This is a genomic window from Microbulbifer sp. CnH-101-G (assembly GCF_052466775.1).
This window is the reverse complement of record NZ_CP174292.1, coordinates 2,243,949-2,301,619: the sequence shown is the minus strand read 5'-3', so window position 1 is coordinate 2,301,619 and position 57,671 is coordinate 2,243,949. Positions and strand designations below refer to the sequence as shown.

Genomic DNA, 57,671 nt, shown 5'->3' with positions numbered 1-57,671 from the left:
GGCGCCCTCCATTGAGTCCTCCCAGGATGGCAATGAGATGACATCCCCGAATACCGCGCAGGTTTGGGCGGAACATTCGGTGTGGACTCAAGACCCACAGTTTCCATTGGCCCTGGCCGGTGGTGTAACCACGCTACAGATATTACCTGGCTCCGCCAATCTGTTCGGCGGGCGCAGTGTGACCCTTAAAAATGTGCCGGGTCGCAGCGTACAGGATATGAAATTTCCCGGTGCACCTTATGGCCTGAAAATGGCTTGTGGCGAAAACCCCAAGCGTGTTTATGGAAGTAAAGGCACATCTCCCTCAACCCGTATGGGCAATGTGGCCGGCTACCGCAACGCTTGGATTGAGGCCAGCAATTACAAGAAAAAGTGGGAAGAGTATGCAAAGAAGGGTGGCGATGAGCCAGAGCGTGATCTCGGCCTCGAGACCCTGGCAGGCGTTCTGAATGGCGATATCCTGGTACACAATCACTGTTATCGCGGTGAGGAAATGGCGGTGATGATGGATATTGCCAAGGAATTTGACTTCCAGATCTCCACTTTCCACCATGCGGTTGAGGCCTATAAAGTGGCCGACCTGTTAGCAGAGAACAATGTTTGTGCGGCGATGTGGGCCGATTGGTGGGGCTTTAAGCACGAAGCCTTCGATATGACGGAGGCGAATATTGCTATCGTCGATCAGGCCAAGGCCTGCGCCATGATCCACTCTGATTCCGGTGTTGGCGTACAGCACTTGAATGAAGAGGTCGCAAAAGCGATGACGGCAGGTCAGCGCGCTGGTTTTGATATCCAGCCAAAAGATGCTGTTGTGTGGATGACCTCTAACCCTGCTAAGGCGCTGGGCATTGACGCGCAGACTGGCAGCCTCGAGAAGGGCAAAATGGCTGATGTTGTAGTTTGGTCCGGTAACCCTTTCAGTGTTTATACCCATGTGGATCAAGTTTTTATCGACGGTGAGCTGATGTACGACCGCTTCGATAAAAAGCGTCAACCGCGCAGTGATTTCGAATTGGGAATTCTCGATGCAGAGGGAGAGCGACTGTGAAAAAAATAGCTGTATTCTGTGCGCTGGCCCTAGGGGTGTTGACCGCTGGTGCCTATGCGGAGAGCATCCTGATTAAGGGTGGCAAGGTGCATACTCTGGCAGACATGGGTTCTCTGGAATCTGCCGATGTACTGGTCGTCGATGGCAAGGTGGAGAAGGTGGCTCCTGTCCTCAATGTTTCGGCTGATAGAGTCATTGATGCAAAAGGTAAGGTAGTAACGCCTGGCGTCATCGCACCTATTTCCGAGCTGGGATTGGTGGAGATCAGTGCAGCCAGTGGCACTAACGACAATGCGGTAACTGGGGAAAGTATCGGCAGTGCGTTTAATCCTGTGCCCGCGTATAACCCCAAATCTACCCTCATTCCTTTCAACCGGGCCGGTGGTGTTACCAGTGCGGTGGTCTTTCCAGCTATCAGCACCTGGGATGAAGCCGCGGTAGCGGCCCAAAGAGTATTCGCCGGGCGTGGCTTTGCCATCAAGCTCAATGGCGAGTTCAATAGCGTCGAAGCCAAAGACGTTGCCCAAAAGGCCTATTTGGGTGAGACCGGAGCTCAGCTAGCAGGTGGCAGTCGTGCGAATGCCTACGCCAAAGTTGAAAATGCGCTGAGCGAAGCTAAAGAGTACCGGGACAACCGCGTGGCTATTCGCCGGGGAGAGTGGCGTGAGCTGAATTATAGTCTCGCGGATCTGGAAGCCTTGCAGCCCGTGATTAATGGTACTGAACCTCTGCTAATCACTGCTGATCGCTCCAGCGATATTCTTGCGGTTATCGAACTAGCCAAGGTCTTCGATGTGAGGCTCGTGTTGCTCGGGGCGGCTGAGGGCTGGATGGTAGCTGACCAGCTGGCCCAGTCTCAGGTGCCTGTAGTGATTGACGCGATCAACAACTTGCCCATTTCCTTCTCAAGCCTTGGTGCACGCCTGGATAACGCCGCTTTGTTAACTAAGGCCGGTGTGAAAGTGGCTATTAGTGGCCCCGACTATGCTTCTACCCATAACGTGTACCTCTCACGTCAATCTGCTGGCAATGCTGTTGCCCACGGGTTGCCCTACGAGGAGGCGCTGAAGTCTATCAGCACTAATGTGGCAGATATCTTCCGTCTTAGCGGTGGTACCCTGGAGAAAGGCGCCACTGCTGATATCGTGGTTTGGAACGGCGATCCACTGGAAGTGACCAGTTACCCTGAACAGGTATTGATCGAGGGTGAACCACAATCTTTGGTTACCCGTTCTACCCGTCTGCGCGATCGTCACCTGAAGCCCGCCAAGGGCCACGGCTTTGGTTATCGCAACTAACTTGCTACAAATGGCTGACTATTAAATTAAAGAGCGGGCAAGGCCCGCTCTTTTTTTGCTTGATGAAAAATGAACAAAAAGGTCCAGTCGCCTGCTTAGCATTGGATTGGTGAGCTGAAGGGAATTAGATATATATTTACTTCCTGTATTAATAAGAAAAAGGAAAGGGCCATGGTGAATATTACAGCGCTGTATGCGAGTCTCTGTGCAATCCTGATTATCTACCTGGCGGGCCGCGTGGTTCAGTTTCGTCGTGCCAAGCGGGTGGGTATCGGTACTGGCGATGATCGTTTTAATGAGATTCGTGTGCGTGTGCATGGGAATGCGGTCGAATATACCCCCATTGCACTGCTGCTTCTGCTACTTGCGGAGCTGGGAGGGTTGCCCGGTTTGTGGCTGCATGTTTTTGGAATAGCATTTTTGCTATCCCGAATTTTTCATGCGTATGGCCTGACTGCAGGCAAGGGCGGCACCCATACTGGGCGCTTTTTGGGTACATTGATCAGTTGGCTAGTGATACTTGCCCTTGCGGTGATCAATATCGTGATATCGGTAAAGTCCCTGTAAAAGCGCAGTGCCACTGGTGAGAATCCCGGGTGAATATCTCTGACGACTGATGATTGTTATTTGATAAGAGGCTTCAGAAAGCTTCTGAAGCCTAACAAAAAAGCCCGGTTAACCGGGCAGAGTACAGGGATGAAACTTTAAACTTCTACCGGAAAATTTCTTCAGGTAGCTTTTTACTGGTTCGCGGCAAAGGGGGTAACAGTTTCGTCTGAGGACTCTTCGCTGTTATCCTCTTCTTCCAGCAGCACTTCTGGTTTACCTTTGCAAGCTTTGGCCAGTGAATCGCGACGCTTGGCCAGCAACAGGCCAATTTCCTCGCTCACTTGCTCGTCAATGCCTTCAATACTGCGCTCAATTAGCGTGGTAATGTTGGCAGCAAGCTCCAGCATCTTATCGTGTTCTTCAGCATCTTTTTTGTTGTCGAACATTGCTCCGTCTCGATCGCATTTCCAAACAGCTACTACGGCCATGATATGCCTCCCAATTGCCCTTCAGACATTCCAGTTTGTTTGTATGGCCATACGGTAACTGTATAAATATTCAGTGTCAATGGTGACCGAGATCGAAGTGGCGTCTATTTAATTGCGTTCAAGAGAGTCACCATTGCGATGGTTTGCCCGCAGGGACATGTCACAACTGTCATAATGCACACTTGCAGCCGGATGTAACCCCCCAGGCATCCTGGCTGCAAACTCCGCACTATACAGGCCCGTTTTCGGGCCTGCTTTTTTCTCGGGCGCTGTTGATCGTTGCTTGCGAGTGGTAAGAGACGAGCTTGGTGGGCTGGGAAAGAGAGGTGAGTGGGCGCGCAGCGCCCAGCCATTAAATAGTGAGTACCAGGCGCGCGGCCAGGCCGATCAGGAGTAAGCCAAACAGTTGCTGGATACGGTGGCCGAGATGCTTGCTAACCAACTGGCGTTTGCGGCTGGCATGGACTGCCAGGGCAACGATGCAATACCAGAGAGTGTCTACCCCGGATACCATGGCAGCCATCCCCAGTTTGGTGGTGAGGGCCTGCTGTTCTGAGACGAACTGGCTGAATAGGGCGGTAAAGAATACTGCAATCTTGGGGTTAAAGAAGGCGACCCCAAAGCCCTGAACGATTGAGCGGCGAACACTTAGGTGGGGGGCTTCCAGCTGGGTGGTTCCCGAGCCGGGAGCCGGAGCCCTGAAGGCCTTCCAGCCCAGGTATACCAACATAGCCGCGCCGCCCCATTGCAGGATGCTGAACAGTAGGGGGGAGCTGGTGATCAGAACCGCGAGCCCGAAGGCTGTCAGGGCAGCGTAAACGGCAACCCCAGCACCGTGGGCTATGGCACTGGCTAGGCCCTGTTGCAGGCCGGAGGCCGAGCAACGCATTACGATTAATAAGCTAGGGCCTGGGGACATGGCGCCGAGGGCGCAGATGCCCGCAAGTGATAACCATCCGAGTAAATCCATTATTTAAAGCCGCCCCCTTGTGCCAGCCAATACTTCTCATCTTCTGTGGAATCGCGGCCTAAGGCTGCATTGCGATGCGGAAAGCGACCAAACTGCTCGATAATCTCCTGGTGGGCCAGGGCATATCGGTAGTGGGTGGCGAGATAAGGAGCGATGGCCTCATCATCCCCGTACTGCTTCTGCAATTGTGCGAAGTATGCCACGGAGCGCTGCTGGATTGAGTGTTTTTCGCTGTGCTCCAGGGGCATGCCGACAAAAACCTGCTGAAACAACCCGAGCTTTTGCTCGTCTCCCCGCTGCAGAATCGTCTCGCTGATTTCGAGAGCCAGGTCATCTCCTTTGAAGGCGAGGTGGGTGCCGCGGTGAATATTGCGGGCGAACTGATCGCACAACAGCAACAGGGCCAGCTCACCCATAAGGCTCTGACGCCAATGATCCAACTTACCCTCTATGGCCAAATTGGTGATCTCAGCGAAGTCTTCTGCCATTTGCCGGTCCAGATTCTGATCTGCTGAAAACCAGCGCTTTTGCAGTTCCTCGGTGGGGCGGTGATCCAGAGAGGGATCACCAAACCAGAAGGTCAGTATTTCCTTAATATCAGGCATCAATGGGCTCCTCAGCGATGATGGGCCGATTATTACGACATTTGTACTTGATGGTCCAGCTGAGTAAGGACGAGAGCTCTCTAAAGGAGGAATCAAAAAAATATTTTTGCGCCTGCATCCAAAACCGTTTCTGGCCCCGTCATAGAGGTGTACAAGGAAAAGCGATCTGGAGGTCACAATGTTTACTGCGGGATCATTTAAGAAGGTACAATTTTGCGCCGTACTGATATTGGCGCTTGGTGGCATGCAGGCCGGTCAGGCCACGGCGGCCGAGCTGGGATTCTCCGTGGATGATATCCATCGACAGCTCACCGAGAAGACGGACCAGCACTTTTTGCAAAAGCTCAATGAGTGCAAGCTTGGCAGTGAGGTTAAGGGTGGCGGACTCCCCTATCCGGTGCGAATTGCTGAGGAGAGAGCTCCCCAAGGTGCTACCCCAGGGCCCTATAGCCGAGGCCGCATTACGGTTATGTAGCATTACACGGTTTCCCCAAGCCGACGGTTTAACAGTACAAAAAGACAACGATTAGAGAGTAACTAATGAGAGCGAGAAATTCACAATCCCTGCGGGCAGTTACCTGCTGGCTGGCAGCGCTGGCAGTAACTTTTACCGCTATGGGCAGCTGGGCACAGGATGATAGCAACACTATCCCCGAGCCGCCGAAGCCGCCAGCTATGGAAAGTGAGGTACCCAAACCAGATTCACGTGTACGCATTATGCGTGATGAAAAGGGGGTGCTCACGATCAAAACTGAAGGAGAGGACGGTGAGCGCAGCGAGGTTCAGGTGGACCTGGGGGCGGAGTTTGGTGGCCCCTTAAGTCAACGCATTATTGAGAAGCTTGAACGAAAGGGCATTCTCGATGAGCGTGGGCGGGTGGCCGAAGAGGCCCTAGACAGTGTGCCAGACAATGTAGAGATCGGTTTATCCAAGAAATATGATGCTTCACACAAGAGTTGGGAGGAGTCTCACTCAGATTCTGGCTTCCACCAGGTGGTGACCTTGCCAGTACTGGCTCTGCTGTGTGTGTTCGGTATGCCGGTACTGATTGTGTGGCTGGTAACCCGCAACAGCTACCGCAAAAAGCAGCTGGTGATGGAAAACATCAATCGTATGGTGGCAGAAGGTCGCGATGTGCCGTCGGAAATGCTGGATATGCTGGAAGGCAACACTCCCAACAATTCCGCAGATAAAGGTTTTACTCTGATTGCAGTAGGAGCTGCGGTGTTTATCTGGCTTTCTGCGATGGCTGGGGTCGGGGTAGGTAGCTTGGGTTTGATTCCGTTATTTATCGGCCTGGCCCGCTTTATCAACTGGAAGCTCGATAACAAGCAGGCGTAAGGACCGGAATATGGACCTCAATGATGAGGATTTGATCAGGCGCACCGTCGAAGACGGGGACCAGCGGGCTTATGCCCAGCTGGTTCGTCGCTATCAATCACAGCTGCGATTCTCGCTCCGTCAGCTGTGTGATGGCGACCAGGGCCTGGCAGACGATATGGCGCAAGAAGCCTTTATTAAGGCCTACAAGGCGCTGCCGGCATTTCGGGGAGATGCCCGGTTTAGCACCTGGTTGTACCGTATCGCCTACAATCTCGTCATGAGCCACAAACGCAAGAACGCCCCAGAAGTGGACCAGGAAGCGGTCGATAGGGCTCAGGCGGAAGAGACAGTGGAAGAGTCCCAACGTTTGGGCATGGCTAGAGATCTAAACTCCGCAATGGACTCCCTGAGCGACGCCCAGCGCCAGGCGATACATCTGTGCATGCAGCGGGGCTTCTCCCATGAGGAAGCGGCAAGTATTATGAAGTTGCCGCTTGGTACGGTAAAATCCCATGTCAACCGCGCGCGGGCAAAGCTTCAGAGCTTGTTACAGCCGTGGCGCGAGGAGGTGGTCAATGGTTAACTTTGAACAGCGCAATACGAAAGGTAATGCCTTGGGCGATTTAGCTATAGAGGGCAAAGACCCACAGTTCGATGCATGGCTGGCAGAGCAGCTGCAGTTCGATGAACCCTACCTGGACGATGACGGTTTTTGTGAAAGCGTCATGGCCAAGCTGCCCGCTCCGACTAAGCATAATGAGCGTCGCGCCAGCCGATTCCAGTATATCGCCGTACTGGCGGCCTCGGGCATCGTTGCCTGGCAATTTCCATTCGGCGAGGTGCTCAGTGAAGCCGCTCGTCAGTCAATTAGTCTTTACAGTTTGGTCGGCGTGGGGATGCTCTCCTCTCTGGCGGTGATGGCCGGTGGTATTTTCGCTGCCCGCCGCTGATTACTTCGATACTCAAAAAAGAATCCAATTCTTGCCCGCCTCTAGCAGTGTACTCTCTAGCAGTGTACTAGGGGTGGGCCAATCAACGTTTAGCTCGCTGTTCCTTTTCATTATTTCTATTCTTTACTGACCGTCATCATTGGTTTGAGAGCACCAAGACTATAGACGGCGCTCTACTCTCCAAGGTGGATTCTTACGGTTTGCACCAGCCCAATACAGCTTTAGCTTATTGCCACTTGGGTCATAAAGGACCGCCTCACGCCATAAATAAAGGTGATCTTTTGGGTCTTCAGAAAAAATGAAGCCTTTTCTCTTTAGCTCCCTGACCCAGGAGTCCAATTTCTCATGTTCAAAATAAACTACAGCCGAATTCTCTGTAGAATTGCTCGAAAGGGTTAGTGAGAAAGTAGCATCTCCATCGGGGCACTCGAATCTAGCATAATGAGGTGTATCGACTATTTGAACAAAGCCCATTTCACGGTAAAAATGTGTAGCCTCATCCATGTTTGATACTGGAAGTGTCACTTGATTTAGGTTCATCAGAAATTCCCACGCAACCCTGTTGCTCTTGCCTGCAAGAGTAAACATTAATATATAAATTATGCTTTACAAAGAGCTTATGGGCCAGGGGTGAGTGCTTTCTGCATGCTTATAAATTTTATTGGATGTCTTACAGCCTACTTAGTTTGATAGTATTGCTGAATAAATTTATTGATCGAATGTAATCTATGTGACTTTGTCGCCAGCTAATAGAGTGGCAAATATTAGTAATATGTTCGGTGTAATCGATATGACTGAAAAGTAAGAGAATGGCAGATAGCCTTTTGGGGTATTTAAAGCTGAAATTTAGCGTGCTTTGTAATTATATCTAGTTGAGACTGTAACTGAGTTTTGATTGGTAGGAGAGCAGAATCTCGAGCTGTTGAAATTGAATTTTTTACAGTGAGATTGATTAATCAATCTCGCTGCTTAAGTTATGCTTGATATCTATTTTATATGTTTTTAAATTTTAGCTCCGCTCATATAAAGAAATTATTGTTTCCACAAAGCTAAATGGGAGTTTCTATATTAGCTGGTAATATGGTGCATTGGGGCTCACTGCTGCTAACCTGGGGGCATAAAGTTAGAGCAGCAAAGTGGAAAAAGATCACTTCCATAGTGTGATACTGTATAAAATGCACTCAGTATAAAAACATATCAATGGCTCGATGGTTTCTAATGATCCTATGTTGTGAACTTAACTATTCAAGCTTGGCTGGCGTAGAAATATGATGATGCGCAACTTGCCAGGAATCCTCAGTCTTAATAAAACAGAAGGTTGCTCGAACAGTATCACGAACTTCCTTGCCATCAGGAAGAGTGCCGCCACAGTTAATAAGGCAGTGAGCAAATCCTGTTTTATCCCCTGCGGTAATTTTTAATTCACTCAACTCAAATAGCGAGGGGATTTCAAAGGGAGGTTGCCATTCATCAAAACTTTCTCTATAGGCTTTAGCTCCTTGATATTGTAGCGGTGCAAGCACATCAAAGATAATTGCATCTGGTAAGTGATTGCTTAAAATGTTGTCCTTTCGATCGTGCCGTGTAGACTCGACCCAGTCTTCAAGGAGAGTTTCAATTTTTTTTATTTCTTGATTTTTCATGATGGATCCATGTGGTTGTTGGTGGGTTGTGGTGGCTGGGTTATAAGAAATTCCATTTATCTTTTTTTGTTTGCCTTTTTAAGGATTTGGGTCCCCAGAGTTAAGGCGATTGTAGTGAATGTTGAGTTTGTAGTCTAAGTGCAGCTCTTAAATATGTTCTGATTACGTCATATCTTAATTTTTTAAGAGTTTGGCTGTTCATATGGAGTTTCTAGCTTAATATTTTTCTATAGATTTACTTTGCATCTTTGGCTTAAGTTTCGATTTGCTTTCTATGAATGCTAGCGCAAACGTGATACCCCGCTAAGTTAGCCCATACTTGATTGCAAATGTATCAATGTCAGGATTTTGGTTCCATTTATATTCTGCTCTATCTGCTATTTCGTTCGCTTTCATTTCGCCCCAAATTTCTTTGATGAGAGCTAGAGCCATATCAATGCCTGCGGATACCCTAGATGATGTAAAAATATTGGCATCTTGAACCCAGCGTGCTTTTGCGATCCAGTTTGTTTGCTCACTTTGTGAGCGCACCCAAGAAAATGCTAATTTATTTGTAATGGCCTTTTTGCCATTCAGTATGCCTGCCTTGGCCAGTAAGGCGCTACCAGTACAAACAGAAGTAATATAGTTGGCGCTTTTGGCCTTTCTTGCGATCCAGTCAATGATACTCGAATTATGCACTTCCTTTCTTGTGCTAATGCCCCCAGGAATCAAAATGATTTGGTATTCAGTGTTGTCACGAAAATCTTTTTGTGTGATGGTTGCGGGCCCTTGAGCTGAATATACTGGCCCCGCATTTTTAGATATAAGCTCAATGCTAAGGTTATCTACTTGACCCAGCATTTCTAAGGGGCCAAATACGTCAAGCAGTTCAAATTCTTCAAAAAGTAAAACTCCCAGCTTCATCCTTGACCTCTATTCAGTGGCGTGACGTTTATTATAAGTAATTTTGGTGGGTTGGGGGTTTTATGAAGCCGCACGGCAGTGACATTTCCGTAAGAATATTTCTATCGATAATGAGAATTTATTTTTAGGGAGTTTGCCCCTGGGTTTCTAAAAGTTACCGATATTTTTAACTGCTGAAGGGCGCGTGTCCGGCTCATTGCGCTTCATTTAGTTACTTAAAATGTTTCTTAAGTGATGTTGCTTAATATCTCAGTTTGCAAATGTGAAGTCAAAATCCTTTTATAAATTTTGCTCCAAACCTAATGGCGTGATTTTTATCTTCTGGGGGCTTTAGAGGTTGGTCTTTCTAGAAACAATAGGGTACGAATGGGGTGTATTGAGTGTGCTTAATAGAGGGGTGATTAAGGTGGATATCGTTCCGTTTACTTGTGCGCTTGCCTGTCCAATGTGGCTTGGATTTCTTTAGAGATTTTATGCTAGCTTATAACTGGCAGGTATGAAATTTAAGTTTTCCTGATTTTTTTGTATTAAAAATAATTATTTAACAGAGTTTGTTCGTTTGGGTGATAAGGTTTCGCGTTTATTTTTTGCTTGCTAGGCCCATCCGCTCAAATAATACTTCTTGCCTCCTTACCGTCCGTAGCCAGCCCCCTCAAGGTTCACTGCATGAATGATTTCTAAAAAGATAAATCCCAGGGGGGCGCGAGCTACATGCCTATACCCAGCACGGTACGCTTTTTAGTTAGCTGAGGCCAAGCTCTTGTTCAATTTGGATTTTTCTCCATACAGAATAGTTTGAGGGGAGCATTGCTTCTTTGGGGGTATCAGCAATGATGGCACGTTTCATGCTGGGCCAGCACAAAACGGCAAGCACCTGAGGGGCGATTAGTTGAAATACCTTGGGTGGGCCCATCAGAGTTTTCAGTTTCTGTACCAATGGCAGCCAAGCGGCGGGGACTACTTGCTCGGCGATTGCCCAAGATGCTTGGGGTTCACTGCCCAGCTGTTTAATAAGGGACTCATAGCGCAATGTTGCTGCACGCAACGCTTCTTGTGGAGATGCCATTATTACGGCACGGGCGCGCCTTTCAGCGCAGGGCAGGCAAATCTCTCTTGGTAGTTCACTCCGTACGGCTAATTCTGGATTCAGTGCCCAGTTACTAGCCTTTACCTGGCATTGGCATATTGAACAAGCATACATTGGGATATCAGCGCTAAACAGTGAGCCTACCCTCTGCGGACGCTCACCGTTTCGCCAGAATAATGGCCGAGTTTCAAAAAAATGGCCGGCAAAATATCGTGCATAAATCAACCAGTCAATATCGGTAACATTTCCGAAGCGGTCTTTATGCAGTAAGTCTGCGATGTCCAGGCTATAAAGGTGTCGCAAGCAGTGAGGGCAGGGCTTTAGTTCATCTTGCGGAAAAGCCTTTTGCGCAGCAGAGAAGTCGCTACTCACCCAAAGAGGTCCCTGATAGTTGCTGACTGTAGGGCATTTGGGAGAAACGTGAATTAGCCCAAAAGAATCAACCTGTGTGATAGAAGTGGGCTCAAGGCCAAATGCAAACACCGGAATACCTCGGTAACGCCAACCACAGGTGAGCCTGTCTAGGTCTGAAGCGTCCAGCTGAATCCCCGATCGAATAGCATTGGCCAAGCTGTTTCGACATGGTTTACTGGTATTTGATGGCTGAGGGATAGGTTTGAGGATACACGACAGCTCTTGAGTTTGGCGGTTATGAATAGGCTGAAGATTGGTTAGCTTCACAAAGCCTCCTCAAGAATTTGCAGGATATGGCTTTCGGAATCCCGCACTACTCGGAAAGCAACCCGACGAGAGCGATCCGGATCCTCCATACCATTGTCATTGAGTACAGGGCGGGCAGAGGAGTAGCCTACGGCTGCGACTTTTGCGCGCACCAGTACTGCTTGATCTGACGGCAGTAGCGAGTGTGCATACTGCATCACCGCCCGTGATCTCTGTTGGGATAGACGCAAGTTATGAAAGTATCCCTCTTCCGGAGCCGACTGCTCACCCCACTCAGAACTTGTGTGGCCCTCAATTTGGATTGCGGCGATAGAATCCATATAGGGGGTCAGTGCCGCAATATACCGGGGTACAAAAGAGGACATAATTTCACGAGCATTGTCACTTAAGGCAAAATCCCCGGTCTTGAACAGCGCATCACTATTATTAAAGGAGATAGCGAGGGTTTGCTTATCCAGCGATGCTCCCCAGCGATTCAAGTCTTGAGAGAACTCCTGCTGTAAAGTTTGATAGATAGCCAACTGTGTATCTCGATAAGACTCCGCAAGCTCTCGAATCTTGGCGCGTTCGTCTATTAGGGAGCGCATAACGAAGACGGCAATACAGAGAAAGACCATCATTAGGCCGGCCATCATGTCAGATAGGCTGATCCATTGGCTTTCACTGGATTCGCTGCTGGAGTGAGCGCCCTCAAACATGCTCCTCTCCAGCGACCTGTTTCACTTGGTTGTCGATTCTCTTCATTTGTTGGATTAACTGACGAAAATCCCGTGAGAACTCACCGCTCAAGGTTCCCAGTGCGTCGCCCATTGCTGTCATTACGCTCTCTACCTCGCTATGTAAGCGTTGATCCAGCAATTCATACTGTCTTTTGATGCTCACGTCAGCATTGGATAAATCGCGAGTGATCACCTGGGATAATTCAGTGATCATTTGCTGGTGGGTCTTGGCAATAAGCTGGGCAAGCTCAACCATTGACTCACGATGATTGTTGGCAGTCTCTTGGATAATATTCGAGAAATGATTCGGGTCGATGTTGGTGAGAACATCGGCCAGAGCTACAACTCTGTTGGTTCTTTGTTCAAAGACTTTGGTCTGGGTTTCATTCAGGGATATCAATTGTTTAACTTGGGTGCCCAGTTGCTGGTTGGCGTTGTCAATTCCTTTGGTCAAAGACTCGAATTTGGGCGCTATATCTGGGATCGATTTTTGTAGTATTTCAATGGATGCCTGCTGTTCATTCAGCATTACAGAGATTTGTTCGGAGTGGATGCGTTGCTGCTCCACCAATGAAGGGATCGCATTAAAGACTTCTGGCAGTTCGGTAATACGTTGATGTAGTTGTAGAAGATTTTCCTGGGCACCATTGATTTCAACCAGCAGGGACGTGGTTTGTTCACGGTAAATGGCAGCCAACTCGGCATGTTGCTCATGCTGGTCGATTAAAGCTTGTAGGGCGGGGGATACTGCTTGTAGCTGTTGAATAAACTGCTGCAGGTTGTCACCCATTTGTGAATTTAAACCCTGATTAAATTTTTCAACAACAGCGGTGAGCGATTGAAGAACTTCTTCACTAATACTCTGCTGGAATTTGGCAAGATCCTGCCGCTGACCATTAATTGCCATCAAGATGTCATCTGAGGTGGCTTTGGCTGGCTGCTCTTTACTGAACAATTGAAAGATAGTACGAAGAACCAGTGACAGGAACAAGCCCAGGATACTCGTCATAAAGGCCGTTTCCAGGCCCTGCATCAGCTCTGAAATTGAAGTATCGATATCAGCCAAGTCAAAACCATAGATACCGAGAATTATGCCAATAAACGTTCCCAGGATGCCAAGAGCTGTCAAAAGGGATGGCACCTCTTTTACAAAACGTGAAAACTTACCAAAGGGGTAGACGACCAAAGCGATAGCACCAAGGGCAAGCATAACGATAAGAAAGGTGTCGGTTACTTGCTCGGCGGATAATTTAGTCAACCAGTGATAGAAAAACTGGGTCATTATTGATCCTTTACAACTTTCTGCATTGTTATTTCATGATAAGAGGGCCCGCTGGGTATCCGTCCAGTGCCCTGACTAAGTACTTTCATTTGTGGCAGAGACTTCACTACGTCAGTAATAGTGCGAAACTTGACCGGCTTATTGCCAGTTGGCTGGAGAAAGGTCCCTACTAGGCCCGACTGCTGTATCTCGAACACACCACAGTTGACTGGAAGACGCTCTTGTTTGAAGAGTAGAAAATGCATGACTCCTGCATTGCTCAGAGACTGATATAAAGCACTGGTGATTATTTGAATTTCTTCAACGGAAAAGAAGTTGAGTAGATCCCAAAGTAAGATGCAATCCAGATTTTCTGGCAGGCTTGCCTGTTTCAAGGCGGCATGCACGGCCCCTTCAAATGATTCCTTGCGGCTGCATTGCCAAAGTATTGCGGAGTAGAGGTCGGATATAAAAAGCTCACCGGCTTCGCGCTGAAGAAATTGCATATTTCTGCCGACTTTCTTCCCGACATCGAGCACTTTGCTGATGGGGGAGCGGCTGACATGTGACATTGCTGCGTCGAAAGCGGTTAAAGGCAGCTCCGTTAGACTTATTTGTCTAAATGCAGAAATTGCGCCTGAGGTACCCGCAGCCTGTAAAGCATTTTGTGACTTCACATTGCCATACTCGAACATCATTTCGATAAGGTCCTTACGCATGCCCTTTCTGTGTAGGAGAGAGTCGCGCAGAGAAACGTTTCCCATAGTTTTCATCAAGTTAAGGGATGAATACCGATAGGTGGGCAGCGGTTCCTGTAATGTAAGTTGCTCAGAGTTAAAGGTGAAGCCGGATAGGCGCTTAAAGTCGGCGGGTGCTGTGGGCATTGTGCCGGTATAGAGCATGGTATGAAAGATAGTACCAGACTTTAAATGAGGTTGGATTTCCTCAATGAGCCGAGTGATGAGTTCGGGCTCCATAAAGTTTAATAAATCCCAGCAGAGAACAACATCAATTTTTATTCTCTGTGGTTTTTTGGTTAGATGTTCAGATAGTCTTGAAGCACGAGTTTGTGAATCCAGCGCATTGATTTCAAGCAATAAGCTACGTAAATCTTCAATAAATGTCTGGCAGGAAAGTTCTAAGAAAGTTTGTGTAGTGCCGAAGGAGAGGCATCCCAAATCCAACACTTTTGCACCTGGTTGAATGACTTCTTCGACCAGGGCAGCAATGCCAAAAGATTGATGCTGCAACATATTTCCATACCAAAAGCTAAAGCCCCGGCAATAGCCGGGGCTGGTAATGAGGATTACTAGAAGTTTTCAGCTCAGCTTTCCTCGGCCTCCTCTTCGATCTCCTTGGTGCCGAATAAGTAATCACTACTATCGGATATACTAGAAGAGCTATTCACAGTGGCGTTACTGGAGGAGTAAGAAGAATTGCTCTGTGCACGATTTGCAGGCTTATCCTCTGTCGCAGGCAGATCAGGGTGTACCAGGCGATCAGAGAACTCCTTGTGACGTTCCTTCATTTCAGAATCGGTATCTACCATGTCCATGGAGCCGCGGAATTTACCACCGTCGTCCAGCTTGATTCTGGGGGCGATCAGGTTCCCATTCACTTGTGCCGTATTGCGAATTTCGATGAGTTCATCGGCAAGTGCATCGCCGTCCAGGGTGCCTTCTACAACAATATTTTTTGCGTGAATATTTGCTGTAACTGCGCCGCCAGTACCCACTGAAAGATTGTGTCCAACCATAATCACAGTGCCATCGACAGTGCCTTCTACGTGAAGGTCCTCGGTACCAATCAGCTCGCCACGGAAATTGATTCCTTGGCCCAGCACTGATTTGGCGCCTGAATTCGAGAGAGATGATTGCTGTTCACCAGCGCTCATGCCCGCTAGAAATGGTGTGGAATCATTGCTTTTGTCAGTGCTCATCGAAATAAATCTCTTCTTTGTGGTAAAAGTCAGCTATAAGATCTCTTGCTCTCATACCCATAGTTGAAAGTGTATTGGTGCAAAAAGTGATATTTTAAGCTTAAAAAAACACCAACATTCTGGCCATTGACAGTTTCCTTGCGATGGCTGGTATGAGTTGTCTGATAAAATTGAGCACTTTTATATGAGCCATCTTACTGGCCGAGCGCTTCTGAAACATTCTCTTGTGAATTTACTCATCTAGGTTTCCCCATTTTGCTAAGCTGGAGAAAAAATCATCTGAGTCCTGAATAGAGTATCAAGCTATCTTTACGATAGTTTGCAACATCATTATGCTCAGCTCAGTGTAAATAGCGTAAGTAAATATTCACTTTCAAATAAGGAGGACATACTGCTAAATTGCCTGCTGATGGGTATTGAGTCCAATAGAGCTCATAATCTATGAGTTGGTGTGTACCTTCTTACAGCGTGCCTGCCACCACTAAACGGCTTGGCCATTAATCAAGCTGACCTCGACTTGAATAAGTTAAACTTAGCACGGATTGCACGTAAAAAGTGTGATCAAGAGCACTCTTTTCTTTTAAGTGCCGCTATTGTTCCGTTTCTGTTCTATCGACTTAGGCTTGCAGAAAGTTATGTTTTTTGCATGAGGCTACTGGTGATTGCGAAATAATTGCGGCTAAGAAGAAACGCGTAGCTTATGATGCTGACTGGCAGAAAGTTTTTGCCCACTAAAGTGCTTTCCGAAAATTTAATGTATCTTAAGGTACTGAAACGGCTTAAAAATTACTTGCTAGATAAATGCTTGTGATTATTTTACTCAACCTTCCAAGATTAATTTTTTGAGGCTTATGAAGGTGGATGATCTGGAATGTGGCCACGCTTTGATTCGTAATGTTTTATCAGGACATCAAATAAAGACGCTTCAAACCGATTTGGCAACCATATCACTTACCAATGGTAGAGGCGGTGTACGCAATGCCAATAAAAGATTTCCTTCCGTGGATTCTCTGGCAAAATCAGAAGAGATTTTAAAGTTAGTAGAGACTTACTTGATAAAACCTGTCCGGTTGGTGAGAGCCATTTTTTTTGACAAAAAAATTGATAATAATTGGTCTGTAGCTTGGCACCAGGATAAGACTGTAGCTGTTTCCTCTCGGTTTGAGAGGCATGGTTGGGGCCCTTGGAGTATCAAAGATGGAGTCCACCACGTGCAGCCTCCACTAAAGGTATTAAAGGAGATGGTCACATTGCGTGTGCACCTTGACGATGCCGGTGCTGATAATGGCTGCTTGAAAGTTCTACCTTACAGTCAACGTGAGGGTATTTTGGGAGCTGAAGCGATTAAACGCTATGTTCCTAGGGGCGGGGTTGTTCATTGTGAGGCTAAAGCTGGGGATATACTGATTATGCGTCCTCATATTTTGCACTCATCCGATAAGGTGCTCACCTCAGGGCGGCGCCGCATTATTCACCTGGAGTATAGTAGCTTTAAGTTACCTTATGGGGCTTCATGGGTTTGAAGCCAAAACTTGTTATACCGGATGATTGAAGGATTCTAGCTGAGCCTGCCAATACCCAACATCGCGCCATTGGCCGAATTTGAACCCTACCTTTTCAAAGTGTGCCACTTTTTTCATGCCTAGTTTTTCATGTAGGGCGACGCTTGCGGAGTTAGGTAAAGTTATTCCGCCAATAGCAGTTCGAATATTCTTCTTTTTAAGCTCGGCAAATAGAGCCAGATATAGCGCTGTACCCATGCCCTTCGATTTCATGTCGTTGGTAATATATACACTTGTTTCCACAGAAAATCGATAAGCGCTTCTTTCCTTCCATGGTGTGGCATAAGCGTAGCCAACAACCTCACCGTTTTGCTCTTTTACCAGCCAGGGAAGGCTTGAGTGATGGACGGACTCGATTCGCCGGACCATATCAACTGAGCTAATAGCTTGCTCCTCGAAGGTGATGGGAGTATTTATGACATAGTGGTTGTATATTGCAGCTATTACCTGTGCATCTGAGTTGTTAACAGTCCTAATCATTATCTTGACAATTTATCCAGTAATAAAAATTTTTAAATGGAATCCTTGTTAACAAGTAGCTTAATAAAGCCATCCAGTTCTAAATGAGAACCCTACATAAACAAAAAGAACAGAAATAAGGGTTACCGGTATTATATGGTAAGCGAGTGATCTTAGGTTTTTTGGTGAGAGATTGGGGATGACCCTCAGCCTTGCATCTATAGCGAGCAAAAAGGTTCCCGCAAGTAGTATCAACTTGAATGATATAAGTCGGGATAATGGGTTTGAAAAGTCAAACCATTGGCTTAGGTTTGGTAGTAAAGTGTATGCCATATAGAGCCCCGAGAGAATCTGTATGACTAAGGCGGGGATACCAATTTTCTCGTAGTAGCCCTCAAATTTCGAAATAAATTCAATATCGTTGTTTTTCAGTGCGCTGGGAAGAATTGTGCAGGCGAGTACTAAGTGTCCTCCCGTCCAGATAGTTGCTCCAAGCAGGTGCAAGAACAATACTACATCGTACATCACCATCTCCAAAAGATTCCCTGAGCAGGCACTATATCGGCTAATTTTTCGGTTGCCTAGCCACAGATCCATATCGAGATAAATTTTGAGGTATCAAAGGCCGGATGTAATGGATTAGGCTTCAACTTCGCAGGGGAGCTGTAGGATTAACAGTTTAATCCTTTAGTACTTACCGCAGGACCATTTGTTTTAGGTTGAGCCATTAAGAGAATATTATCAGGACATCCGATTTTGCCGGATGCCCTCTATGTCTCGGTGGGCGATGCCGATTTATATGTAGAGCTCTAGGAAAGAATCTTGTTAAAAGTTTGTTTGAGTCCAATCAGAAACAGAATCCAGTAAAAACTGCTGGTTTATATCGTTGTTACTGCATTTATAAATTTGTAGGCGCTCGCCTTCTTCTGCGGAACTGCCTGGTACGTCAATACAGTAGCTCCAATCCTTATCGCGGTTTTGGATAGTGCCATCCTGTTGAATTTGCCACTTTTCTGAATTGCCTCCATCACAATCCCATAAGTGCATCTTATCGCCATTGTCTGCGGAGCCAGTATTGTAGTCTACGCAGTATTTATTATTGCCTTTGGGGCGGAGCTGGCCTTCGGCGGTATAGACAAATTGCTGCTCGTTGCTGGTATTGCAGTTGGATAGCGTCAGGTTTGAGCTATTGCTATATCCCTGGGATACCGTCATACAAAGATTACTATTTGAGGCTGAGCGAAGGCGCATATATCCTGGCAGACTTCTTCGTACCCCAACAAAAGGGATTGCTTGGTTTGTATAGCTAGGCGTATTAGCGACAGTGCTGGGGTCCATGCCAATTGCAGTAGCTCCGTGGGCAACGGCGAGATAGGCATAGCCGAAGTCGGTATTGCTGAAATCTCCCGAGCTACTCCATAGGTGCATTAGCTGTTTAGTGTTGGCGGCCTCATTGGCTGTGACTTGATAGTGGTCACCAGCTTTCACATTGGCGCAAAATATCCGCTTAGAGCTATTGGAATCTATCGAATCAATATTTCCAGAAAATTCTTCGGGATCTGCTGTATCAATATCGGGGCAAAGGAATGCATGCAGATTGTAGTTGTCTAGTGCTGATTCCATGCGGTTATTGACGTTTCCGCTTTGACCACCGGTAAACATAACCAAGACTTTTTTACCCCTTGGTAGAAGCTCGCCCAGGGTAGGCCAGCCAATATTCTTCAGGGTGCTGCGATAGTCTGAGGAGGGTGAGCTGGCCTCTAAGTGCGCAAGTAGGTCCTGATAGCTGAATTGCAATTCACCCAGCTGTTGTTTGATATATTGATCTAACAAGTAGATCTCATCGGCATACCAGGCAGCAAACCAGTTGCTATCGGGCTTCATGTCGATATAAAGCATTAGCGGTGCATTGAGTTCATTATTCGCAAGCCAGGCCTTGATGTCGTTCAGGCAGTGAATTAGCCGGTCATCACTACCATTGCTGCTACACATATGATTGCCAATATCGCTCTGGCCATGGGCGACATAGGGACCATATGAGCTGCCCTGCCATGGACCGTGGTCGACAACATCCAGCTCCAGTGAACGAAAGCCTTTATCCAACCAGTCTGTGAGCGTTTCACCGGCTTCCAGGCGCTCGTAGCTGTTGTGAGGTTGGAGGTAGTAGAGTTGGTCGATGCGATGCTGTTCCTGTGGGGCGTCTCCGATTATTTGGAGGCTAGGGGATGTGCTCGCATGTGTGTTTGCAGAGAAAAATAATATTAACGAGAATAAACACGAAAAAATGATTTTATTTGGCATAAGAGTGTCCATCTAGGGTTTTAATGATAGAGGCTGCCATGAATGAAAGGGGAGGGATACTAGTACGGTTGTATGAAAATGATATGACACTTGCCAATACAAGGTTTTTTTAGTGGATGGCTAAATCTTTAATGGCACTTTGATGAATGTAATTATCAATGTTGATTTTATGATTGCAGGCTTAAACTGCAAACTTTATTATTTTTCTTAGTGGACAATAAATTTCTATTGAAGCTTTCAGTTTCACCTTGGCAAGTTGGGATTTCCTGAATGAACAAGTACTTTTAGGGTGGGGTAATTTCAGGGATGTTTGCCAGGGAGAACCTGAAATTAAGGTTTCTTTTTCAGCCGTTTCTCTACCTGTTTTTTCTCCCACTCAGGTCCAAAAAGTGTAAAAGGCTTAAAGGTTCGCAGAGCGTGGGAGGCGATTCCAATACCCCAGCCCAGGGCAGCCCACAGGGACCAAAGGTAGTCGGGGGAGAGGATTAGATTAGCGATAAAGAGGCCAGCAATAACGACCAAGTAGGTGATCAGGTGTTGATAGAAACCCTTGAGTCTTCTTACATGCTCAATGGCTTCTTTCTCTTTTACTGAAGTTTGCTGCTCAGGCTGCATCTTGTAGATCTCGGTGAAGTCAGGCTATTTGGTGCCGAGTGAATAGCGAGGGAGTCTTATCTTGTTGTTTATACAAGGGATATTAACCACAGCCAACCCCGACAGGCAAGGGTAAAAGGGGTGGGAAAAGTTGAGTTTTGTAAAGAGAGGACGATAATAATCCCGTTGGTCTGGAGTGATTTTAGCGGGGTAGGGCGGTGGTGCTGTTCATGACTACCAATTCAAATTTATTGGGAGCCCAGATCTTCGGGGCTCCCAAATTCCGAATATAGCGGTTATACAGTGCTGTCCGGCTGTCTTTCCGGGTGGGCATCAATAAAGGCCGGCAGTTCGTTACAGGCCTCAGCGATTTTTTGTATTTTGGGATATTGATTCATATCCATGCCAAAGCGTTCGGCATTATATACCTGCGGCAGTAGGCAGCATTCAAAAAGTCCCGGGGTGTCACCAGCCGCAAAAGGCGCGGGTTTAAATTGTTGCTCCAGAGCGGAAAAGCCTAAGTGAATCCACTGCTGGATCCACTGGATTTTCTGCTCTTCCGTAATTTTGAATTCAGAGACTAAATATTTGAGCACACGAAGGTTTTGCAGCGGCTGAATATCGCTGGCAATGCTTTGTGCAAGGGCGCGAATATGGGCGCGAGCGTCGACACCTTTGGGCAGCAGCGCAGGTTCTGGGTGTGTTTCTTCCAGCCACTCCAAAATAGCCATGGACTGGGTCAGGCTGGTATCCCCATCGTTGAGCGTTGGCAATAGCCCCTGAGGGTTTAGGCTACGATAGCGCTCGCCGTGTTGATCGCCTTTCAGCAAGTTGACTGGAAGATAGTTATAGCTCAGGCCTTTTAAGTTAAGCCCTATGCGCACCCGGTAACTTGCGGAGGAGCGGAAATATCCGTAAAGGTCCATTCTCTTTCCTTTTTTATCAATCGCTTTGGTGGCGGCAGGGAAAGCCGCCGATTAATTTATAATTCTTTTCCCCAATTATGTTGATGTTTTCCAGGAGTTGACATAATCCTCAAACTCTATTGCATGGGCATCGGGGAGTATATCCCATGGGGTGCGGCTATCGATCATAACCGCCACTTCGTCGGTTGCCTCACGGGCATGCTTTGCACCGATGGCAAATGCCTTTGGGTGGGGCCCATGGGTGAATCCCATGGGGTGCAGTGTGAGCATGCCGGGATGAATATTGTCTCGGCTGAAAAAATTGCCGCGGTGATAAAAGATCAGTTCATCGTAGTCGTCATTGCTGTGAAAAAACGGCACTTTAAGAGCACCTGGATCACTCTCGATGGGTCGCGGCACAAAAGTGGCTACCACAAAACCCGGGCCCACAAAGGTGGTGTGGGCAGAGGGGGGCAGGTGATAGCGATGGCTCATGATCGGGCGAATATCTCTCCAGTTGATTCGCACTGCCAGGTTGTCGCCGGTCCAGCCGATAGCATCTAGTGGATTGAAGGGGTAGGCAATCTTGGAGAGTTGCTGGCGGGCCTTGACCACCACTTGCCACTGGGAATCCTCCTGTTGGGCAAGAAAGGGTTCGTCGATCTTCGGTACATCCAGGATTGCCTCATCGAAGATGGCGTTGGGACCGAGGATGCCTTTCTCTGGAAGCTGGAAGTGGCCGCCGCTAGCTTCAATCAGTAGCAATTCCAGCGGCTCATTCTCTGTGGGAGAGAGTCGCCACATGGTACCTCTGGGCAGCAGGATGTAGTCTCCATCGCGGATACTCAGTCGGCCAAAATCGCAGAACAACTCACCACTGCCGTTGTGAATGAACAGTAGTTGGTCGCCATCGGCATTGCGCACTAAATGATCCATGGGTTCCCGGCAGATCCACAGGCCTACCTGGCTATTTTCATTGCGTAAAAGGAGCTTTTGGTCCCAAGGGCTGTTACCTGTATGGAGGATCTTGGTGCCATCGAAAGCGTGTGGGCGCAGTGGGCCGGTAAATTGGCTCCAGCCAGTGGGCGGGTGGCTATGGTAGAAGTGGGTGCAGGGACCAAAAAAGCCCTCTTTGCCCATCTCCCGCTCAAAGGTGTTAGCCGGGAAATCTGCATGGGCCTGACGGCTGGTCTTCCCTTCAACGCGGGGAAAGCGGATCCACTTATTCATGGGCGGCCTCGCTTCATGCTGGCAGGGCGGCAGGTGGAGCATTGATCAATTTGGCGGTAGTGCTGCTACGCATGTTTTTTGCGTTTAAGCGGCATAGTGTTAACAAAAATGGCGCTGAAAACCCTATACTGTGCGACCAATTTTGTCCGGTTTTCCTGGGCCTTTCCGTGCAACATTTGCATGCACGGTGGTTACAATTGAAACTAATGTTAGTTAAATTGGGCATCTGGTACAACCGGGGTTCGAAGATAGGCAGGTGTGAGAGCAGCCATGACCAATGACCACAATGCGCCGGAGTCGGCGGTGAAGCAGGATGAACTGCGCCTGGAGAAGTTCTTACCATATCGTCTGTCGGTACTCTCTAACCGTGTGAGTAACGCCATTTCACAAGCGTATGGTGCGCGCTTCCATCTCACCATTCCCGCCTGGCGGGTAATGGCTATACTCGGGCGTTTTCCCGACCTGTCTGCGGCAGAGCTAGTCGAGCAGACGGCCATGGACAAGGTGGCCATTAGCCGTGCGGTTTCCTCCCTACTGAAGAACGATTACATCACCCGCAGTGAAGACCCTGCGGACCGTCGCCGCCAGGTTTTGAACCTGTCTGAGCTGGGGCGTGAGGTGTATGCCCGCATAGTGCCGCTTGCGCATCAATATGAAAGTGACCTGATCGCTTCGCTCACCCTGGAGGAGAGGGAGCAACTGGATGGCATTATCGAAAAACTGATGGTTCGCGCTAAGGAGTGGTCCGAGCGCGGCTTGATTGACCAATAAATAGGATAAATAAAGGAGTTTTCAGATGTTTGAGCATTTAAGCAGCTTACCGCCAGACCCAATTCTCGGCCTGCTGGCCAGCTACCGTGCGGATGAAAACCCCAGCAAAATCGACCTAGGGGTTGGGGTGTACAAGGATGAAGCCGGCCACACGGCGGTTTTGCAGGCAGTTAAAGAAGCCGAAACACGCCTGCTGCAAAGTGAGGAAACCAAGGCCTATATCGGCCCTGCGGGTACCCCGGGTTTTAATTCGGTGATGCAGGAGCTGGTACTGGGTGCAGGTCATCCGGCACTGGTTGGCGGCCGTGTGCGCTCAGCGCAAACTCCCGGTGGCTGCGGCGCCCTGCGCGTGTTGGCCGAACTAATCAATCGCGCCAAAGCCGGCGCCACCGTTTGGGTGAGCGATCCCACTTGGGCAAACCATGTGCCCCTTCTCGGCAATGCCGGCCTGAACATCAAGAGCTACCCTTATTACAATCGCGCCACCAGCAGTCTGCAGTTCGACAAAATGGTCGAAACTCTGAAAAACGTGGGCGAGGGCGATGTGGTCCTGTTCCACGCCTGTTGTCACAACCCATGTGGTGCGGACCTGTCTCGTGAGCAGTGGAAACTGCTGGCAGAAATGGCGCAGAAACAGGGCTTCACACCATTTATTGATATGGCCTACCAGGGCTTTGGTGAAAGCCTGGAAGACGATGCCTACGGCTTACGCTTGATGGCGGAATCTGTTCCCGAAATGCTGGTGGCGGCTTCCTGTTCCAAAAACTTTGGCCTCTACCGTGAGCGCGTTGGACTGGCCATGGTGATCTATGCCAATGGTGAGAGCGCCGATAAAGGTCACAGCCAGATGTTGAGTGCAATTCGTGGGAACTATTCCATGCCACCTTCCCACGGTGCTGCGATTGTGGAATCTATCCTTACAGATGCAGGCCTGAAAGCGAACTGGGAAGCAGAACTGACCGAGATGCGTGAGCGTATCAACGGACTGCGCGCCGGCTTGGTTGAGGGCTTGGCTGCTGCCGGAGCTGCAGGCGACTTTGGCTTTATCCGACAGCAGAAAGGGATGTTCTCCTTCCTGGGCATCAACCCAGAGCAGGTACAGCAATTACAGAAGGACTACTCCATCTATATGGTGGACTCCAGCCGCATCAGTATTGCCGGCTTGAGCTCCAGCAATATGGAATACTTCTGCAAGGCGGTTGCCAGCGTGCTGTAAATTCGGCAAATTGGGGGTGAGCGGAATGCTCGCCCTTTAACATTTACCTAAAGAAGTAAGAGTGAAAGATGGAAGTTGAGCTAGGAGCCCCAGTGTCTGAATCCCCCTCCCAAATCTGGACCCCGCAGAGCTGGCGAAACTTCACCGCACACCAACAGCCCAAATACACCTCCGCCGAAGAAGTTTCTCAAGTTGCAAATCAACTTGCTGGCCACCCGCCGCTGGTATTTGCCGCCGAAGCGCGCGAGTTGCGTCGCCAGTTGGCCCAGGTAGCGGAAGGTAAGGCGTTTTTGTTGCAGGGTGGCGACTGTGCCGAATCTTTTGCCGACTTTAATGCCAACCGCATTCGCGACACTTTTAAAGTCTTGCTGCAAATGGCGGTGGTACTGACCTTTGCCGGTAACCTGCCCGTAGTCAAAGTTGCGCGTATGGCCGGCCAATACGCCAAGCCTCGCTCCGCTGATACCGAAACGATTGATGGTGTAGAGCTGCCTAGCTACCGTGGCGATATTGTCAACGGCATCGACTTTACTGCCGAAGCCCGCCAGCCAGATCCCCAGCGTATGGTCACCGCCTATAACCAGTCGGCGGCAACTCTCAATTTGCTGCGCGCATTCGCCCAGGGCGGCCTGGCCGATTTGCATCAGGTGCATGGTTGGAATCTGAGCTTCCTGAAAAACAATCCCCAACGCGAAAAATATGCACTCTTGGCCGAGCGCCTGCAGGAAGCGCTGGAATTTATGGCTGTTTGTGGAGTGACTTCAGAGAATACTCCGGCAATTCGTGAAACCGTGCTTTATACCTCTCACGAAGCACTGCTGATGGAATACGAACAGGCACTCACCCGCACCGACAGCCTCACCGGCAAATGGTATGACTGCTCCGCGCATATGCTGTGGATTGGCGAGCGCACCCGCCAGTTGGACGGAGCCCATGTGGAATTCCTCTCTGGGGTTTGCAATCCCATTGGTGTAAAAGTGGGGCCCAGTATGCAGCCTGATGAGCTGCTGCGTTTGATCGATAAACTCAACCCAGAGAATGAAGCCGGCCGCCTAACCCTGATTACCCGCATGGGAGCGGATACCCTCGCCGATAAATTGCCCGCGCTGGTACGTGCAGTACAAGCAGAAGGGCGCTCTGTGGTTTGGAGTACGGACCCCATGCATGGCAATACCGTAAAGGCCGGCAATGGCTACAAAACCCGCGATTTCGATAAAATTCTACGAGAAATCCGCGACTTCTTCTCCGTACACTGGTCCGAAGGCAGCCACCCCGGCGGCATCCACCTGGAAATGACCGGACAACATGTCACCGAATGTACCGGCGGCGCCTGGAAAATTTCTGAAGCCGATCTTGCCAGTTGCTACCGCACCCAGTGCGACCCAAGACTCAACGCCGATCAAGTATTAGAGTTGGCTTTCTGTGTATCTGAATGGTTGCGAGCTGGACGGATTGCCTAACGGCTTAATTTAAATGCTAACACATTGGCCCCTTGCTCTGAGATCGACACTTGGGCAAGGGGTTTTTCTTTACTGGAAATAAAGCTGAGAGTTAAGAGCCTGGGGCTAAGAAATGGCCCCCAGCTTGATTGCCAGTTACAGGTTCCAGCGTTCAATAATTTCAAATTTGAAACCTACACCCATTTCGTGATCAAAACAGACCAGAGATTTCGGTCGTTGTGACCGTTATTTCTGAGTACTTGTAGGTTGGAGATGAAAGCCTAATACAATCAACGGATTGGATACAGTGAGAAAATCTGTGATAGTGGTCATGATGACCATTTTTCCATTTGTGAAGATGGTGCCAATTGATTGTATCTAGTTGATTTTTAAGGGGAAGTCAGAGCTATGGCGGGAATTTGCATCTGAAATAGTAATCAAGATAATAGTGGTCGTGATGATCACTATATAAATGTTAGATTTAGGAAGATATGAGCAAGCAACTTATTAAATTTATTCGAAGGAAAGATTTTGAGCTTGTTAGAGAGCTTGGAAGAGGTGCTTGCGGACGCACTGTTCTCTTGGATGATCCTATTATAGATGAGAGATTCGTATGTAAGAAATACTCTCCTATGTACGATGAGCTTACCGACGAGTTATACGGAAATTTCGTTGAGGAAATAAAGCTCCTTCACATGATAAATCACTCTAATATTGTGAGAGTTTTTAATTACTACTTGTATCCAGAAGAAAAGACTGGATATATTTTAATGGAATACATATCAGGATCGGACATTGAAGATTACCTCAAGAAATATCCCGAAAATACTAACTCCGTTTTTAAGCAAGTAATAGAAGCGTTTTCACACCTGGAATCGAACGGAATTTTACATCGCGATATTCGACCCATGAATATTCTGGTTTCTGACGATGGCGAAGTTAAGGTCATTGATTTTGGTTTCGGAAAGAAAATCGGAGATTCAAAAGACTTTGATAAAAGTATTTCGCTGAATTGGTGGTGCGAACCTCCGATGGAGTTTAAAAATAATGTGTACAATAATTCAACAGAAGTCTATTTTATCGGAAAGTTGTTTGAAAATATTATCCTAGAAGGCCAAATAGAGCAGTTCGCATATAAGGGAATATTGGCACGAATGATTCCCCGGGAGCCTGAGAATAGAGTAAGCCTGTTTTCTAATATCAGGAATGAAATTCTTTCTGAGGCATTCTCAGAGATTGAATTCGATCACGTTGAGCTCCAAGCTTATAGAGATTTCGCCGAGCAACTTACAGAAGTCCTATCCAAAATAGAGTACTCAACTAAGTACGTTGATTCTGCAACAGATATAATTCGTAAACTAGAAGATGCTTACCAATCCATAATGCTGGAAGAGTATGTGCCGACAAATTCTGTGATCCTGAGGGCATTATTAAGTGGTGCTTACTATCATTCAAACAACAAGTTTTTTAGTGTTTCCACCGTAAAAGAATTCTTAGATCTAGTTAGGAAGGCATCGACTGCGAAGAGAAATATTATTGTCGCTAACATAAGAGCCAGAATGGAAGCTATTGAAAGGTATCATGAGCGGGATTTTGATGATGATATTCCGTTCTGAAAAATCTAAAAAAATGTTGCTAGGGACAAGCCTACGCTGCGCTTCGGTTTACTCCAGAGCTTGGCGTTAAAAGCCTATGACTAACCACAAGTGCCCAGATTGTAGAACTGTAGTTACAACTCCAGCCGAAAAAGTACGTGTTGCATTCTTTGGTGGTTCAGTTAAGTGCTCAAAATGTGGAGCACAATTACGGGCTGGTGGAAGGTACGTTGGTTCAATAATAGCCGCAGCTGTTGGAAGCTTATTCTTATACGTGCTGCTCTACTCGCTAGCCAATAATTCTTGGTTACCGGTGGTAATTACGCTAATTTGTTCATGGTCTCTCTTGGGTATGGCCAGATACATATTTGCTTTTAAACGTATTGGCACAAGGAAATTTCGTATCTAGCCCACGGCTTTTGACAAAGCCAGGCAGCGAGGCTCCGAGCCTTCAGCCCTCCGCGAGACAGCTAACCTTATGCACATTTTGCACGGGTCGCTGCGCTCCCATTTTCGCGCAAAACGCGCACAAGGTAAGCCGCCGCCTATTGGCGGCGTTAAGTGTAAAGAGCTATGAAAAATTCACGAAAAATAATTTTTGGTCTCTTATTAACTTTTATCGCCTTTGGAGTGCTTGAAGCCTTTTTTCCTGGGGAGAGTAATGGCTTAGGCCTATTCCATGGTTTTGTGATCTTGAGTTTTTTATTTTGGTGGATTGGGGTCCACGCAAGTGAAAATGGCATTATTGCCCCAAAGGGAAGTAAGATTCTTACGTTGCTCGTACCTCCGCTAGGCTTGCCATACTATTTTTATAAGGGGTATGGCTTTAAGAAAGGCTCAATACTCGTAGCGGTTGCGCTATTGCTTTTCGTACTTGCGCTTGGCATGTATATTCTGGGCTTCGGCGCTGCCAATCAACTGAACACATAACAAACGCAAGCAGGATGATACACCCCTTCGGGCCTCCGCGGGACGCCAAACGCTATGCACATTTTGTGTGGGTCGCTGCGCTCCCAGTTTCGCACAAAAAGTGCATAGCATTGTTTGTCCCTGTTGCGGGTATTATGAGTAAGACTTCCCCGCGTTTAGTAGACACCTTGTATAGTTAGGTTTAGGCCTAACACGGAGGTGTATCATGGGTAAGAAAAGAACTCAGGCGTATACGGAGAAGCAGTTAAGAGGGCTGAGAAGCCTGGAACAACAACGGCTTCTGTGGCACGAGAGCTAGGCGTCAGCGCACAGCAGATCTACAACTGGCGTCGTCAGTTTAATCGACTATCTGATAAGCAGTTCAATAGTTTAGATGGCGTCGACTATTCAAAACAGGAAAGCGCTGAAGTTCGCAAGCACAGGAAGGAGCTGCATGAAGCTCGCCAGGAGGTTGAACCTACAACTGCGTACTTTACGAACCACCAAGAGTAAAGTACGGACTGATACAAGAGCATGTAGGGTCATTCCCGGTTAGCTTGATGTGTCGGTGTTTAGAAGTCTCAAGATTAGGTTATTATCGATGGGGTGGGCGGCTGCCACCTCCACGCACGATTAGAAAGATACGAACAATCGAGAAAATCCGAAGACGTTTGCTGAGTTTAAAGGTCGTTATTGAGCGCCTAGAATCGTTTGTGAGCTTCATGAGTTGGCTGAACCATGCTCACGGAACTACCTCGCATAAACTTATGCAACAGGAACATATTAAAGCGAGAAACGGTAAAGGCTTTCGATATAGTCAGCCCGTAGAGGGGAATATCAATGTCGCAGCCAATCTACTTAAGCGTTGCTTTAATGTGGATCGACCAAATTACCGCTGGGCCAGTGATATTACGTATATCTGAGTTCTGGAGCGGTGGTTGTACCTCGCGGTAGTTATGGACCTGTACTCTCGACGCATTGTGGGTTGGGCATTCGATTCTCAGATGACCGATGAATTGACACGTCGAGTATTGAAAGTGTTTCAAGAAAGACGAAAAGCAAAGTCTGGACTAATTGATCACTCTGATGGGAGTGTGCAATACTAGAAGCTGTTTCATAACTTCTTTAACGTAATTAACATGCATGCAATATAGAAAAAAGCACGATAAGTGGACAAATATCGCTCCCATCTAACAACCAAACGGCGGTAATTTCCCAACCACGCAAAAGTCCGCTCAACTTTCCAACGGCGAGTATACCTTCTGAGCTTTCTACCATCCTGCCTTGAGGCTTTTTTCCTATTTATCCTGTGTGGACAGATAAGGTCGATTCCACGACTCAACAGACTATCTCTAAGAGGATCAGAGTCCGCCGCTTTATCATAAACTAAGCGATGAATCTTTGTATTTTTATACGTAACATCAAGCAATGGATGTAATAACTTTACTTCTGCTGGTGAGGCCGAAGTAATGGTGCCTCCCAGTGGAATACCTTCGCCATCGACCACCACCATCCACTTTGAACCCTTGCCCCGCTTGGTTTTCCCGACTTCGAAGCCCCCTTTTTTGCTGGTGCAAAGCTACCATCAGAAAAGACTTCCTCCCAGTTAAGCAAAGACTGTTGATCCAATAGCTCCAGGAATCTTCTCCATGCATGTAGCCAAGCTCCTTGCTCTTCCCAAAACTGAAGCCTTCTCCAGCATGTACTCGGTGATGGATAGTGTGAAGGAAGATCTTTCCATCGAGCTCCAGAACGCAAAACCCACAGGATGCCTTCAAAACAAGCTCGATTATCAATGGGTTTTGGGCCTCCCTTTCCTCGTTTTAACTCAGGAAGACAAGGTTCGATCAATTTCCATTGATCATTGGTTAACTCTGACTGGAATCGGCTCACTATTGCTGGACTTTTTTTAAGTAATTGCGTGAGAATAACCGATTTCAAGTTATGAAACAGCTTCTAGTCTCAGAAATATCAAGATCTCCTCCCGAAATCAAGTGCAAGCCGAGCATGAGCCGGCAATCAAACTGTTGGGATAATGCAGAAATGGAATCATTCTTTAGTAGGATGAAAGTCGTGCTGAGGCATTCAAAAGCGAAGAGCAAGCAAAATCTGAGGTGTCTGAATACATTGAAATTTCCTACAATAGGGTCCGTAGGTACTCTGCAATGGGTTAAGTAAGCCATGCAGCGTATAAGCGCAAATGTGTATAGTTAGAATGTCCACTTTTTGCGGGCAAGACCACATTAGCCGGAAATAGAAAGCCTATAAGGAAGTTAAATGGTACATTTTGGTAGTTTATGGGGAAACTACCCAAATGAAGATTCATGCAATGCAAGCACTGGGATGGTGAAAAACTTTTTATAAACCAATGCGCGATTTGGCTAAGTCATGAAATGAAAAAAACTAGTATTAAATTCAATACTTCCTCAAAAGGAAGGACGTGTTGTGTTCACCCTAAGGAAGAATATATTCTGCAGCTGCAGAATTTGCAGATTAGATCCAAAAATCAAAATTCCAAATATACTCATGATGAAAAATATCACCGGTGAAAACTGAAGAAAAAAGTTGAGTTGAGGAAAGGAATCATATGCTTTGAAGACTACTATCCCCATAGCGATGGTAGCGATGGAGATCATATCGATCTCTAGAATGGTAGAGCCATGACTGGAGTTGGCTCATATTTTCGTGCAAGATTCAATATAGTAATTCCAAGCATTTGGTCTGACCTGGGTAAATCTAAGAAAATAAAGTTCCTTCCAATAGCTTGATAAAAAAATTACTTTGGTTTGTCGTCGCATTTTTTTGCATCTGCATTACCCGCTTCTTTTTATTGTATTTGGTTGGATGGCTCCTGAATCTGGCAGATTTAAGACTCTACAGTTCTGAAGCAGATCAGCAGCGTAATTTCAACACCGTAATGTTAGGGTGGCTTTTACTTTCTATAGTGAGTGCGGCTTGGTTAAGTGGGCGAAAAAGCTAACATTACGCTGTAGACCGACAGCTTACTGTGGGTGTCTTTTGTACGGTCACTGCGCACCTATTATTTTGGAAAATGTACAGGCAGCAAGCTGCAACTGAGCTCGGCATTAAGTGAAAATACAAATCCATCAAATCCAGGCGTTTTAGTGAAATACATAATATTTATTTCTTCCGCTTTATTCTTATCCATAGTGGGTTGCTCAAGTACTATGGGTGGCTATATTGTCCCAGGAGAATCTATTGATCGTAATTTAGTTTACATGGTTGAGAAGAATGCGATTGATGAGAGGGGGCTAGATGAAATTATTTCACATCAATTAAAGAAGAAAGGGTTGAAAGTTTATACTGAATCGACAGATACTTCTAAAGATTATGATGTGAAAATTGTCTATGGGGGGCAATGGCAGTGGGACGTGACATGGTATTTATTGAATGTGGATATCCGTTTTTATGAGAAAGAGTCCAGCTTGCTGCTAGCCTCAGCATATTCACAGAGAACCTCTTTAGTCAGGAAAAAACCGTCAGAAATAGTTAATGAGGCTATTTCTGCACTATTTACTTTAAACAATAAGGAAGAAAGATGATTAAAAATACATTGCTACTATTTTCTGCCGTATTACTGACTGCCTGTGTTTCAAATCCACCTGTTTTGGTCCCAGATTCATTGAATAATGATTCTATTTCGGCAGTTGGTATGACTTGTAGTAGCCCTCATGAACTGTCGCAGGATTGTTCTGGCTTGTCAGGGCCTACTAAAAAAATCTCTATCTCTGGCATGAAAATGAAGGTGGCTGGATCAAATGATGGTACGGTTATAGTTATGTTTGGATCAAGTTCGATGAGCCCAAATATGCAGGAGATTAATACCAGCTATGAATTGATAAAGCGTGAATTAGTCGCTAATAAAATTGGCATTATTAAGGTAACCCCTGTTATTTCTTCAAATATTCTTTTTGGATATGCCATAGAAACAGATAAGCCAGCTTATGATTTTATATCCAAAAAAAATAGCTAACAATCACTTAATAAATTAAGAGAGAGGAAATTATCAACCATGCCGTGGCTTTGGGATATTTTTCAGCAGTGACAGATCTCGGATAATCAAAACGTGAAATGATGCATGGTATGATACTAGAGCGGCGTTTGCATTAATCCGCTAGCTGGAAAAGAAAGCAGGTCGTTTATCTTTGCAAAGCCATGCACTATTTGAAGAGCTTGAGCGTTCTAAAGGGTTCTCTGAGAGTCAGTTTAAAGAAAAAATGACTTAAATTGTCTTATGTGATAGGGAATTTGATCCCATATCTGAGAAAAACTGTCTTGATGATGGCCATAAGATACGTAAGTCGCGCCCAAATTGCTTTTGGTGCGGCGTTAGTCTCAAAAGTATTGGTTGAGCCCTGTTAACAAAGCAATGCAGCCGACGTCTTACTTTGTGTACCTTTTGCACAAAGTAAGTCGTTGATGATTGCAGCGTTGGATATGAGACTAAGGTACAAGCATCGGGTATGAGTGAAGGTTATTATTTCAGTCACTGCCTCCTTAAGAATGTATGGAGGCAGTGAAAACCTCAATTAAATAACAAAAGTTGTTGAGATTTGAGCCTACGATTTTACACCTCAAGGGTGACAAATTTTTAAAAGCACTAAGCCTTACTCTCAATCGATGTGGGCTTGCGAATGAAATATTCATGAAGAAGGCCTATCTAAGCATATGAATGCTGTTGATCTGTAATAAACTAGAATGCTAAGGCTATTAAGAAGCTGAAAAATAAATACCAAGTTGATGTATTCTGTGATTATAGGAGTAACTGTGATCACGCTGAGCTCTAAGTAGAAAATAATAGCCTCACAGTATTTAAAGAATTAGAGGTTCGTTTCGGAGTGTCTGTAATTGTATTGCCTCCGGATTAGTACATTTAACAAGTCAATCAACTACACGCATACGTGTGCCGGATAGCTTGTTTTACGCTTCTGCGTTCCAGCTTTCGGTTATTGATGCGTCCTGTTTTTGAGGGAACTATGTCATTAACTTCACTTCTTATCTTCTCTGGAGCGATGTTACTCCTTGCTCTTACCCCTGGCCCAGGATTTTTCGTAACAATTGCAAGAGCACTAACATCAGGGATGAAGGAATCTGCCATTGTTGTTTTTGGTATCGTTATTGGAGATATTATTTTCCTGCTATTTGCAATTTATGGCTTAAGTGCGGTAGCTGAGAAAATACATTGGTTGTTCTTACTGATTAAATACTTTGGTGCTGTATACCTAATATATTTAGGATGGGGGCTCTGGTCATCCGATCCACATATAGTAGAGATTGAGTCAGCAAAAGAAATTTCTCAAAGGACAAGTTTCTTCACTGGTCTCTTCATAACTTTAGGAAACCCCAAAGTGATATTTTTCTATATTGCATTCTTGCCAACATTTATGAATTTAGAAAAACTTTCAGGCGTAGACGTTTTGGCGATAAGTTCAGTTGTGGCAATAGTGTTGGGTTCAACTTTACTTTTCTACGGATATACAGCAATTCGAGCAAAGAAAGCGTTAAATAGCAAACATTCACAAAAAACACTAAATCGTATTGCCGGTTCAATTATGATTGGAAGCGGTACAGTCCTTGCAGTCAAAGCATAACAAGAGCATGTGGGAGACTTACAGCACCCCACATGCAGGCGTTCGTTGTCAAAGGAGAATAAGCTATCAATTTGCCGGATCAGGAAAAATGGTTGTTAGTAGAATTAACGGATTTCTGAAAATCGCTCCCAGAGTTAATTTCTGAGATTTATTCTGTCAACCTCGAAATGGGAGTAATAGCTAAATTTGAGATAGCTATTGAGCTTTTAATCTCTCTTAATTCGAAAATTTTGGTGACTCTGCATTAACTAAAGCCTGACTCGTAGGTGCCATATTCACTAGAAAATTCGAAAACTTTAGATGAGTCTGACTTGGTAGAGTTCATTAGTGATCCTTGTAGTTGGTCAAGCTCACATTCAAGAGATCACAAATGGCAATATGAATTAGCACCTACTGTACAAGGGGAGTCTGTTCTGGATGACATATTTGGGCTTGTAAAAAATAACTAACAGACGCCAGCATAAAATGCACTTGGTGCTTTGGGGTCGTAACAAATTATTTGCTTGTGCATTAGGTGTTAACTTATACGGAAGTAAAATCGACAAAAGAAGTTGAACTGTAAGTGTTCTATATAAAAAATTAATAAATTTGGCTTGCAAGTTAGAGGCATGGCATCCAGAGTCTTACTAAGATATCTCCCCTGAAAAAATTACGTTAGAAGCTATATCTTACAAAGCACTTGCCGCTTTCAAATCAGTAAATGTTGGCTCAAGAATCATCTAGAAATTGGAATTGTGATTTTCCTTGTCGATACAAAATTTTCATTCCGAAAGCGTTTGACCTTTTTGTGTGGCACTAAAGTACTTAGTACGCATTAATTCTTGATTGGCCGACTTAAAGAGGCACATCGATGCACTTGGAATCTATTGAGTGTTTCAACAAGCATGTCTTACGCGCAAGGGATATGTTTCCTGTTTCATGATTGGTGTATGAAGCGTTTGGACCTAGTCGGGGCGACTAAAATTAGAGTAATAGATCCGCTGAAGGATAAGCTGATGAAAAACAATTCATCTCAAGGTGATTTTTCGTTGATCCCTGAAAATTAAGGCCTACTCTTTTCTTTGGTGAAAGAACGATAAAAAACAGTGATGAATTTAAAAAATTTTCTTTGGTTCTCCAGATGATCTGGTGGATCGGAGCGATGAGGAAGAATAGGTTGACAAGTTGCCGAATTTTTCGGGACACAAAGCCACCGTCTTCCACGGAATAGCCTAAGTTGTGTTCCTGCTGCCGTTTGGTAAGGTAATATGTAGAATCTCTCCTTCGATGGATAGATGTCATTTATTATTAATATCTTAGAGCCTTACGACATGAAAAAAATTCTAGCATCGCTTATTTTTGGGGTTGCCATTTTTGGCAATGTATGTTTGGCCTTGGGTGACTCTGAGTCGTCAGTCATAAAAGTCGGAATATACGCTGCGGATGGTAAACCTCCATATGGTGTATTTGATGTTACCGCTTCTAATGGAAAAGTTTACAGAGAGGTCATTCTTGCCGATGGCACCTTTACAAGTACGGCAAGGGACGGCTCGGTTGTAAAGGGGGTCTGGGAGCAACGAAAGAACGGTATTTTTTGTTCAAAACCTTTCAAAGCTCCTAGATTTAGATGTAAGTACGAGGACGTCAATTCCAATGGCGTCTGGACTTCAACAGAAATTGATGGTGGAGAAATATCAACAATACGACGATTAGACGAATAGGTGCCTTGATAAATTACAAGTAGTATCATGCATGGACATTGTAATAAAATGCTCTGCACAGGTTTTCGGGTGGGATTAAATTATGAAACATACTAACAATTTAGTTATCGCTCTGTTTTCTATTCTTTTGATGGCTAATAAAAGTTATAGCCAAGATGAACTTCCGGTAATTAATGGGCCTTACCTTGGGCAAAAGCCTCCGGGTTTAGTCGCCAAACCCTTCGCACCGGGTATCGTAAATACAGAGGAGTGGGGAGATGCTGGGAGCTTTTCCTTAGATATGACGGAGTTATATGTCGGTAGGTGGAAGCACTCGCGTGATGCAAGAGAGCCGGAATCTGTCATTTTTAAAAAAGTAGGTGATCAGTGGCACAAGACAGTAATGCCGACTGGAGTGCGAAAACCCTTCCACTCACCAGATGGAAAGATCCTTCATTACGGTGCCAAATATAAAGTACGCCAGGCTGACGGTTGGTCAGAAATGAAAAGCCTTGGCCCTGCATTTGAAGCCATTCAAATCATGGGCCTTACAGCATCAGGCAAAGGGACTTTGGTCATGGATGAGAGAGGTAGTCCGGCCGGTGATGGAATTCTTCGGTACTCAAAGTTTATTGACGGGAAATGGGAAGATCCGAAACCGCTACCTCAAACAATCAATACTGGTAAGTGGAATGCCCATCCGTATATTGCTCCTGACGAGAGCTATATTATGTGGGATGGCGAAAGAGAGAGCGGGTTTGGAAGTAATGATCTTTATATCAGTTTTCGCCAAAAAGATGGTTCCTGGGGGGAAGCGATTAATCTTGGTGACAAGGTAAATACAGAAGCGGAAGAAGGTGGGCCACAAATCACTCCTGATGGAAAATTTCTTTTCTTCAATAGGATGGTGCCTCACCGAAACGGTAGGGAAGGCTCTCAGTCAGACTTGTACTGGATCGATGCCCAGATAATAAAAGATCTTAAGCCCAAAAAGTAAACTACATACCACTAAAGTAAGATCATTATCCCTAGGGTCCACGCCAATAACATGCGTTATCTAAAAGAAGGATTATCATGAATTTGTTGTTTGTGTGTAGTGAAAATAGGTTGAGAAGTCCGACAGGTGAAGAGATTTTCTCTACGTACGAGGGTATCAATGCTATCGGTGCAGGCACTAATAGTGATGCCGAAACAACTGTGAGTGGCGACCTTATCGAGTGGTCTGATGTCATCTTTGTTATGGAGAAGTCTCATAAAAACAAAGTCTCAAAGAAGTTCAAGGATCTCCTAAAAGATAAAAAGCTGATCTGTTTAGATATACCTGACAATTATAATTGTATGGACCCAGCGTTAGTTCGTTTACTTGAAAATAGAGTATCCAGGCATATTCTCTTACGGAAGACATGAAATAATCAGTAGAGAGAAAGCAGAGGGTAAAGTGCGTTTGAAATTATCGATGTTACTATTCATTGTACTCTTTGTTCCTATGATGACCAGGGTAACTTCTTTTGTATGTCCAAAAATTGATTCACCTCAGATTAGAGTTGCACCATCAAACATCTACAAGATCGTTAAGACTTTCGAGGAGTTAGGAAAGGTCGACTTTACTATCGAGCTTTTAATTCTCATCAGGGAATGAATATTCAAAGTTTAGTAGTGCGTAGAATTTAAGGTTTAGATATCACATTTGGGGCTGTATTAGCAATCCAGCCTGAAAGTGATAAAGCCATTGCTCACTTGTTTAGCATTCCACTAAATCAGATACATAACTATGATTTTTTAGTGAGTTACTCAAAATATGATACTGATAGATCGTGTTTGTTGCGTGTTAATAGGTATTCTTTTTCCTTAAAACCAAGGATGTCAAGCAGGAAAATTTGATTGTAATTTTAGTGGAAAAATATAATTAGCAGAAGTTTTCTCTTTGTTATGGTATCCACTATTATTTTCGCTTTTGCCAAGAAATTTTATGTTCCGGTTATCAGTTCGTGCCAGCTCAACTAAGTATACTGCATATTATAGTAGACGGATGATTGTATCAATTAGATAAGGGTGTGAAATCACCCAGATTTATTTTTAGGAAGTCGAAAAATTGAATATAAAAAGTGGTCAAGGGATAATTTTGTGTGTTTTAGCTATGCTCTGCATTGCTGGTATGGATGCGACCGGAAAATTGCTCGTGCAAAACTATCCTATCGTTGAAATCATGGTGGTTCGTTTTGCGATATTTTTCTTAATTGTAATTCTTGTTTCTGGCTTAACTGGCCAGTTAAAAGAAATTCGTAGTAAAGTTATTGGCATCCAAGTCATACGGTCATTATTGCTTGTGGTTGAGGTTACGGTATTCATCATTGCCTTTAGTATGATGCCTTTGGCTGATGTACATGCTATCGCAGCATTGGCACCATTGTTTGCTATTTTAATGGCTGGGTGGTATCTGAAAGAAAAGGTAGATAGAAGAAGCTGGGTTGCGGTCACTATAGGCTTTTTAGGTGCACTAGTTATTATTCGGCCTGGGTTAGGAGTCATGAGTTGGCATACAGTCATCCCTATCAGCGGAGCGATCTTGTGGGCAGCATATCAAGTGCTTTCACGCCGTGTTGCCCAGTTTGATAGTTCCAATACGACGGTTTTCTATACAGCTCTCATTGGACTTATGGTTTTCGGAGGATTAGCACCCTTTAATTGGGTTGAGCCAACTTCGGTGGGCTGGCAATTGTTGATTTTGAATGGGATTCTTGGTGCTATGGGCCACTATTTACTGATAAAGGCGCTGGCTTTCGCACCAGCTTCTACTTTACAGCCTTTTAGTTATACCCTGTTATTTTGGGCGATTGTGATTGGTTTTGTCATCTTTGGTGATCTGCCGGATAATCTTACTTTACTTGGAGCCATAATAGTTTTGGGCGCAGGTATCTATGCTTCAGATACTGGGCGTACAATGGGTAATCCCTTAAAGCGTATATTCAAGAAGGAAAAGAGAAGTATTCGAAAAATTTCAAATCCAGTAAATTGATTCTTGTGATTCAAGGGGGAGCTTAAGTGCATATATAGGGAGTCTCTGAATAATTCCGAAATATTTCTTCAGGCTTTGAAGTCTTCAGATTTTTTTGCAGAGAGAGGCCATAGTCCCTTTTAATTTGTAACATAGCAGCTATAGTTTTCAAATCCAGCTCTATAGGGCTTTCAGAGTGATTCACACTCTGCGTTGTGACTTCTTGATAGGTCTGGGCTCTCTTGCGAAGCTGCACTTTGATTGCTAACCAGGCTTTAGGTCAGAGATTTCATGGAGTGCTCAGAGGCTCCCTAGTAACGGATGCTGGAGCTATATTTAATATTTATAAAGTTATGATAGAATATTCATTGCTTAATGATTGTCAACTTTAAGTTATTAGGTGATTGATTGCTAAAGTGGATAGCAATGAGTTACCGATAAATATTCCATCAGTATGAATAAATATTAAACTATTTATTCGATGTTTATAATGCGTTGTTAAACTGATTTCTTTCTTTGGGTGATGTAAAGGTAGTTGTTACTGGGTTGAATGAATTGATTTTAAATCAATGGTCAATTATAGGAAAAGTTATGCATATCCTTATCCCGGTTTTCTTCAAGGCTCCACTTGGTGGTCTTCATTCGCATGTATATGCACAAGCAAGAGCAATCACTAAAGTAGGTTGGCGTTGTACAATATTATGTAAGCCTGGAATTTTCGCTCAGCAATGTCGTGATATTGGTCTGGATGTAATTGAGGATGATTTTAAAGACCCCTCTGGATCAGCAACTCGTATAGCCAGTGCACTTAAATTTGATATTGTACATGCACATCCTTTTGCTTCTAGGGAAATTGGTCAGAGAATCGCTAGAAAATTAAATATACCAATTATGCTCACGATGCACGGAAAATATACCGACTCTTTAGAAGAAGACTCCGATGATTTTAGCCGAATCTTTTGTGTGAGCCTTGGTGTGAGAGATCATCTTGTCAAAGAGGGAGTCAAAAATCTCCATAAAATTCTGATCTATCCAAATGCTGTTAATACAGATCTTTTTTATAGTGGTCATAGTGAGCGATTAGATCGTATAAACGCAATAAGCTGTTATTTCCCGAATGGAATAGAGGCAAACGATCGAATAATTGTTTTTTCCTGTCGAATGGGGCTGGATAAAAAATTTATACTTAATTGTGTAATTGATGCCTGGGCTTATCAGGTCAAGAATAGATTGACAACTTGGAATTGGCTAGTTGTCGGTGATGGGCCTAGAAGACCTATGTTAGAGTCAGCTGCAAATGAATTGAATAAAGAACTTGGTCGCCAATGTCTAAATTTCACAGGCTGGCAGGAAGAAGAGAAACTTAATAAATTTTACCAGTCGGCTGACTTGGTAGTTGCTCCTGGAAGGAGTGCTCTTGATGCTTTGGGAAGTAATAGACCAGTAATTGCTATTGGTTCTCAATCATACATAGGCATTATTAATGAGGAAAACTGGTACAAGGGCACTTATTCAAATTTTGGTGGAGTTGGAGAAAGGGTATATATAAGTGGCGAGCTTTATAAGGATATTAATTCAATAATCTATGATGATGAGCGGCTTGCAGTTCTTGGTAGGCTTGGGAAAGAGAAAATTTCATATTTTTATGATCAAAAGTACTGGGATAAGTGGCTCGTTAATCAATATAGAGAAGCATATGAGCTTCATAATAAACCTCTTTCTGGAGAAACTGATGCCAGCAAAGATCTTAAGGAGATCAGCTTTCAGCCAAACTAATCTCTCTTGTCCTGATCTATTTCGTTTCTATTTTTGTGAGAGGTGACTACAAATTGAAGCCTCTTATTCCACCAATATAACTAAAGTGTTATCCATATAAGGCAGGCTGTATTTAATCTAGAAGCAGATCGAATATTCATATTAACTCTCAAGATGAGTCGTGATTATATTAAGGTTCGATAGGTTTATTTTTTCTAAACGGAATTTTTGGTGTGTCTAGCTAAACTTGATAGTGGCATTTGGCCACTATTTGCAAGCTAAAATTTATAAATTCTTCTGAAATTAAATGTATTCAGTTAGCCTTAAAGTAAATATCGTTTAGTACATTAACAATATTGCTTCTTTAAAGATTGAAACCTTTTCTAGCAACTATATTGTCGAAGCTTTGCCGAGGTGCAGGTCGGTTTTATCGGGGTAAGGAAGTTCCAAGTAAATTGTTTCTATAATTATTAGATTTTTTTGATTTATTTATTTATGATTGTACAGAATTATCGATATGAATTGATATTTTATCATAAAGCTGGAAAGCGGTATTAATAAGAGAGCTACCATTGAAATATGTAGAAATAATCGCAAATGCCGGGAGTTATAAAACTATCTCAGCAATTGCAAACAAGGTTAAGGCTGTTGACTTCAGAGGCGGAGTTATAGGGGATGACGGTATGCAGCAAATGCGCATGCTGGTCGATGATAGCAGACTTCAAGAAACCTTGGATACTCTTCAGACCATTTTGGGAGCACAACCCAGTGTTCGTATAGTAGTTTTGCCTGTCTATGCTGACTTACCAAAAGCTAAGGTGGAGGAGAAAAAAGAGAATGTATCGGCCAGTATCATTCGTGAATCTCTATATCAGGATATTGAAAGAGGGGCGCGTCTTGATTCCAATTATTTATTATTAGTTATATTGGCGACAACCGTAGCAGCTATAGGGCTAATAGAGAATAATGTCGCGGTTGTTATAGGGGCTATGGTAATTGCCCCCTTACTTGGGCCAAATCTAGCTCTAAGTCTTGGTACTTCTCTAGGTGATGGCGACTTAATGTTGAATTCAATAAAAACCTTATCTGTTGGTATTATTATTGCCATCGGGATGTCTGTATGGATTGGATTACTATGGCCTGGACAGTTCGATAACCATGAAATCATGTCTCGAACCAATGCAAGTCTGGATTCAATTGCTTTGGCTCTCGCTTCTGGTGCAGCGGCAACACTATCCTTAACCACGGGGCTGTCTGGTGTTTTGGTTGGAGTTATGGTCGCAGTAGCATTACTTCCACCTGCAGTAACAATGGGGATAATGATTGGCAGCGGGCAGATGCATTTGGCTAGCGGTGCAGGGTTGTTGCTTGCTATTAATATCGTCTGTGTTAATTTGGCGAGTAAAGTCGTATTTCTGTTTAAGGGTGTCAGCCCAAGAACCTGGATTGAAAAAAAGAAAGCTAATAAAGCGATGAGACGCTATATCCTTGGGTGGGTATCTACTTTAACTGCATTACTGGCTTTTATATTTTTTAAAGGCTACTGAGGATTTTTTGTCGTTCACCATTTAATAGATGGCGAAAGCAATATCTGTTGATATTTTATGTGATAGGAGGATATGGCTTCCGAAAGGTGCGTTTTTTAACGGGAGCCATATCATAAGTTTACAGTTATGGAAAAAGCTTACATGCTTTGTGAGGTCTTGTCCTGCCTATCTTATCGGGTTATCTGCTTGCCATAAAAACTAAGGATATTCTGTGTGGCTTGATGGTGCTCTTTTATTCTGGGGTTGCTATAAAATAAGTTAATTTTCAGCCTGTTTGAGAAATCTTTCTAAGTTTTTTATGGTTCACTACCCGTTTGATAGCGCATTGTCATCTGACCAGTTGCAAGCAGGGTTCCTACACTGTCATATACTTCGGTACAAGAATAAAAAATTTTGTGCCCCGAGCTGGTCAACTTGCCTATGGCGGTTAACTGGTTGGTTTTGGCTCGACCGGTGAAATTGGTTGTTAATGAAAGCGTGAGGGATTTACGTCGACGATTTGGGTATGGGCAATAGAGACCACAGTAGGAACCGGCAATATCAATTAACGATGTAATAAACCCTCCATGGGGTACTCCGTGGCTATTCAAATGCTCAGGAAGTACGGTTACGCTGATCACTACACGGCCTTCCTGCCACTCATCAATTTTTACACCCAAATGATCATTAAACGGTGGTTGTTTTATATCTTGCCAGTTCATTTGGATTTACCTTATGGGAGACTGGTTAGGGACAGGGTGCGTTCGGGCAGCCCGCTGTGTAGAGAAAAACACTGTGAGCAGACCTGCTATGACCACTATAAGAATTCCTATCAACGCAATTGTGTTAGGCAGATGTTGCCATATCAGCCAACCAAAAATGCCAGCAATAACTACTCCAAAATAACTGATTGGTGAAACTACACTGGGTTTTGCATAACTATAAGCTTTGGTATAGAGCCATATCGCTAATAAAACAGAAACTCCATTAAAAGCTAGGTAGGGAATGGTCCAACTAGGTATTGACTGCCAGTAGTGGATACCTAGGGGCAGGCTGCACATAAATGAGATAAGGACATAGTAAAACAAAATAAGACTCGGCCGATCAGTGTGAGACAGAATACGTGTGCCCACCATAGAGGCAGCTAGAGTAATACCTGACAGTAAGCCGAAGGCGTGACCACTGCTGATACCATGGATATCAGGTTGAAGAATCATTGCGATACCAAGTAACCCAAGCACGATGGGTAGCCAGCTTGTGGCGGGAATCTGTGCACGTGCCCAAAGCCAGGCTACAAGCGGAACAAAAATAGGGGCGGCATTGCGCAGTAAGCCTGCCTCCATCAATGAAATACGGCTGAGTGCATAAAAGTAGGAAAAGAAGCAGAGCCAGCCTGCAAAGCCGCGCAGTAAATGGGTTTTCCAGTGTTGTGTTATGAGCTGTTGGGGTGACTGGTGAACAAGCCAGGGAATAAGTAATAGTAAGCAGATACTGTATTGGCTGAGAACTATTAAAGGTACTGGTACCGCGGGTGATATCCATTTGCTGGCTGCGGCGGCTGTACTGGCAACCATAGCGGTGGCCAGTGCGTAACCTATGCCTTTCCAATTGTTTCTCTTAACCCTGGCTTGGATCGCTTTGTGGTGATCTGGCGGTTCTGGTGACTGTTCGAGCTGCAGCTCATTAAGACGCATTTGGCTCGGTCGTAGTTTCGATTCTATTAACGTATCAGGCCTTATCATTGTGTTGCCAACTAAAAATCTCTCAACTTTGGCAAAAAGGGTAACCGGTACTTTTACCGGTTACACTTGAGAAGCGAATACTATCGCTGATCATCTGCCCAGTCCGTAAATGTTTTACCTTCTTTTGCCAGTTGGACGAGCAATGGTGCAGGAGTCCAGTTGGCTTCGCCATATAGGTCACGGAATGTGCAAATAGTATCGTAGATCTTTTTCAAGCCTATGCTATCTGCGTAAAACATGGGGCCGCCACGATGGGGAGGGAAACCATAGCCATAAACATACACAACATCAATATCACTGGGGCGTTGGGCTATTCCATCTTCCAGAATCCTGACTCCCTCATTAATTAAGGAGAAAGTAAGGCGATTAAGAATTTCTTTATCAGAGATTTCTCGCCGCTCTATCCCGTGCGCTTTGGCTTGAGCCTCTATAATTGCTTGGACTTCGGGGTCACCGGTACGAGCGCGAGTTTCTGGGTCATAGCGGTAATAACCGGCTCCACTCTTTTGGCCCAGGCGTCCCATCTCTACTAAAGCATCCGCAATGCAGTAGGTTTTGGGGTCGCCTTTTTCTGCTTCGCTCAGGCCCTCGCGGGCCTTGTGGCCAATATCGAGACCGGCCAAATCTCCAACCGCTATGGGCCCCATGGCCATGCCCCAGGATTGCATTACGGTATCTATTTGCTCCGGGGTGGCTCCTTCTATTAAACAGAGTTGCGCTTCACGGGCATAGGGCCGCAGCATCCGGTTGCCAATAAACCCATAACAGTTTCCGGCCAGCACGGGAACTTTCTTGATAGTTTTTGCCAACCGCATTGCGGTAGCGATAACATCGTCGGCGCTCTTTGAGCCACGAACGACTTCTAGAAGTTTCATCACATTGGCGGGGCTGAAAAAGTGTAAGCCGATAACATCTTCTGGCCGATTGGTAGCAGCGGCGATCTGGTCGATATCCTGGTAGGAAGTGTTTGTTGCGAGAATGGTGCCGGGTTTACAGTATTGGTCCAGCTTGGAAAAAATTTCCTTTTTAAGCGTTACATTCTCAAACACAGCTTCGATAACGAGATCTACTTCTGCCAGCTCAGAGTAGTCAGTGGTGCCCTGGATTAGTGAGAGACAGTGTGCTTTTTCGGGCTCTGTAATCTTTCCCTTTTTCATACTGATATTGTAATTCTTGTCGATTACTGCTCGGCCACGTTCTACGGCAGCTTGATCGATATCTAGCAGCTTGACTGGGATACCGGCATTGGCAAAATTCATGGCGATACCTCCCCCCATCATGCCGCCGCCAATAATGCCAATACAGTTTATTTCTCTGATAGGGGTATCTTTGGAGAGACCCTGAACTTTTGCCGCACGTCGCTCGGCAAAGAACATATGCCTCAGGGCGGCGGACTGACTTGAGAGTAGGCATTCGATAAATAGATCCAGCTCTTTAGCCAGCCCTTTATCGAATGGCAGCTTCACTGCTGCCTCCACACAGGAGACAATATTCTGTGGGGCCAGTTGACCAGGTGCTCTTTTTTCCAGTCGCTGGCGGAAATCCTCGAACAGGCCCTCTGGAATACTGGCAGGATCTATTGTGATGTCCCGGACTCTGCGTGGTGGGGCTTTCTGGTCAATTAGTTCGCGAGCAAAGGCGAGGGTCCCTTCGAATAGATCATCATCAACCACGTGATCGATCAGCTTCATGCTTTTGGCTTTCGCGGCCGGGATTGGGGCACCCTTGGTGATCATTTCTAATGCAGCCGCAACGCCGGCCAGACGTGGCGTGCGCTGAGTACCACCGGCCCCAGGCAATAACCCCAATTTAACTTCAGGCAGGCCGACTTTGGCAGATGCCAGGGCACAGCGATAGTGACAAGCCAGTGCTACCTCAAAGCCACCGCCCAATGCGGTACCGTGAATAGCGGCAATCACCGGTTTACGAGAGTTTTCGATTTCTGTAATCACCTCAGATAAGGCAGGTGCCTGTGGTGGCTTACTAAATTCTGTGATGTCTGCACCAGCAATAAAAGTGCGGCCTTCACATATTAAAACCAGTGCTTGAGAGGCATCTTCCTGGGCACTCTTGATCGCTCCCCAAATGCCTTCGCGCAGCCCGTGGGAAAGCGCGTTGACAGGGGGGTTGTTAAGTCGAATAACACCAATATCGCCAATAAGTTCATAATTTACGGTAGACATTGTTATCTCCAGATCTTAAATGACTATTAGATTGTTTCTCCTAGAGGGGCTCGCCGGTTTTTATATACGCTCAATAATCACTGCGATTCCCTGACCAATACCAATACACATGGTGGCTAACCCGTAGCGTCCACCGCTACGCTCCAGCTGACGTAATGCTGTGAGTAGAATACGGGCTCCGCTGGCGCCGAGGGGATGCCCAACTGCAATTGCACCACCATTGGGGTTTACCCTGGAGTCCTCGTAATCAATCTCAAGCAATTTCAGGCAGCCCATGGCCTGTACAGCAAAAGCCTCGTTAAACTCCATGACATCCATATCTGCCAGGCTCAAGTCTGCACGAGCCAATGCCTTACGGGTAGCCGGGATCGGGCCTAACCCCATTACTCTTGGCTCCACTCCCGCAATAGCACTGGCGAGAATACGTGCGCGGGGCTTGAGATCTACGGCCTGGCCGACTTCCTGGCTGCCAATAATGAGTGCTGCGGCACCATCGTTGATTCCGGAAGCATTTCCGGCAGTCACTACGCCGTCTTCAAACAATGGGCGTAGTGTTTGCAGGCGCTCCAGGCTGGTATCGGGGCGGGGATGCTCATCAGTATCGATAAGGCGGGGTGGTTGCTTTCTACCCTGTGGCACCTCGATAGGAATAATTTCATCAATAAAAAAGCCATCAATACGTGCGCTATCATATTTTGCTTGTGAAGCTATCGCAAAGATATCGCACTCTTCCCGCTGAATATTCAGGTCTGCGGCGATATTGTCTGCAGTTTGCGGCATGGTATGGCTGCCAAATTCTGCAACAATATCGGGATTGGTGAAGCGCGGACCCAAAGTGGTATCCGCCAGTTGCTGGGTGCGATCGAACGGGCTGCTTGCTTTCGAGAGGACCAAAGGGGCGCGGCTCATGGATTCAACACCACCGGCAATGAACAAATCACCTTCCGAGGCCCTGATGCAGCGGGCTGCATCGGCAACGGCAGATAAGCCTGAACCACATAGGCGGTTTACCGTAATACCACCGGTGGAGATCGGCAGTCCTGCAATTAGCCCAGCAAAGCGGGCGATATTACGACTGTCCTCACCAGCCTGATTGGTATTTCCGGCAATCACATCCTCAAATTGCTTGTGATCGAAATTATTACGTTCAACCAGGGTTTTAATGACATGCGCGAGCATATTGTCTGGCCTGATACTGGAAAGGCTACCTCCATGGCGACCAAAAGCACTTCGACCGCCATCATAGATATAAGCTTGTGACATCGTCAGTTTTCCCAATGACTGATTATTATTTTGTGAGCAGTCGTAAATATCCGGGCTTAATCAATCTCCAGCGCTACCGGAATATTTTCCAATGCCTCCTCTGCTACCGTTTTAGTTGAAGGTTTTTCCAGACGAACTTTTGCAACCTGGCCCAGGGCACTATCAAAACGGGCAGAAAACTCTGCAGATATATTTTTTTCCTGAAGTGCCTGGCCAATAACATATTCGGTAGCGCGATTGCGCAAAGCGGGTTTAAATACCTTGGCTACCGCGGTTAGGGGTATTTCATCAATAATCTCTACCCGCTTGGGTATCGCTGCACGTTCAGAAATCTGGGTGCGGCAGTAGTCGATAAGCTGCTCTTCCGTGGGAGGATTTTCGGACGGATATAGAGTGACATAGGCCACCGGAACCTCTCCGGCATAGGCATCGGGCTGACCAACGGCAACGGCCATAGCTACGGCGGGGTGACGGCTTAGCGGTTCTTCAATCAAGGCTGGATCTATATTGTGGCCGCCACGAATGATTAAATCCTTGGCTCGCCCGGTCAGATAAAGATTGCCATCGCCATCGACATATCCCATATCGCCAGTATTAAACCAACTGTGATCAACCCAAGCCTTGGCGTTATCCTCTTCGGAGAGATAGCCTGAAAAAATATGTGGCCCCCGTGCAAGCACAATACCGACTTCACCGGTGTTGCAGGTTCTCATTAGTCGGTTTCCATCCACTTCGGCAATTTTCATTTCCATATAGGGGAGGCGGCGGCCGACGCTGCCCTCGGGTGCTTGCATATCGGTTGGCGGGCGGGCCAGCAGGCAGCTGGACTCTGTCATGCCATAGCCGTTGCTTACTGTCACATTGAATTTTTCCTCAAACGCACTTTTAAGCGCTGCGGGTAAAGGTGAGGCCCCGCAGCCAACATCTGTCAGGCAGCTGATGTCATTGTCGCCCACAGGAATTTGCATCAAGATGCCCAGAATAGTGGGCACGGCGGCAAAGCCCTGTACCCGGAAGCGGGCAACGTGATGCCACCAGTTGGGGAGCACATTGGGGGAGCGAAAACCTGAGGGAGTCATTATGACAATCGTGCGACCGGCGAGCAGGGTGCCAATGCCGGCGACCACCGTACCGAAAATATGAAATAAAGGAAGGCCGCTGAGGGTCGCAAATCGCCCCTTACTGGATGTTGTGTCCACACTCAGCTGTGCAACAAATGCAATATTGCTGTGGGTTAGTCGCGCAATTTTAGGCCGCCCGGTTGTCCCTCCGGTGTGGAAGTAGCTGGCAATTTCATCGCCTTGAATAGTTCGCCCACTAACTAAGTGGTCATTTGGCTGTTGGGCAATTGCCAGTACAAAATTCTCTACTTTTAAACCGGAAGGCATGGATAAGGTGCTGACCGGTTTTTTACTGATTAGCAGCAGTGCCTCTAAGGTTGGAACCTGCTCAATGACCTGCGCAACTTTTTCCCATATTTCCTCACTGAGATCCTGCCCAAGGCTGACTAATACCTTGGCTTTGGTGGCATTCATGATCTCGGCGATATGCTCCGGTTCCAGCAACGGATTGATGGGACTGGCGATTCCCGCGGCTTGTCCACCCCAGAGTGCGAAATGCGTTTCAGGCAGGTTGGGTAATAGTAATGAAACGGTATCTGTCGAATTAACGCCGAGAGAATGGAGTAGATTGGCGGTTTGGTGAACTTTTTCGGATAGCTGCGAGTAGCTCACTGTCACACTTTCTTCATCTGGTACAGCAGTGGGAAGAAATTCGATGGCTGCATCTTGTTGGTAAAGACGGGCGGCCTGCCGAATTAAGTCGTAGGTGTTTTCCCAGGGATAACGTTGTAACAATGGTACTTTTTCATATTCCTGGATTTCTGCAAGAGATTGCAGCATGGGACTGCCAGTGGAAGTGGACGTGATAGACATGGGGGCTTCTCTCACTATGGTTATTATGTTGGTGACAATATCAAAAGTGAAAAGAGCATTCCACTCTGCGGAATTCAATGGTAATGTTTTGTGCGTCGAGTGGTTATTTAAAAGCTAATTGGTGGGAATTGGCGGATAAATATTTACACCAGCTATGTATAAACGCCACTAAGAAGAAATTGGCGTCAATAGAGTTGGCTCGATAATTGAGGACCTACTTGCGTGAGTCGGAAAAAGTCAAAATAGCGATGCTCAGATATCAATATCATCCTGAAATTGTTTGTAGATAGGTTTGCTTAAGACAAAGAATGGAGCTCGCCGAGCCAGATCGAAAGTGAATTTATTCCGCTTGTATAAGGGAACTTCCGAATTTAGTACATGTTGATTTTGCAAATTGGTGAAGGAAGTTAGCTGAAAAATCTCTGCCAATTGCACCCATAAAAACAGGAGCAAGCGAATGAATATAGATTTTTCCCCCGAAGAATTAGCTTTTCAGCAGGAAGTTAAGCAATTCCTGCAAGAGAAGCTCCCGGCGGATATCAGTGAGAGGACTCTGGATGAAATTCCCCTGGGGAAAGAGGACTATGAACGCTGGCAAAAGATCCTGTACGAACAGGGTTGGGCTGCGACTAACTGGCCAGTTGAATATGGGGGTACCGGTTGGACGCCAACACAAAAATACATATGGGCCAATGAGTGTGCCAACTTCGGCGCGCCAGATGTAATTCCTTTCGGCTTTAAAATGGTTGCACCGGTTATCTTCACTTATGGCAGTGAAGAGCAAAAGCAGCGGTTTTTGCCGGATATTTTGGCAAGTAATGTTTGGTGGTGCCAAGGATATTCCGAGCCAAATGCGGGCTCTGATTTGGCGTCGTTAAAAACCACAGCAGTGCGAGACGGCGATGAGTATATCGTTAATGGCACTAAAACCTGGACGACTCTGGGGCACTGGGCCGATTGGATTTTTTGCCTGGTTCGTACCGGGGGCCCCGAAGTCAAGAACCAGGCCGCGATCACTTTCTTGTTAATTGAAATGAACCACCCGGGTATTACGGTATCGCCTATTATCACTTTGGGCGGCCATCATGAAGTGAATGAGGTGCATTTCAACAATGTACGGGTACCCGTGGCCAACCGTATTGGAGAGGAAGGTCATGGCTGGACCTATGCCAAGGTACTGTTGACCCATGAACGCACAGGCATTGCAAGGGTTGCTACTTCCAAAAAACGTTTACAGACTTTGAAAAAGCTGGCAGGTGATACTTGTGATGGTGACGCCAGCCTCCTGGAAAATCCAGCCTTTGCGCAAAAGCTCGCAGAAGTTGAAATAGATCTTTTAGCTTTGGAGTTTACTGAGCTAAGAGCACTTGCGGCAGTGAGTACCGGTAATGCACCGGGGCCAGAATCCTCCATTTTAAAAATTAAAGGAACTGAAATCGCCCAGCTTATTGATGAACTTTACATGGAAACTGCGGGTTACTACGGAATGCCATTTGTCCGGGAGCAATTTAAAAGCGGATTTGATGGCGAGCATGTAGGCCCTGGAGTTATTACCAGCAGCGTGCCCCGTTACTTAAATAACCGTAAATCTTCGATTTATGGTGGTAGTAACGAAATTCAGAAAAATATTATCAGTAAGTGGGTACTTGGTCTGTAAACGTGACGTTTAATGAGGATTGGAACGATGGATTTTTCCTATAGCGAAGAGCAGCAGATGCTGCAAAGCAGTGTGAGCAAATTTATTCAACAGGATTATGACTTTGATCGTCGCTGCAAGTTAATAGAAAGTGATACTGGGTTTGGTGAGGATAACTGGAAGTTATTTGCCGAGCTGGGCTGGCTAATGGTTCCATTTAGTGCAGAAGACGGTGGTTTGGGCGGTTCTGCTGTTGATCTGATGGTGGTGATGGAAGAGTTTGGTCGTGGCCTGGTGGTGGAACCCTTCCTGGCCAGTGCAGTTTTAAGTGGTGGGCTAATAGCAAGCGGTGCCAATGAGGCACAGAAGCGGGAGCTAATAAGCTTGTTGATGGAAGGCCAGTTGCAACTGGCATTTGCATTTGCTGAGCCCCAGAGCCGTTTCAATCTGTGTGATATTACTACTAAAGCTATAAGTAACGGAGACAGCTACGTAGTAAATGGCCACAAAGCTGTTGTTTTGAACGGTTCAGCCGCAGATAAACTATTGGTGGCAGTGCGTACTAGCGGCGGTCAACATGATTGTGAAGGTATCACTTTATTATTGATAGATGCCAACTCTGAGGGTGTTCATCGCCAGGGATATGCCACTGTGGATGGGCACCGTGCGGCTGAGGTAAAGTTTAATAACGTGATGGTTCCTGTGGCAAACCGAGTTGGGGAAGAGGGAGCAGCTTTACCAGTAATCGAACAGACAATTGACCGGGCCACACTGGCGCTGTGTGCCGAGGCAGTAGGGGCCATGGAAAAAATTTATAAAAAGACCGTGGAATATACAAAGACCCGGGAGCAGTTTGGCGTTGCCATTGGTAAGTTCCAGGCCTTGCAACACCGGATGGTGGATATGTTTACCGAATATGAGCAGGCCCGCTCTATTCTATTAATGGCAGCGTTACAGTTGGATGTGAATAATGGCGTTGCCCCTAAGGCAATTTCTGCAGCAAAAAGCCGCATTGGAAAAGCTGCCCGGTTAGTAGGCCAGGAAGCAATTCAGTTACATGGTGGTATAGGGGTTACAGAGGAGTTGGATGTAAGCCACTACTTTAAACGTTTAACCACAATCCAGTATTTGTTTGGTAGTACGGATTATCATACCCGCCGATTTGCCGGGCACTAGCGAGGCAGGCAGTTGTGAGGTGATGAGTTGTCCCCCAGGTTGGTCGCATTGAGCTACTAACCTGGGGTTAAGCTATCTAGTAGCGGATCAGCATGGCCTCTATATTGCCGACCATATTTTTCAATAAGGGGGCGACTTCTTCTTCCAGGAATTCTGGACTCAGGCGGTAAGCAGGACCGCCCGCATTAAATGTATAAATGCGCCCCTGGCTTAATTGTAGGGGGACAGCAATACCATTAACATCGCGATTCCAGTCGCCAAAGGAGCAACAAAAGCCGCGCTGCTTATAGCTTGCTACCGCTTCTTCAATTCCAACCTTGATTTTTGGCCAGCGCTCGCTATTTCTTTTCTCCAGGTGCCCATAAAAGTACTCGCGCTCCTCTTGAGGTAGTGCTGCCAGAAAAGCCCTTCCTGAGCCACTGGTAGCTAAAGAAACACGGTTACCTATTTCGTAGCGAAAAGTCGTAACATTAGCGGCTGCACAAAACTCGACAAATATCATTTCGAGCCGATCACGGTCAGACAGCCCTACAGCAGTTCCGGTGGAGTTTGCCAGGTCTTGCATTAAGGGCTTGGCAACCTGGCGAATAGCCAGATTGGACACGAAAGAGTAACCCAGTGCTAGTACGCCGCTTCCTAATTGGTACTTTTCCAGTCGATCCGAGTAGGTCAAATAGCCTAATTTTGTCAGAGTATAGGTTAACCGTGAAATACTAGAGCGAGGCAAGCCAGTGCGTTGGGCGATTTCAAGGTTACCCAGAAAGCCATCACCGGGCTGAAATGCCCGCAGAACATCCAGTCCTCGGGCGAGGGCTTCAATAAACTTGCGATCGGGTTCTGCGCTTTTCTTTCTTGGGAGATCACTCAGCGGAGCCATGGTCTTAAATCCTGCTTCTATAGTGGCAAGTATACAAATTTTACTCCTGGATCTGAAGTTAGATACTTAGCCTTGAAGAGAAATTTAGGCCTGTGAAGGGTGTTTGGAAAATAATGAGAGTAATGTAAATTGTGGTTGTACTTGAGAGTTCAACTGTGAGTCTGGGGCAAGAGTGTTCTTTAAAACCGATATGGTTTAATTGTATTTTTTGCGGAATACCTATATATACATTCTATCTGTCGTATTTTGCATACTTGCTGCTTGTTTCAAAGATGAAGTTAGTGTTTGAATTGGTTGCCAGTTAACTTTTCCAATTTCGATCTCATTTAGAAAAAGAATTTTAGATATGATAATAAGGTTTCTTGTTGGTGTCGTAATGGCTTTGATTGCCGGCAATAACTGTTATGCCATAGATGATAGTATTGAAAAAGAAATAAAATCAGCTCTGGTGGAGCTGTCTAATAGTAACGGCTTAATTGGCTCACATTTTGTTGCAGTAGTTGATAAAAAAGGGCTTGATTTTTTTTATGCCTATTCTGAAGATGGCCCTAAAGTTACAGAGAACACGCCTATCTTAATCGCAAGTCACACAAAGTCTTTTACCAGTACTTTGATGGCTATCCTGCATAGCTCGGGCAAGTTGGATTTAGATATACCCATATCATCTTATAAGCTCCAGTTGGGGCTTGAGGGAAAAGTTGATACCAATAAGATCAGTGTTAGAGATTTACTGACCCATACGGCAGGATTTACAAGTATCCAACATACCTTTAAGTCAGCTTTTTTAGGTTATTCCGGTCCAGACGAGCTGTTACATTCATTGAGTGAGAATCTACTTATAGCGCCAGATTACAACTTTAGGTATTCAAATACGGGCCCGATAGTCGCGTCGATGATTGCAGAGAACGTCACTGGAAAAGCTTGGGGAGAGCTTATAGAGAAGTATATAACTGAGCCTCTGGATATGAATTCGACTACGAATAAGGTATCCAAAGTGGAAAATTTTCTTCCATCTATTATCACTTCCAGTGGTGGTAATATCTTTAGTTCAGGACATTTCAAGTCTGATCTAACGATGCACCCCTCAGGAGGCTTGGTTTCGACAGTAAACGATTTGGCGAAATGGCTTCAGGTAAATATAAACAAAGATAGGTCAAATGTATCTAAGATTGATATTTTTGATGAGCTTCATGAAAAGCAGGTAGATCAATCAAAAACCTATTTCACCTATGAACGATCTGGCTACACCTTAGGGTGGGATCTGGCAGAGTATAATGAAGAAACTCTTTTAACGCGGTTTGGAAATTATGGTGGATATAGCATTCATGTATCATTTATGCCAGAAAGAGAGATTGGTGTAATTACATTCACTAATCAGGATGTGGCTTATATCTTACCCCATGTAATAGCTAATTATACGTATAACTCAATTTTAAATAAAGCAAATAGGGGTGCGCTGTTTAAGCAGGAGATGAATCGACTGGAGAAGTCTGTTCGAGGCGAGCTATTGGGAGCTCCAGATCCTGACTTGGTTGTTAGCGCCGAAAATTTCCCAGGAAACTTGCTTGGTACCTATGTGAATAGTAATGGCTGGCCGGAGCAAAAACTCTATATTGAGGGGGATAAAGTGATGGTGAGCTGGGGAGGGCTCAGTGGACCACTGCTAAAAACTGGGGAGGTATACAAGGCGCATTTTGGAGCGCTCCAAAGAGATCTTTCATTTCATTTTCAGGATAAGGGCGTTGTAAAGTCCCAGAATGGATCAGTCGAGTTAATTAAAATATGAGCTAGGCGCTAAAGAGGTGTTCCATGAAAGAAAATACAGATTTTTTTGTCAGTAAATCCTTGGCCTCCTGGGATGAGGCTGGACCTATTCACTGGGAATTAAACAAGGATCTACTTGAAAAAGTCTCCGAGTCTAATTTTAATGTCTTGGAACAAGACTTTGATGGCATGTTGGATGGGCTTGATCTTTCCGGAAAGTCAGTAGTACAAGTTTGCTGCAATAATGCAAAAGATCTTATTTCCATAAAAAAGAAAGGAGCTGGCCGTTGCCTCGGCATTGATGGATCTCAAGCCTTTGTCGATCAGGCCCGGCTTTTGGTAAATGCTTCGGGATGTTCGGGTATAGAGATCGTTTGCTCTAATATCTATGAGCTGCCTGATGAGTATAAAGGCCGTTTTGACTTTGCAGTTATCACGATTGGCGTACTGAACTGGATGCCAGACCTGAAGCGGTTTATGAGTATCTGTGCTTCGCTGCTGAAGCCGGGGGGTTATCTTTTAATGGAAGAAATACATCCGGTTCTAAATATGTATGAAGAAGGTAATCCCTCATACATTGCCATGTCTTATTTCAATCGCGAGCCGCAAAAGGATGATCAAGGATTGGGCTATTTGGATGGCAGAAAATATCAGGCTAAAGAAAATTATAATTTTCATCACACCTTGTCAGATATTTTGATGGCGGCAATTGAAAGTAACCTATCTCTACAGAAGTTTGTTGAGCTGGGGAAGAATGTGGGTAATTGGTGTGGAGATTTGGAAAACTCTGAGTGTGTCCCACCAATGGCAATGCTGGTTTGTTGGAAAAAGGGCTTATAGATTTTGACGTTAGCCAAGGTCCTTAGCTAAAGAGCCTGTAGAAATAGGCTAAGAAAAGCGGGTTGCCCATAAAAAATGAGTCTTAAGTTCCTTGTTTTTCTTATCTGCACAAACAATATTCCTCCAAGCAGTGAGAGTTCAATGTTTTAACGGGCTTGCCTTCGTTGGCCACTTGGTGCTCTGTAGATTACTTGGTTAGTAGCACTCGTATTGAGATTCCCAACTTATTATGGTGAGGCTAAGCGAGCCGCGTTGACTAAGCATTCGAATGATTCTTATATTTAAATGAATCAACTTAATAAACCGTTAACAATACTGGGTGTTCTCTTCATCCCTATGGAGGTGCCGGTAATCCAGGGGGAGGAGGTTGTCGCACGAATCGCTCAGTTAGTCGCAGTTCCAGGCCACAGAGGCGGTAGAATTGGCCGGCACAGGTCAAGAGAGGGTAGAATCCCGCTCTTAAAACTATTACAAGACCCTTTTTTACGAGGAGATAGCAAATGCGTCAGACAATGATCGCACTAGCCGTAGCCGCATCCCTAGCGGTTGTGGGCGGTTGTGGTGAAAAGGCAAAGCAGGCTGAGGTAGCTAAAGACACTGTGAAAGCCGAAGAGTCCATGGCTGTAACTCCAGAGCACGCCAGTAACATGCTGCTGGCAGAGTGGACTGGTCCCTTTGGTGGTGTACCTGCGTTTGACAAGATGAAGCTGGAAGATCTCAAGCCCGCAATTGAAAAAGGTATTGAGATAAGCCTTACCGAGCTGGATGCGATCGCTTCAGATTCCACTAAGCCAACCTTTGCTAACACCATTGTGCCGATGGAGCGCAGTGGCGCAGAGCTGGACCGCGCAACGGCCTACTATGGAATCTGGGCTGCGAATATGTCTTCACCAGAGTTCCGCAAAGTTCAGCAAGAGCTGGCACCGATCTGGGCTGATTACGAGTCCAAAATTTACCAGAACAAAGACTTGTTTAAGCGTATCAAGGCGATCTACGACCAGCGCGACGCGATGGACCTGGATGCCGAACAGAAGCGTGTGGTTGAGCTGATCTACACCCAGTTCTCTACCAATGGTGCCACCCTGGAGGGTGAGGCCAAGGAGCGCTATGCAGAAATCAACAAGCGCCTGGCTGAGCTTTACACCAAGTTTTCCAACAATGTTCTGGCAGATGAGGAAGGCTACGATATCTTCCTGAGCAAAGATCAGTTGAGCGGCCTGCCGGAATCCTTCGTTGCAGCGGCGGCAGCTCTGGCGGAAGAGAAGGGCGAGAAGGGCAAGTACGCAATTACCAATACCCGCTCCTCCATGGACCCATTCCTCACTTACTCCGACAACCGTGAGTTGCGCAAGCAAGTGTGGACCAACTACTACAGCCGTGGCGACAATGGCGATGAGCGCGATAATAACGCCATCATTGCTGAGATCCTGAAGTTGCGTGATGAGCGTGTGGGCCTGCAGGGCTTTGACAACTACGCTGAGTGGCGCCTGCAAGACCGTATGGCGAAAACCCCTGAGCGCGCCATGGAGCTGATGGAAGCGGTATGGCCAGCAGCGGTTGCTCGCGTAAAAGAAGAAGTCGCTGATATGCAGGCGGTGGCAGATGCCGAGAAAGCCAATATCACTATTGAGCCCTGGGACTATCGTTACTACGCCGAGAAGGTTCGCAAAGCCAAGTACGACCTGAACTCCGATGAAGTGAAGCAGTACCTGCAGCTAGATAACCTGCGTGAAGCCATGTTCTACGTGGCTGGTGAGCTGTTCAACTTCAAGTTCACCCCGGTAAAAGAAGGTTCTGTACCGGTATTCCACGAAGATGTAAAAGTCTGGGAAGTCACTGACAAGACCAGTGGCGACCATATCGGCCTCTGGTACCTGGACCCATTTGCCCGTGCTGGTAAGCGTTCCGGTGCCTGGGCAACCATGTATCGTGACCATTCCACCTTTGATGGCAAGAAGAACGTCCTGTCTTCTAACAACTCCAACTTTATCAAGGGCGCACCGGGTGAGCCTGTGCTGGTGAGCTGGGACGATGCGGAAACCTTCTTCCACGAGTTTGGCCACGCGCTGCACTTCCTCGCTTCTAACGTGACCTACCCGACCCTGAACAGCGGCGTTCGCGACTACACCGAGTTCCAATCCCAGCTGCTGGAGCGCTGGTTGTCTACCGATGCGGTCATCGATAACTACCTGGTGCACTACAAGACTGGCGAGCCTATTCCTGCGGATCTGGTGAAGAAGA

General features: G+C 45.9%; 52 protein-coding genes and 2 pseudogenes (2 of these 54 cut by a window edge). 29 read left to right on the top strand and 25 right to left on the bottom strand.

The window, feature by feature from the left end:
- From ACJJID_RS09945 to ACJJID_RS09935, 3 genes are all read left to right on the top strand, one after another.
- Positions 1 to 1,048, top strand: partial view of an amidohydrolase gene (locus ACJJID_RS09945; RefSeq protein ID WP_444919361.1) — the 3' portion only. The gene continues 365 nt to the left of window position 1, outside the view; only the last 1,048 of its 1,413 coding nucleotides appear in the window; its start codon lies off the left edge, out of view; the stop codon is at positions 1,046 to 1,048.
- The gene (locus tag ACJJID_RS09940) at positions 1,045 to 2,346 is read left to right on the top strand and encodes an amidohydrolase family protein (RefSeq protein WP_444919360.1); all 1,302 of its coding nucleotides are present in this window, start codon (positions 1,045 to 1,047) and stop codon (positions 2,344 to 2,346) included. Before ACJJID_RS09945 ends, ACJJID_RS09940 begins: the two co-directional genes overlap by 4 nt.
- Positions 2,347 to 2,517: 171 nt before the next feature.
- Entirely contained in the window at positions 2,518 to 2,913 is a 396-nt protein-coding gene (locus ACJJID_RS09935; RefSeq protein WP_152454052.1) for an MAPEG family protein, read from the top strand.
- Between the two features lie 173 nt (positions 2,914 to 3,086).
- Here the strand turns inward: ACJJID_RS09935 and ACJJID_RS09930 are convergent, their stop codons facing one another.
- From ACJJID_RS09930 to ACJJID_RS09920, 3 genes are all read right to left on the bottom strand, one after another.
- Positions 3,087 to 3,383: a YebG family protein gene (locus ACJJID_RS09930; RefSeq protein WP_444919359.1), complete on the bottom strand. Its 297-nt coding sequence runs from the start codon at positions 3,381 to 3,383 to the stop codon at positions 3,087 to 3,089.
- A 352-nt stretch (positions 3,384 to 3,735) separates the two neighbouring features.
- Entirely contained in the window at positions 3,736 to 4,353 is a 618-nt protein-coding gene (locus ACJJID_RS09925) for a LysE family translocator (RefSeq protein ID WP_444919358.1), read from the bottom strand.
- Positions 4,353 to 4,958 (bottom strand): DUF924 family protein, encoded by a 606-nt coding sequence (locus tag ACJJID_RS09920; RefSeq protein WP_444919357.1) that lies wholly within the window; start codon positions 4,956 to 4,958, stop codon positions 4,353 to 4,355. Before ACJJID_RS09920 ends, ACJJID_RS09925 begins: the two co-directional genes overlap by 1 nt.
- Positions 4,959 to 5,136: 178 nt before the next feature.
- On the opposite strand from ACJJID_RS09920, the gene ACJJID_RS09915 reads away from it, so the two are divergent.
- The 4 genes from ACJJID_RS09915 (at position 5,137) to ACJJID_RS09900 (ending at position 7,231) form a co-directional block, all read left to right on the top strand.
- A complete protein-coding gene (locus tag ACJJID_RS09915) occupies positions 5,137 to 5,433 on the top strand; it encodes a hypothetical protein (RefSeq protein WP_444922587.1) in 297 nt (98 codons plus the stop codon).
- 65 nt (positions 5,434 to 5,498) lie between these two features.
- Positions 5,499 to 6,299, top strand: a complete 801-nt coding sequence (locus ACJJID_RS09910; RefSeq protein ID WP_444922586.1) for a DUF6249 domain-containing protein — start codon at positions 5,499 to 5,501, stop codon at positions 6,297 to 6,299.
- A 10-nt stretch (positions 6,300 to 6,309) separates the two neighbouring features.
- On the top strand, positions 6,310 to 6,864 hold the full coding sequence (locus ACJJID_RS09905) for a sigma-70 family RNA polymerase sigma factor (protein WP_152454047.1): 555 nt from the start codon (positions 6,310 to 6,312) through the stop codon (positions 6,862 to 6,864).
- Positions 6,857 to 7,231, top strand: coding sequence for a hypothetical protein (locus tag ACJJID_RS09900; RefSeq protein ID WP_152454046.1), 375 nt, complete (start codon positions 6,857 to 6,859; stop codon positions 7,229 to 7,231). Before ACJJID_RS09905 ends, ACJJID_RS09900 begins: the two co-directional genes overlap by 8 nt.
- A gap of 159 nt (positions 7,232 to 7,390) precedes the next feature.
- Here the strand turns inward: ACJJID_RS09900 and ACJJID_RS09895 are convergent, their stop codons facing one another.
- The 8 genes from ACJJID_RS09895 to ACJJID_RS09860 all read right to left on the bottom strand — a co-directional run bounded on the left by ACJJID_RS09895 (position 7,391) and on the right by ACJJID_RS09860 (position 15,467).
- Positions 7,391 to 7,771, bottom strand: a complete 381-nt coding sequence (locus ACJJID_RS09895) for a VOC family protein (RefSeq protein WP_444922585.1) — start codon at positions 7,769 to 7,771, stop codon at positions 7,391 to 7,393.
- A 701-nt stretch (positions 7,772 to 8,472) separates the two neighbouring features.
- Entirely contained in the window at positions 8,473 to 8,874 is a 402-nt protein-coding gene (locus ACJJID_RS09890) for a YybH family protein (RefSeq protein WP_444922584.1), read from the bottom strand.
- 303 nt (positions 8,875 to 9,177) lie between these two features.
- Positions 9,178 to 9,780 carry a DJ-1/PfpI family protein gene (locus ACJJID_RS09885; RefSeq protein WP_444922583.1) on the bottom strand — a complete coding sequence of 201 codons (603 nt, stop codon included), beginning with the start codon at positions 9,778 to 9,780 and terminating at the stop codon, positions 9,178 to 9,180.
- A 742-nt stretch (positions 9,781 to 10,522) separates the two neighbouring features.
- Positions 10,523 to 11,548 carry a hypothetical protein gene (locus ACJJID_RS09880; protein ID WP_444922582.1) on the bottom strand — a complete coding sequence of 342 codons (1,026 nt, stop codon included), beginning with the start codon at positions 11,546 to 11,548 and terminating at the stop codon, positions 10,523 to 10,525.
- Complete coding sequence (locus tag ACJJID_RS09875; RefSeq protein ID WP_444922581.1) at positions 11,545 to 12,246, bottom strand: OmpA/MotB family protein; 702 nt, start codon at positions 12,244 to 12,246, stop codon at positions 11,545 to 11,547. The genes ACJJID_RS09880 and ACJJID_RS09875 overlap by 4 nt, the downstream gene beginning before the upstream one ends.
- A complete protein-coding gene (locus tag ACJJID_RS09870; RefSeq protein WP_444922580.1) occupies positions 12,239 to 13,549 on the bottom strand; it encodes a MotA/TolQ/ExbB proton channel family protein in 1,311 nt (436 codons plus the stop codon). The genes ACJJID_RS09875 and ACJJID_RS09870 overlap by 8 nt, the downstream gene beginning before the upstream one ends.
- On the bottom strand, positions 13,549 to 14,781 hold the full coding sequence (locus ACJJID_RS09865; protein WP_444922579.1) for a hypothetical protein: 1,233 nt from the start codon (positions 14,779 to 14,781) through the stop codon (positions 13,549 to 13,551). Before ACJJID_RS09865 ends, ACJJID_RS09870 begins: the two co-directional genes overlap by 1 nt.
- Before the next feature lie 71 nt (positions 14,782 to 14,852).
- On the bottom strand, positions 14,853 to 15,467 hold the full coding sequence (locus ACJJID_RS09860) for a bactofilin family protein (RefSeq protein WP_152454038.1): 615 nt from the start codon (positions 15,465 to 15,467) through the stop codon (positions 14,853 to 14,855).
- A gap of 857 nt (positions 15,468 to 16,324) precedes the next feature.
- On the opposite strand from ACJJID_RS09860, the gene ACJJID_RS09855 reads away from it, so the two are divergent.
- On the top strand, positions 16,325 to 16,990 hold the full coding sequence (locus ACJJID_RS09855) for a phytanoyl-CoA dioxygenase family protein (RefSeq protein ID WP_444922578.1): 666 nt from the start codon (positions 16,325 to 16,327) through the stop codon (positions 16,988 to 16,990).
- A gap of 12 nt (positions 16,991 to 17,002) precedes the next feature.
- Here the strand turns inward: ACJJID_RS09855 and ACJJID_RS09850 are convergent, their stop codons facing one another.
- The 6 genes from ACJJID_RS09850 to ACJJID_RS09825 all read right to left on the bottom strand — a co-directional run bounded on the left by ACJJID_RS09850 (position 17,003) and on the right by ACJJID_RS09825 (position 22,518).
- Positions 17,003 to 17,509 (bottom strand): arsinothricin resistance N-acetyltransferase ArsN1 family B, encoded by a 507-nt coding sequence (locus tag ACJJID_RS09850; protein ID WP_444922577.1) that lies wholly within the window; start codon positions 17,507 to 17,509, stop codon positions 17,003 to 17,005.
- A 60-nt stretch (positions 17,510 to 17,569) separates the two neighbouring features.
- A complete protein-coding gene (locus tag ACJJID_RS09845) occupies positions 17,570 to 18,013 on the bottom strand; it encodes a CopD family protein (RefSeq protein WP_444922576.1) in 444 nt (147 codons plus the stop codon).
- Positions 18,014 to 18,313: 300 nt separating this feature from the next.
- Positions 18,314 to 19,789: a ricin-type beta-trefoil lectin domain protein gene (locus ACJJID_RS09840; RefSeq protein WP_444922575.1), complete on the bottom strand. Its 1,476-nt coding sequence runs from the start codon at positions 19,787 to 19,789 to the stop codon at positions 18,314 to 18,316.
- Between the two features lie 330 nt (positions 19,790 to 20,119).
- Positions 20,120 to 20,404 carry a 2TM domain-containing protein gene (locus ACJJID_RS09835; RefSeq protein WP_444922574.1) on the bottom strand — a complete coding sequence of 95 codons (285 nt, stop codon included), beginning with the start codon at positions 20,402 to 20,404 and terminating at the stop codon, positions 20,120 to 20,122.
- Positions 20,405 to 20,679: 275 nt separating this feature from the next.
- The gene (gene maiA / locus ACJJID_RS09830) at positions 20,680 to 21,309 is read right to left on the bottom strand and encodes a maleylacetoacetate isomerase (protein WP_444922573.1); all 630 of its coding nucleotides are present in this window, start codon (positions 21,307 to 21,309) and stop codon (positions 20,680 to 20,682) included.
- Between the two features lie 75 nt (positions 21,310 to 21,384).
- Positions 21,385 to 22,518, bottom strand: coding sequence for a homogentisate 1,2-dioxygenase (locus ACJJID_RS09825; protein WP_444922572.1), 1,134 nt, complete (start codon positions 22,516 to 22,518; stop codon positions 21,385 to 21,387).
- Between the two features lie 270 nt (positions 22,519 to 22,788).
- Here ACJJID_RS09825 and ACJJID_RS09820 point away from each other — a divergent pair, with 270 nt between their 5' ends.
- The 7 genes and pseudogenes from ACJJID_RS09820 to ACJJID_RS09790 all read left to right on the top strand — a co-directional run bounded on the left by ACJJID_RS09820 (position 22,789) and on the right by ACJJID_RS09790 (position 29,554).
- On the top strand, positions 22,789 to 23,289 hold the full coding sequence (locus ACJJID_RS09820; protein ID WP_444922571.1) for a MarR family winged helix-turn-helix transcriptional regulator: 501 nt from the start codon (positions 22,789 to 22,791) through the stop codon (positions 23,287 to 23,289).
- Between the two features lie 25 nt (positions 23,290 to 23,314).
- On the top strand, positions 23,315 to 24,505 hold the full coding sequence (locus ACJJID_RS09815) for an amino acid aminotransferase (protein WP_444922570.1): 1,191 nt from the start codon (positions 23,315 to 23,317) through the stop codon (positions 24,503 to 24,505).
- A gap of 68 nt (positions 24,506 to 24,573) precedes the next feature.
- Positions 24,574 to 25,965: a class II 3-deoxy-7-phosphoheptulonate synthase gene (locus ACJJID_RS09810; protein WP_444922569.1), complete on the top strand. Its 1,392-nt coding sequence runs from the start codon at positions 24,574 to 24,576 to the stop codon at positions 25,963 to 25,965.
- A 470-nt stretch (positions 25,966 to 26,435) separates the two neighbouring features.
- Complete coding sequence (locus ACJJID_RS09805) at positions 26,436 to 27,560, top strand: protein kinase family protein (protein WP_444922568.1); 1,125 nt, start codon at positions 26,436 to 26,438, stop codon at positions 27,558 to 27,560.
- A 552-nt stretch (positions 27,561 to 28,112) separates the two neighbouring features.
- Entirely contained in the window at positions 28,113 to 28,469 is a 357-nt protein-coding gene (locus ACJJID_RS09800; protein WP_444922567.1) for a hypothetical protein, read from the top strand.
- 249 nt (positions 28,470 to 28,718) lie between these two features.
- Positions 28,719 to 28,961: pseudogene (locus tag ACJJID_RS09795) on the top strand (transposase); the annotation flags it as partial.
- Positions 28,962 to 29,386: 425 nt separating this feature from the next.
- Positions 29,387 to 29,554 (top strand): DDE-type integrase/transposase/recombinase, encoded by a 168-nt coding sequence (locus ACJJID_RS09790; protein WP_444922566.1) that lies wholly within the window; start codon positions 29,387 to 29,389, stop codon positions 29,552 to 29,554.
- Positions 29,555 to 29,562: 8 nt separating this feature from the next.
- On the opposite strand, the pseudogene ACJJID_RS09785 reads toward ACJJID_RS09790, so the two are convergent.
- Both ACJJID_RS09785 and ACJJID_RS09780 read right to left on the bottom strand, forming a co-directional pair.
- Positions 29,563 to 29,991, bottom strand: a pseudogene (locus ACJJID_RS09785) (IS5 family transposase); the annotation flags it as partial.
- A complete protein-coding gene (locus tag ACJJID_RS09780) occupies positions 29,892 to 30,341 on the bottom strand; it encodes a transposase (RefSeq protein WP_444922596.1) in 450 nt (149 codons plus the stop codon). The gene ACJJID_RS09780 and the pseudogene ACJJID_RS09785, both read right to left, overlap by 100 nt.
- Positions 30,342 to 31,459: 1,118 nt before the next feature.
- Between ACJJID_RS09780 and ACJJID_RS09775 the strand changes: the two genes are divergently transcribed.
- The 9 genes from ACJJID_RS09775 to ACJJID_RS09735 all read left to right on the top strand — a co-directional run bounded on the left by ACJJID_RS09775 (position 31,460) and on the right by ACJJID_RS09735 (position 42,036).
- On the top strand, positions 31,460 to 32,011 hold the full coding sequence (locus tag ACJJID_RS09775) for a hypothetical protein (RefSeq protein ID WP_444922565.1): 552 nt from the start codon (positions 31,460 to 31,462) through the stop codon (positions 32,009 to 32,011).
- Positions 32,008 to 32,442, top strand: coding sequence for a hypothetical protein (locus ACJJID_RS09770; protein WP_444922564.1), 435 nt, complete (start codon positions 32,008 to 32,010; stop codon positions 32,440 to 32,442). The genes ACJJID_RS09775 and ACJJID_RS09770 overlap by 4 nt, the downstream gene beginning before the upstream one ends.
- Positions 32,443 to 33,445: 1,003 nt before the next feature.
- Positions 33,446 to 34,060, top strand: coding sequence for a LysE family translocator (locus ACJJID_RS09765; RefSeq protein ID WP_444922563.1), 615 nt, complete (start codon positions 33,446 to 33,448; stop codon positions 34,058 to 34,060).
- Between the two features lie 1,274 nt (positions 34,061 to 35,334).
- On the top strand, positions 35,335 to 35,760 hold the full coding sequence (locus ACJJID_RS09760) for a hypothetical protein (protein ID WP_444922562.1): 426 nt from the start codon (positions 35,335 to 35,337) through the stop codon (positions 35,758 to 35,760).
- A gap of 82 nt (positions 35,761 to 35,842) precedes the next feature.
- Positions 35,843 to 36,736 carry a hypothetical protein gene (locus ACJJID_RS09755; RefSeq protein WP_444922561.1) on the top strand — a complete coding sequence of 298 codons (894 nt, stop codon included), beginning with the start codon at positions 35,843 to 35,845 and terminating at the stop codon, positions 36,734 to 36,736.
- Positions 36,737 to 36,813: 77 nt separating this feature from the next.
- On the top strand, positions 36,814 to 37,146 hold the full coding sequence (locus tag ACJJID_RS09750; RefSeq protein ID WP_152454002.1) for a low molecular weight protein tyrosine phosphatase family protein: 333 nt from the start codon (positions 36,814 to 36,816) through the stop codon (positions 37,144 to 37,146).
- Positions 37,147 to 37,831: 685 nt separating this feature from the next.
- The gene (locus ACJJID_RS09745; RefSeq protein WP_444922560.1) at positions 37,832 to 38,755 is read left to right on the top strand and encodes a DMT family transporter; all 924 of its coding nucleotides are present in this window, start codon (positions 37,832 to 37,834) and stop codon (positions 38,753 to 38,755) included.
- 570 nt (positions 38,756 to 39,325) lie between these two features.
- Positions 39,326 to 40,510, top strand: a complete 1,185-nt coding sequence (locus tag ACJJID_RS09740; protein ID WP_444922559.1) for a glycosyltransferase family 4 protein — start codon at positions 39,326 to 39,328, stop codon at positions 40,508 to 40,510.
- A gap of 551 nt (positions 40,511 to 41,061) precedes the next feature.
- The gene (locus ACJJID_RS09735) at positions 41,062 to 42,036 is read left to right on the top strand and encodes a TIGR00341 family protein (RefSeq protein ID WP_152453999.1); all 975 of its coding nucleotides are present in this window, start codon (positions 41,062 to 41,064) and stop codon (positions 42,034 to 42,036) included.
- 296 nt (positions 42,037 to 42,332) lie between these two features.
- Here the strand turns inward: ACJJID_RS09735 and ACJJID_RS09730 are convergent, their stop codons facing one another.
- The 5 genes from ACJJID_RS09730 to ACJJID_RS09710 form a co-directional block, all read right to left on the bottom strand.
- Entirely contained in the window at positions 42,333 to 42,737 is a 405-nt protein-coding gene (locus ACJJID_RS09730; protein WP_444922558.1) for a PaaI family thioesterase, read from the bottom strand.
- A 6-nt stretch (positions 42,738 to 42,743) separates the two neighbouring features.
- Positions 42,744 to 43,709: a DMT family transporter gene (locus ACJJID_RS09725; RefSeq protein WP_444922557.1), complete on the bottom strand. Its 966-nt coding sequence runs from the start codon at positions 43,707 to 43,709 to the stop codon at positions 42,744 to 42,746.
- Between the two features lie 128 nt (positions 43,710 to 43,837).
- Positions 43,838 to 45,940, bottom strand: coding sequence for a 3-hydroxyacyl-CoA dehydrogenase NAD-binding domain-containing protein (locus ACJJID_RS09720; RefSeq protein WP_444922556.1), 2,103 nt, complete (start codon positions 45,938 to 45,940; stop codon positions 43,838 to 43,840).
- Between the two features lie 60 nt (positions 45,941 to 46,000).
- The gene (locus tag ACJJID_RS09715; RefSeq protein WP_444922555.1) at positions 46,001 to 47,203 is read right to left on the bottom strand and encodes a 3-oxoadipyl-CoA thiolase; all 1,203 of its coding nucleotides are present in this window, start codon (positions 47,201 to 47,203) and stop codon (positions 46,001 to 46,003) included.
- 56 nt (positions 47,204 to 47,259) lie between these two features.
- Positions 47,260 to 49,137, bottom strand: a complete 1,878-nt coding sequence (locus tag ACJJID_RS09710; protein WP_444922554.1) for an acyl-CoA synthetase — start codon at positions 49,135 to 49,137, stop codon at positions 47,260 to 47,262.
- A 457-nt stretch (positions 49,138 to 49,594) separates the two neighbouring features.
- Between ACJJID_RS09710 and ACJJID_RS09705 the strand changes: the two genes are divergently transcribed.
- On the top strand, positions 49,595 to 50,794 hold the full coding sequence (locus tag ACJJID_RS09705; RefSeq protein WP_444922553.1) for an acyl-CoA dehydrogenase family protein: 1,200 nt from the start codon (positions 49,595 to 49,597) through the stop codon (positions 50,792 to 50,794).
- Positions 50,795 to 50,821: 27 nt separating this feature from the next.
- A complete protein-coding gene (locus ACJJID_RS09700) occupies positions 50,822 to 51,949 on the top strand; it encodes an acyl-CoA dehydrogenase family protein (RefSeq protein WP_444922552.1) in 1,128 nt (375 codons plus the stop codon).
- Positions 51,950 to 52,025: 76 nt separating this feature from the next.
- Here the strand turns inward: ACJJID_RS09700 and ACJJID_RS09695 are convergent, their stop codons facing one another.
- On the bottom strand, positions 52,026 to 52,826 hold the full coding sequence (locus tag ACJJID_RS09695) for an IclR family transcriptional regulator (protein WP_444922551.1): 801 nt from the start codon (positions 52,824 to 52,826) through the stop codon (positions 52,026 to 52,028).
- Positions 52,827 to 53,202: 376 nt separating this feature from the next.
- Between ACJJID_RS09695 and ACJJID_RS09690 the strand changes: the two genes are divergently transcribed.
- From ACJJID_RS09690 to ACJJID_RS09680, 3 genes are all read left to right on the top strand, one after another.
- Entirely contained in the window at positions 53,203 to 54,612 is a 1,410-nt protein-coding gene (locus ACJJID_RS09690) for a serine hydrolase domain-containing protein (protein WP_444922550.1), read from the top strand.
- Between the two features lie 23 nt (positions 54,613 to 54,635).
- Positions 54,636 to 55,430, top strand: coding sequence for a class I SAM-dependent methyltransferase (locus ACJJID_RS09685; protein WP_444922549.1), 795 nt, complete (start codon positions 54,636 to 54,638; stop codon positions 55,428 to 55,430).
- Between the two features lie 500 nt (positions 55,431 to 55,930).
- Positions 55,931 to 57,671: the 5' portion of a M3 family metallopeptidase gene (locus tag ACJJID_RS09680; RefSeq protein WP_444922548.1), read on the top strand. 476 nt of this gene lie beyond the right edge of the window; 1,741 of the gene's 2,217 nt are visible here — the first part of the coding sequence; the start codon lies at positions 55,931 to 55,933; the stop codon falls past the right edge of the window.

Bases quoted from the DNA above. Each gene is read 5' to 3' on its own strand.
- ACJJID_RS09930 (WP_444919359.1), bottom strand. From the start codon at position 3,383: ATGGCCGTAGTAGCTGTTTGGAAATGCGATCGAGACGGAGCAATGTTC.
- ACJJID_RS09865 (WP_444922579.1), bottom strand. From the start codon at position 14,781: ATGTTGCAGCATCAATCTTTTGGCATTGCTGCCCTGGTCGAAGAAGTC.
- ACJJID_RS09925 (WP_444919358.1), bottom strand. From the start codon at position 4,353: ATGGATTTACTCGGATGGTTATCACTTGCGGGCATCTGCGCCCTCGGC.
- ACJJID_RS09845 (WP_444922576.1), bottom strand. From the start codon at position 18,013: ATGTACGATGTAGTATTGTTCTTGCACCTGCTTGGAGCAACTATCTGG.
- ACJJID_RS09810 (WP_444922569.1), top strand. From the start codon at position 24,574: ATGGAAGTTGAGCTAGGAGCCCCAGTGTCTGAATCCCCCTCCCAAATC.
- ACJJID_RS09850 (WP_444922577.1), bottom strand. From the start codon at position 17,509: ATGATTAGGACTGTTAACAACTCAGATGCACAGGTAATAGCTGCAATA.
- ACJJID_RS09910 (WP_444922586.1), top strand. From the start codon at position 5,499: ATGAGAGCGAGAAATTCACAATCCCTGCGGGCAGTTACCTGCTGGCTG.
- ACJJID_RS09740 (WP_444922559.1), top strand. From the start codon at position 39,326: ATGCATATCCTTATCCCGGTTTTCTTCAAGGCTCCACTTGGTGGTCTT.
- ACJJID_RS09720 (WP_444922556.1), bottom strand. From the start codon at position 45,940: ATGTCTACCGTAAATTATGAACTTATTGGCGATATTGGTGTTATTCGA.
- ACJJID_RS09725 (WP_444922557.1), bottom strand. From the start codon at position 43,709: ATGCGTCTTAATGAGCTGCAGCTCGAACAGTCACCAGAACCGCCAGAT.
- ACJJID_RS09695 (WP_444922551.1), bottom strand. From the start codon at position 52,826: ATGGCTCCGCTGAGTGATCTCCCAAGAAAGAAAAGCGCAGAACCCGAT.
- ACJJID_RS09935 (WP_152454052.1), top strand. From the start codon at position 2,518: ATGGTGAATATTACAGCGCTGTATGCGAGTCTCTGTGCAATCCTGATT.
- ACJJID_RS09890 (WP_444922584.1), bottom strand. From the start codon at position 8,874: ATGAAAAATCAAGAAATAAAAAAAATTGAAACTCTCCTTGAAGACTGG.
- ACJJID_RS09685 (WP_444922549.1), top strand. From the start codon at position 54,636: ATGAAAGAAAATACAGATTTTTTTGTCAGTAAATCCTTGGCCTCCTGG.
- ACJJID_RS09750 (WP_152454002.1), top strand. From the start codon at position 36,814: ATGAATTTGTTGTTTGTGTGTAGTGAAAATAGGTTGAGAAGTCCGACA.
- ACJJID_RS09815 (WP_444922570.1), top strand. From the start codon at position 23,315: ATGTTTGAGCATTTAAGCAGCTTACCGCCAGACCCAATTCTCGGCCTG.
- maiA (WP_444922573.1), bottom strand. From the start codon at position 21,309: ATGGACCTTTACGGATATTTCCGCTCCTCCGCAAGTTACCGGGTGCGC.
- ACJJID_RS09820 (WP_444922571.1), top strand. From the start codon at position 22,789: ATGACCAATGACCACAATGCGCCGGAGTCGGCGGTGAAGCAGGATGAA.
- ACJJID_RS09915 (WP_444922587.1), top strand. From the start codon at position 5,137: ATGTTTACTGCGGGATCATTTAAGAAGGTACAATTTTGCGCCGTACTG.
- ACJJID_RS09835 (WP_444922574.1), bottom strand. From the start codon at position 20,404: ATGCAGCCTGAGCAGCAAACTTCAGTAAAAGAGAAAGAAGCCATTGAG.
- ACJJID_RS09710 (WP_444922554.1), bottom strand. From the start codon at position 49,137: ATGTCTATCACGTCCACTTCCACTGGCAGTCCCATGCTGCAATCTCTT.
- ACJJID_RS09755 (WP_444922561.1), top strand. From the start codon at position 35,843: ATGAAACATACTAACAATTTAGTTATCGCTCTGTTTTCTATTCTTTTG.
- ACJJID_RS09760 (WP_444922562.1), top strand. From the start codon at position 35,335: ATGTCATTTATTATTAATATCTTAGAGCCTTACGACATGAAAAAAATT.
- ACJJID_RS09920 (WP_444919357.1), bottom strand. From the start codon at position 4,958: ATGCCTGATATTAAGGAAATACTGACCTTCTGGTTTGGTGATCCCTCT.
- ACJJID_RS09800 (WP_444922567.1), top strand. From the start codon at position 28,113: ATGAAAAATTCACGAAAAATAATTTTTGGTCTCTTATTAACTTTTATC.
- ACJJID_RS09730 (WP_444922558.1), bottom strand. From the start codon at position 42,737: ATGAACTGGCAAGATATAAAACAACCACCGTTTAATGATCATTTGGGT.
- ACJJID_RS09705 (WP_444922553.1), top strand. From the start codon at position 49,595: ATGAATATAGATTTTTCCCCCGAAGAATTAGCTTTTCAGCAGGAAGTT.
- ACJJID_RS09840 (WP_444922575.1), bottom strand. From the start codon at position 19,789: ATGCCAAATAAAATCATTTTTTCGTGTTTATTCTCGTTAATATTATTT.
- ACJJID_RS09885 (WP_444922583.1), bottom strand. From the start codon at position 9,780: ATGAAGCTGGGAGTTTTACTTTTTGAAGAATTTGAACTGCTTGACGTA.
- ACJJID_RS09770 (WP_444922564.1), top strand. From the start codon at position 32,008: ATGATTAAAAATACATTGCTACTATTTTCTGCCGTATTACTGACTGCC.
- ACJJID_RS09690 (WP_444922550.1), top strand. From the start codon at position 53,203: ATGGCTTTGATTGCCGGCAATAACTGTTATGCCATAGATGATAGTATT.
- ACJJID_RS09700 (WP_444922552.1), top strand. From the start codon at position 50,822: ATGGATTTTTCCTATAGCGAAGAGCAGCAGATGCTGCAAAGCAGTGTG.
- ACJJID_RS09715 (WP_444922555.1), bottom strand. From the start codon at position 47,203: ATGTCACAAGCTTATATCTATGATGGCGGTCGAAGTGCTTTTGGTCGC.
- ACJJID_RS09825 (WP_444922572.1), bottom strand. From the start codon at position 22,518: ATGAATAAGTGGATCCGCTTTCCCCGCGTTGAAGGGAAGACCAGCCGT.
- ACJJID_RS09905 (WP_152454047.1), top strand. From the start codon at position 6,310: ATGGACCTCAATGATGAGGATTTGATCAGGCGCACCGTCGAAGACGGG.
- ACJJID_RS09765 (WP_444922563.1), top strand. From the start codon at position 33,446: ATGTCATTAACTTCACTTCTTATCTTCTCTGGAGCGATGTTACTCCTT.
- ACJJID_RS09895 (WP_444922585.1), bottom strand. From the start codon at position 7,771: ATGAACCTAAATCAAGTGACACTTCCAGTATCAAACATGGATGAGGCT.
- ACJJID_RS09900 (WP_152454046.1), top strand. From the start codon at position 6,857: ATGGTTAACTTTGAACAGCGCAATACGAAAGGTAATGCCTTGGGCGAT.
- ACJJID_RS09875 (WP_444922581.1), bottom strand. From the start codon at position 12,246: ATGTTTGAGGGCGCTCACTCCAGCAGCGAATCCAGTGAAAGCCAATGG.
- ACJJID_RS09805 (WP_444922568.1), top strand. From the start codon at position 26,436: ATGAGCAAGCAACTTATTAAATTTATTCGAAGGAAAGATTTTGAGCTT.
- ACJJID_RS09860 (WP_152454038.1), bottom strand. From the start codon at position 15,467: ATGAGCACTGACAAAAGCAATGATTCCACACCATTTCTAGCGGGCATG.
- ACJJID_RS09870 (WP_444922580.1), bottom strand. From the start codon at position 13,549: ATGACCCAGTTTTTCTATCACTGGTTGACTAAATTATCCGCCGAGCAA.